At 74.7% G+C, this 57,671-nt stretch carries 45 protein-coding genes and 4 riboswitches (1 of these 49 running past the window's edge); of the genes, 28 read left to right on the top strand and 17 right to left on the bottom strand.

From position 1 onward, the window contains the following. The 3 genes from ACZ7LB_RS17935 to ACZ7LB_RS17945 form a co-directional block, all read right to left on the bottom strand. Positions 1–428: phosphoadenosine phosphosulfate reductase domain-containing protein (locus tag ACZ7LB_RS17935; protein WP_471469223.1), on the bottom strand; the 428-nt coding region annotated here is incomplete at its 3' end. After that, positions 425–994, bottom strand: a complete 570-nt coding sequence (cysC, locus tag ACZ7LB_RS17940) for an adenylyl-sulfate kinase (RefSeq protein WP_471469225.1) — start codon at positions 992–994, stop codon at positions 425–427. The genes cysC and ACZ7LB_RS17935, both read right to left, overlap by 4 nt. Before the next feature lie 37 nt (positions 995–1,031). Then, entirely contained in the window at positions 1,032–1,760 is a 729-nt protein-coding gene (locus ACZ7LB_RS17945) for a sulfotransferase-like domain-containing protein (RefSeq protein ID WP_471469227.1), read from the bottom strand. Between the two features lie 327 nt (positions 1,761–2,087). On the opposite strand from ACZ7LB_RS17945, the gene lysW reads away from it, so the two are divergent. From lysW to ACZ7LB_RS17995, 10 genes are all read left to right on the top strand, one after another. Beyond that, complete coding sequence (gene lysW / locus ACZ7LB_RS17950) at positions 2,088–2,252, top strand: lysine biosynthesis protein LysW (protein ID WP_471469229.1); 165 nt, start codon at positions 2,088–2,090, stop codon at positions 2,250–2,252. Beyond that, positions 2,249–3,124, top strand: coding sequence for a RimK family alpha-L-glutamate ligase (locus tag ACZ7LB_RS17955; RefSeq protein ID WP_471469231.1), 876 nt, complete (start codon positions 2,249–2,251; stop codon positions 3,122–3,124). Before lysW ends, ACZ7LB_RS17955 begins: the two co-directional genes overlap by 4 nt. After that, positions 3,112–4,149 (top strand): N-acetyl-gamma-glutamyl-phosphate reductase, encoded by a 1,038-nt coding sequence (gene argC, locus ACZ7LB_RS17960; RefSeq protein WP_471469233.1) that lies wholly within the window; start codon positions 3,112–3,114, stop codon positions 4,147–4,149. The genes ACZ7LB_RS17955 and argC overlap by 13 nt, the downstream gene beginning before the upstream one ends. A gap of 37 nt (positions 4,150–4,186) precedes the next feature. Continuing rightward, entirely contained in the window at positions 4,187–5,020 is an 834-nt protein-coding gene (locus ACZ7LB_RS17965) for a [LysW]-aminoadipate kinase (RefSeq protein WP_471469235.1), read from the top strand. Next, entirely contained in the window at positions 5,017–6,168 is a 1,152-nt protein-coding gene (locus ACZ7LB_RS17970) for a M20/M25/M40 family metallo-hydrolase (protein WP_471469237.1), read from the top strand. Before ACZ7LB_RS17965 ends, ACZ7LB_RS17970 begins: the two co-directional genes overlap by 4 nt. Beyond that, complete coding sequence (locus ACZ7LB_RS17975) at positions 6,161–7,033, top strand: transketolase (RefSeq protein WP_471469239.1); 873 nt, start codon at positions 6,161–6,163, stop codon at positions 7,031–7,033. The genes ACZ7LB_RS17970 and ACZ7LB_RS17975 overlap by 8 nt, the downstream gene beginning before the upstream one ends. Continuing rightward, positions 7,030–8,010 (top strand): transketolase family protein, encoded by a 981-nt coding sequence (locus ACZ7LB_RS17980; RefSeq protein ID WP_471469241.1) that lies wholly within the window; start codon positions 7,030–7,032, stop codon positions 8,008–8,010. The genes ACZ7LB_RS17975 and ACZ7LB_RS17980 overlap by 4 nt, the downstream gene beginning before the upstream one ends. A gap of 791 nt (positions 8,011–8,801) precedes the next feature. Beyond that, on the top strand, positions 8,802–9,278 hold the full coding sequence (locus ACZ7LB_RS17985; protein ID WP_471469535.1) for a hypothetical protein: 477 nt from the start codon (positions 8,802–8,804) through the stop codon (positions 9,276–9,278). Between the two features lie 654 nt (positions 9,279–9,932). Beyond that, positions 9,933–11,231: an ArsB/NhaD family transporter gene (locus ACZ7LB_RS17990; RefSeq protein WP_471469243.1), complete on the top strand. Its 1,299-nt coding sequence runs from the start codon at positions 9,933–9,935 to the stop codon at positions 11,229–11,231. Positions 11,232–11,381: 150 nt separating this feature from the next. Beyond that, positions 11,382–11,672 (top strand): DUF3040 domain-containing protein, encoded by a 291-nt coding sequence (locus tag ACZ7LB_RS17995; RefSeq protein WP_471469245.1) that lies wholly within the window; start codon positions 11,382–11,384, stop codon positions 11,670–11,672. A gap of 266 nt (positions 11,673–11,938) precedes the next feature. On the opposite strand, the gene ACZ7LB_RS18000 is transcribed toward ACZ7LB_RS17995, so the two are convergent. Genes ACZ7LB_RS18000 through ACZ7LB_RS18020 form a run of 5 tightly spaced genes read right to left on the bottom strand, consistent with a single transcriptional unit; the run spans position 11,939 to position 19,332 of the window. Continuing rightward, positions 11,939–12,703: an ECF transporter S component gene (locus tag ACZ7LB_RS18000; protein ID WP_471469536.1), complete on the bottom strand. Its 765-nt coding sequence runs from the start codon at positions 12,701–12,703 to the stop codon at positions 11,939–11,941. A gap of 47 nt (positions 12,704–12,750) precedes the next feature. Continuing rightward, positions 12,751–14,388 carry an ABC transporter ATP-binding protein gene (locus ACZ7LB_RS18005; RefSeq protein WP_471469247.1) on the bottom strand — a complete coding sequence of 546 codons (1,638 nt, stop codon included), beginning with the start codon at positions 14,386–14,388 and terminating at the stop codon, positions 12,751–12,753. Beyond that, entirely contained in the window at positions 14,385–15,551 is a 1,167-nt protein-coding gene (locus tag ACZ7LB_RS18010; protein ID WP_471469249.1) for a CbiQ family ECF transporter T component, read from the bottom strand. The genes ACZ7LB_RS18005 and ACZ7LB_RS18010 overlap by 4 nt, the downstream gene beginning before the upstream one ends. Then, a complete protein-coding gene (locus ACZ7LB_RS18015; protein WP_471469251.1) occupies positions 15,548–16,537 on the bottom strand; it encodes a hypothetical protein in 990 nt (329 codons plus the stop codon). Before ACZ7LB_RS18015 ends, ACZ7LB_RS18010 begins: the two co-directional genes overlap by 4 nt. Continuing rightward, entirely contained in the window at positions 16,534–19,332 is a 2,799-nt protein-coding gene (locus ACZ7LB_RS18020; protein WP_471469253.1) for a prenyltransferase/squalene oxidase repeat-containing protein, read from the bottom strand. The genes ACZ7LB_RS18015 and ACZ7LB_RS18020 overlap by 4 nt, the downstream gene beginning before the upstream one ends. A 168-nt stretch (positions 19,333–19,500) precedes the next feature. Beyond that, positions 19,501–19,635, bottom strand: a riboswitch (cobalamin riboswitch). Between the two features lie 93 nt (positions 19,636–19,728). Beyond that, a riboswitch (cobalamin riboswitch) is annotated at positions 19,729–19,804 on the top strand. A gap of 129 nt (positions 19,805–19,933) precedes the next feature. Between ACZ7LB_RS18020 and ACZ7LB_RS18025 the strand changes: the two genes are divergently transcribed. Next, complete coding sequence (locus ACZ7LB_RS18025; RefSeq protein ID WP_471469255.1) at positions 19,934–21,352, top strand: prenyltransferase/squalene oxidase repeat-containing protein; 1,419 nt, start codon at positions 19,934–19,936, stop codon at positions 21,350–21,352. 121 nt (positions 21,353–21,473) lie between these two features. On the opposite strand, the gene ACZ7LB_RS18030 is transcribed toward ACZ7LB_RS18025, so the two are convergent. After that, complete coding sequence (locus tag ACZ7LB_RS18030; protein WP_471469257.1) at positions 21,474–21,977, bottom strand: DUF4430 domain-containing protein; 504 nt, start codon at positions 21,975–21,977, stop codon at positions 21,474–21,476. 180 nt (positions 21,978–22,157) lie between these two features. Further along, positions 22,158–22,229, bottom strand: a riboswitch (cobalamin riboswitch). A 290-nt stretch (positions 22,230–22,519) separates the two neighbouring features. Beyond that, positions 22,520–22,693: riboswitch (cobalamin riboswitch) on the top strand. Between the two features lie 181 nt (positions 22,694–22,874). On the opposite strand from ACZ7LB_RS18030, the gene ACZ7LB_RS18035 reads away from it, so the two are divergent. The 6 genes from ACZ7LB_RS18035 (at position 22,875) to ACZ7LB_RS18060 (ending at position 28,744) form a co-directional block, all read left to right on the top strand. Next, complete coding sequence (locus ACZ7LB_RS18035) at positions 22,875–24,398, top strand: CoA-acylating methylmalonate-semialdehyde dehydrogenase (protein ID WP_471469259.1); 1,524 nt, start codon at positions 22,875–22,877, stop codon at positions 24,396–24,398. A 6-nt stretch (positions 24,399–24,404) separates the two neighbouring features. Then, positions 24,405–25,553, top strand: a complete 1,149-nt coding sequence (locus ACZ7LB_RS18040) for an acyl-CoA dehydrogenase family protein (protein ID WP_471469261.1) — start codon at positions 24,405–24,407, stop codon at positions 25,551–25,553. Beyond that, positions 25,550–26,614, top strand: coding sequence for an enoyl-CoA hydratase/isomerase family protein (locus ACZ7LB_RS18045; protein WP_471469263.1), 1,065 nt, complete (start codon positions 25,550–25,552; stop codon positions 26,612–26,614). The genes ACZ7LB_RS18040 and ACZ7LB_RS18045 overlap by 4 nt, the downstream gene beginning before the upstream one ends. Further along, a complete protein-coding gene (gene mmsB, locus ACZ7LB_RS18050; RefSeq protein ID WP_471469265.1) occupies positions 26,611–27,507 on the top strand; it encodes a 3-hydroxyisobutyrate dehydrogenase in 897 nt (298 codons plus the stop codon). The genes ACZ7LB_RS18045 and mmsB overlap by 4 nt, the downstream gene beginning before the upstream one ends. Beyond that, on the top strand, positions 27,504–28,283 hold the full coding sequence (locus tag ACZ7LB_RS18055; protein WP_471469267.1) for an enoyl-CoA hydratase: 780 nt from the start codon (positions 27,504–27,506) through the stop codon (positions 28,281–28,283). Before mmsB ends, ACZ7LB_RS18055 begins: the two co-directional genes overlap by 4 nt. A 92-nt stretch (positions 28,284–28,375) precedes the next feature. Further along, a complete protein-coding gene (locus ACZ7LB_RS18060; protein WP_471469269.1) occupies positions 28,376–28,744 on the top strand; it encodes a hypothetical protein in 369 nt (122 codons plus the stop codon). Here the strand turns inward: ACZ7LB_RS18060 and ACZ7LB_RS18065 are convergent. Then, positions 28,712–30,202 (bottom strand): short-chain fatty acyl-CoA regulator family protein, encoded by a 1,491-nt coding sequence (locus ACZ7LB_RS18065; protein WP_471469271.1) that lies wholly within the window; start codon positions 30,200–30,202, stop codon positions 28,712–28,714. The two genes, ACZ7LB_RS18060 and ACZ7LB_RS18065, sit on opposite strands and share 33 nt — an antisense overlap. A 211-nt stretch (positions 30,203–30,413) precedes the next feature. Here ACZ7LB_RS18065 and ACZ7LB_RS18070 point away from each other — a divergent pair, with 211 nt between their 5' ends. Genes ACZ7LB_RS18070 through ACZ7LB_RS18080 form a run of 3 tightly spaced genes read left to right on the top strand, consistent with a single transcriptional unit; the run spans position 30,414 to position 33,993 of the window. Next, positions 30,414–31,922: an MmgE/PrpD family protein gene (locus ACZ7LB_RS18070; protein WP_471469273.1), complete on the top strand. Its 1,509-nt coding sequence runs from the start codon at positions 30,414–30,416 to the stop codon at positions 31,920–31,922. Between the two features lie 2 nt (positions 31,923–31,924). After that, entirely contained in the window at positions 31,925–32,830 is a 906-nt protein-coding gene (gene prpB / locus ACZ7LB_RS18075; RefSeq protein ID WP_471469538.1) for a methylisocitrate lyase, read from the top strand. 20 nt (positions 32,831–32,850) lie between these two features. Next, the gene (locus ACZ7LB_RS18080; RefSeq protein WP_471469275.1) at positions 32,851–33,993 is read left to right on the top strand and encodes a bifunctional 2-methylcitrate synthase/citrate synthase; all 1,143 of its coding nucleotides are present in this window, start codon (positions 32,851–32,853) and stop codon (positions 33,991–33,993) included. A gap of 68 nt (positions 33,994–34,061) precedes the next feature. Here ACZ7LB_RS18080 and ACZ7LB_RS18085 read toward each other — a convergent pair whose 3' ends face one another. Then, positions 34,062–34,781 carry a leucine-rich repeat domain-containing protein gene (locus ACZ7LB_RS18085; RefSeq protein WP_471469277.1) on the bottom strand — a complete coding sequence of 240 codons (720 nt, stop codon included), beginning with the start codon at positions 34,779–34,781 and terminating at the stop codon, positions 34,062–34,064. 349 nt (positions 34,782–35,130) lie between these two features. Here ACZ7LB_RS18085 and ACZ7LB_RS18090 point away from each other — a divergent pair, with 349 nt between their 5' ends. The 6 genes from ACZ7LB_RS18090 (at position 35,131) to ACZ7LB_RS18115 (ending at position 43,619) form a co-directional block, all read left to right on the top strand. Next, positions 35,131–35,859, top strand: a complete 729-nt coding sequence (locus ACZ7LB_RS18090) for an SDR family oxidoreductase (RefSeq protein WP_471469278.1) — start codon at positions 35,131–35,133, stop codon at positions 35,857–35,859. Between the two features lie 271 nt (positions 35,860–36,130). Next, a complete protein-coding gene (locus tag ACZ7LB_RS18095; RefSeq protein WP_471469280.1) occupies positions 36,131–37,078 on the top strand; it encodes a hypothetical protein in 948 nt (315 codons plus the stop codon). A gap of 122 nt (positions 37,079–37,200) precedes the next feature. Further along, entirely contained in the window at positions 37,201–38,277 is a 1,077-nt protein-coding gene (locus tag ACZ7LB_RS18100) for a helix-turn-helix transcriptional regulator (RefSeq protein ID WP_471469282.1), read from the top strand. 574 nt (positions 38,278–38,851) lie between these two features. Further along, the gene (locus ACZ7LB_RS18105; RefSeq protein WP_471469284.1) at positions 38,852–40,678 is read left to right on the top strand and encodes a glycoside hydrolase family 3 protein; all 1,827 of its coding nucleotides are present in this window, start codon (positions 38,852–38,854) and stop codon (positions 40,676–40,678) included. 627 nt (positions 40,679–41,305) lie between these two features. Continuing rightward, positions 41,306–42,955 carry an aldehyde dehydrogenase family protein gene (locus ACZ7LB_RS18110; RefSeq protein WP_471469286.1) on the top strand — a complete coding sequence of 550 codons (1,650 nt, stop codon included), beginning with the start codon at positions 41,306–41,308 and terminating at the stop codon, positions 42,953–42,955. A gap of 100 nt (positions 42,956–43,055) precedes the next feature. Beyond that, entirely contained in the window at positions 43,056–43,619 is a 564-nt protein-coding gene (locus ACZ7LB_RS18115; protein ID WP_471469288.1) for an EF-hand domain-containing protein, read from the top strand. Between the two features lie 136 nt (positions 43,620–43,755). Here the strand turns inward: ACZ7LB_RS18115 and ACZ7LB_RS18120 are convergent, their stop codons facing one another. Both ACZ7LB_RS18120 and ACZ7LB_RS18125 read right to left on the bottom strand, forming a co-directional pair. Next, positions 43,756–44,439, bottom strand: a complete 684-nt coding sequence (locus tag ACZ7LB_RS18120) for an ABC transporter ATP-binding protein (protein WP_471469290.1) — start codon at positions 44,437–44,439, stop codon at positions 43,756–43,758. After that, on the bottom strand, positions 44,436–45,665 hold the full coding sequence (locus tag ACZ7LB_RS18125) for an ABC transporter permease (RefSeq protein WP_471469292.1): 1,230 nt from the start codon (positions 45,663–45,665) through the stop codon (positions 44,436–44,438). The genes ACZ7LB_RS18120 and ACZ7LB_RS18125 overlap by 4 nt, the downstream gene beginning before the upstream one ends. Positions 45,666–45,834: 169 nt before the next feature. Between ACZ7LB_RS18125 and ACZ7LB_RS18130 the strand changes: the two genes are divergently transcribed. Together ACZ7LB_RS18130 and ACZ7LB_RS18135 are read left to right on the top strand one after the other, a co-directional pair. Next, entirely contained in the window at positions 45,835–47,055 is a 1,221-nt protein-coding gene (locus tag ACZ7LB_RS18130; RefSeq protein ID WP_471469294.1) for a sensor histidine kinase, read from the top strand. Next, a complete protein-coding gene (locus ACZ7LB_RS18135; protein ID WP_471469295.1) occupies positions 47,052–47,690 on the top strand; it encodes a response regulator in 639 nt (212 codons plus the stop codon). The genes ACZ7LB_RS18130 and ACZ7LB_RS18135 overlap by 4 nt, the downstream gene beginning before the upstream one ends. 200 nt (positions 47,691–47,890) lie before the next feature. Here the strand turns inward: ACZ7LB_RS18135 and ACZ7LB_RS18140 are convergent, their stop codons facing one another. The 4 genes from ACZ7LB_RS18140 to ACZ7LB_RS18155 form a co-directional block, all read right to left on the bottom strand. Further along, complete coding sequence (locus ACZ7LB_RS18140; protein WP_471469297.1) at positions 47,891–49,057, bottom strand: MFS transporter; 1,167 nt, start codon at positions 49,055–49,057, stop codon at positions 47,891–47,893. A 226-nt stretch (positions 49,058–49,283) separates the two neighbouring features. Continuing rightward, positions 49,284–49,877: a TetR/AcrR family transcriptional regulator gene (locus ACZ7LB_RS18145; protein ID WP_471469299.1), complete on the bottom strand. Its 594-nt coding sequence runs from the start codon at positions 49,875–49,877 to the stop codon at positions 49,284–49,286. 131 nt (positions 49,878–50,008) lie between these two features. Continuing rightward, the gene (locus ACZ7LB_RS18150; protein ID WP_471469301.1) at positions 50,009–50,233 is read right to left on the bottom strand and encodes a hypothetical protein; all 225 of its coding nucleotides are present in this window, start codon (positions 50,231–50,233) and stop codon (positions 50,009–50,011) included. A 236-nt stretch (positions 50,234–50,469) separates the two neighbouring features. Further along, positions 50,470–57,671: the 3' portion of a MupA/Atu3671 family FMN-dependent luciferase-like monooxygenase gene (locus ACZ7LB_RS18155; protein WP_471469302.1), read on the bottom strand. 202 nt of this gene lie beyond the right edge of the window; only the last 7,202 of its 7,404 coding nucleotides appear in the window; its start codon lies off the right edge, out of view — the gene reads right to left on this strand; it ends in the stop codon at positions 50,470–50,472.

Here is a 57,671-nt window from a genome sequence, read left to right on the forward strand (position 1 = left end):
TTGGCGCGGGCCTTCTCCTCGTCGCGGCGTCCGCCGCCGAAGACGGCGTCGAAGCGTTCGGTCCGGATCCGCTCGGTGAGGGGGAGGGTCTGGAGAGGGTTGCGGGTGCCGTCGGGGCGTTCGCGCAGAACGCCGCGGTCGATGTAGTCCTGGACGGAGGCGACGTGCAGGCGCAGCTGGTGGCGTTCGGCGGTGCGGTCGCGGTGGGCCAGTACCTCGGGGAAGTTGTGGCCGGTGTCGACGTGGAGCAGGGAGAAGGGGACCGGGGCGGGGGCGAACGCCTTCAGCGCGAGGTGCAGCATCAGGATCGAGTCCTTGCCGCCGGAGAACAGGATCACCGGCCGCTCGAACTCACCCGCCACCTCACGGAAGATGTGCACCGCCTCGGACTCCAGCGCGTCCAGGTGGGAGAGGCCGTGATCGCTCACACCAGCCCCCGCTCCGCCAGGACCGCGTACACGGCGTCCGCCGACTCCGGCACGGTCCGGTGCCCCGACTCGACGCGCAGATCCGGCGAGACGGGCTCCTCGTAGGGGTCGTCGACCCCTGTGAGGCCGGTCAGTTCACCGGCGGCCTGCTTGGCGTACAGGCCCTTCACGTCCCGCTGTCTGCACACCTCCACCGGCGCCGCCACATGGACCTCCACGTAGTCCGCGCCGGACGCAACGTGCCGCTCCCGCACGGCGTCCCGGCTGTCCGCGTAGGGCGCGATCACCGGAACCACCGCCTTGACCCCGTTGCGGGCGAGGACCTCCGCGACCAGGCCGACGCGCCGGACGTTCGAGTCCCGGTCGGCCCGGGAGAAGCCGAGGCCGGCGGAGAGGAACCGGCGGATCTCGTCCCCGTCCAGCACCTCGGCACGGTGTCCTTCCGCGCGCAGCCGCTCGGCCAGCGTTCTCGCGATCGTCGACTTCCCCGCGCTCGGCAGCCCGGTCAGCCAGATCGTGGCCCCGGCGTTCCGCGGTGTCCGACAGGTGCACCGTATGTCCGTCATACCCGTCTGCTCCTCGCTGCGGTGGGCCGGGGGCCTGTCAGACACCCAGCCGGTGCCGGCTCAGCTCCCGGTAGAACGGGAGGTGGTGCTCCAGGTAGGAGGCGAGCACCGGATGGCCGCGCACCTCCACCCGGTCGCCGCCGGACCTCGCTTCGAAGCCGCGGCTGCTGCTGACGTCCCGGTGCCACTTCTCGCTCGGCGCCCACTCGCTGCGGCTGCCCTCGCTCCAGCTCAGCGCCTCGGCGACATAGGGAAGGGACAGCGCCCCGCAGTACGCCCGCACGGTGCGCTCCGGCGCGGCCACGAGGTCGGCGGCCTCCACCACCACGGGGCGCTCCCCGGTGACCTCCCAGACCCGCTGGAAGAGTTCGTACTGCGCCTCGAAGCCGATCTGGTGCATCTTCACGGCGGGGTTGACGGCGTAGTACGACGCGATCGTCTCCTCGGGGTCGCGCACGATGAACGTGTGCCGCGCCTCCCGCAGGAAGTCCGTGTCGGCGAGCACCCCGGGGTAGCGCTCGTCGGTGGTGTCCTTGAAGAACAACGGCCGCTCGGCGGCCCGGCGGCGGACCGCCGCGAGCAGCCCGGACTCGGAGTCCACCCGCTCTCCCGCCACCTCGACGGAGCCGAACTCCGCGAGATAGGAGAAGGGTTCGTGCAGGAGCTGGAAGTCCCCGCGCTCCGCCATCATCCGGAAGAACGCGGTGGAACGGCAGCGCGGCGCGCTCCACAACGCGAGAAGGTGCGGGAGGTGCGCCTGGCTCATCTGACTCTCCAACCGGGATGCGCGGGATGTGCCGATCGCCTCAAGAGCGGTTCACCTTAGACACAGCCGACCCCCCGAGAGCAATGCCGGACCGGCCCCGGACCGCCGTCAATCCGGGTAGTGAAACGCTTTTGTCAGCGTGCCGTTGAGACGGCGTCAACGCGCCTCGGCATGGCGTTGCCGGACTCAGCGCCACGTTCACCGGCGGCCCCGGACCGGTTCATCAGCGGGGTGGATGCGCCGTCCGGTCCCGCCCGCCTAGCGTTACGGCTCGCTTCCTGGCGCGGTCCCGCCCAGGAGTCCGCGGAAACCGATGGGAAGAGACCAATGACGAACTGTCCGGGCTGCGAGGGCTCCGTCGCCCTGGAGGAGAACCCCAGGGTGAACGAGATCGTCGAGTGCGGCGAGTGCGCCGCCGAACTGGAGATCCTCTCGGTCGACCCGCTCGAACTGGCCATCGCGCCGGAGGTCGAGGAGGACTGGGGCGAGTGAGGCCGGCCGGGCCGCAGGCGTCCCTGCTCCTGCTCGCCTCCCGGGTCCGCGCCGACGAGAAGCGCCTGCTCGACGCGTTCGACCGGCGGGGCGTGCGCTACGAGCACGTGGACAGCCGGACGGCGTGGACCCCGCTCGACCGGGCACCGCGGCGGCGCCTGGTGCTCAACCGGGAGATCGGCCACGCCCGCGCCCTGTACGCCGCCCGCGCCCTGGAGGCGGCCGGCCACCACGTGGTCAACTCGGCGGCGGCGACCGACGTGTGCGGCGACAAGTGGCAGACCTCGGTGGCGCTCGGCGCCGCCGGACTGCCCACTCCGCGCACCGCGCTCGGCCTGACCCCCGAGGCGGCGCTGGAGGCACTGGAGACCCTCGGCTACCCGGCGGTGGTCAAGCCGCTCGTCGGCTCCTGGGGCCGGCTGGTGACACCGCTGCCCGACCGGCGCACCGCCGAGACCGTCATGGAGTACGTCGCCGCGCTGCCCTCCCCGCAGTCGCACATCGTGTACGTGCAGGAGATGGTCGCCAAGCCCGGACGCGACATCCGCGCGATCGTGGTCGGCGGCGAGGTCCTCGGCGCCGTCCACCGGCGCGGCGAGCAGTGGCGCACCAACGTGGCGCGCGGCGCCGCCACGGAGGCGTTCGAGCCGTCCGAGGACGTCGTCGGCCTCGCCCTCGCCGCCGCCCGGGCGGTCGGCGCGGACATCGCCGGGGTCGACCTGATCGAGGACGCCGACGGGCGGCCCCTGGTACTGGAGGTCAACCACGGCGTGGAGTTCTCGGGCTTCCAGCGTGCCGTGGGCGACCGCGTCGACGTGGCGGACCGCATCGCCGAGTTTCTGATGACAAGGGCCCACACATGCTTCGAGTAGCGGTCGTCGGTGCCTCCGGGTACATCGGCGGCGAACTTCTAAGGCTCCTGCTGGGGCACCCCCGGGTGACGGTCGCCGTCGCCACCTCCGGCCGGTACGCCGGCAAACGGGTGGACGGCCCGCACCCCAATCTGCGCGGCACCACCGACCTGACCTTCCTCGACCCCGCCCGTCTCGCGGAGGCCCGGGACCAGTACGACGTCCTGTTCCTGGCCACCCCGCACACCGAGACCATGGGACGGATGCCGGAGTACCTGGCACTGGCCGACCAGGTGATCGACCTGTCCGGCGACTTCCGGCTGCGCGACACCCGCGTGTACGAGCACCACTACCAGATGCCGCACACCGCACCCGGGCTGATCCCCGGATTCGTCACCGGGCTTCCCGAGTGGCACCGCAAGGAACTCCGGGAGGCGGACCGCATCTCGGTGCCGGGCTGCATGGCGACGGCCGCCGTACTGGCGCTGCGCCCGCTGTCCGAGGCCGGACTGGTCCACGGGGAGGTCCAGGTCGACGCCCGCACCGGATCGAGCGGTTCGGGCGTCTCGGCCGGGTCCGCCAACCTGCACGCGGAACGCAGCGGCGCCCTGCGGATCTTCGCCCCCAACGAGCACCGGCACCAGGCGGAGGTCACCCAGTCCACCGGGCTGCCGGTCCGGATGACCGCCACCGGGATCGAGGCCGTGCGCGGCATCCAGGTGCTCTGCCGGGTCGCGCTCACCGACGGCACCGACGAGCGCGCGGTGCGCCGGGCCTACCGCGAGGCGTACGCCGACGAGCCGTTCGTCCGCGTGGTGGCGCAGAAGCGCGGGCTGTACCGGCTGCCCGAACCCAAGATCCTCTCCGGTTCCAACTACTGCGACGTCGGCTTCGCGGTCGACGCGGAGTCGCGCACGGCACTGGTCGTGGGGGCCCTGGACAACCTCGTCAAGGGCGGTTCCGGCAACGCGGTGCAGTGCCTCAACGTCCGGCACGGCTGGCCGGAGCGGCTCGGCCTGGAGTTCACCGGCCTGCACCCGAACTGAGGCCGGGGCGGGCACGACGACATCCGAGAGGGCACAGATGCAGGACATCACGGTGGTCAAGTGCGGCGGCAACGCCGCGGTCGACCCCCTGGCCGTCTGTTCCGATGTCGCCGGCATGGCGGGCGACGGCGAACGGGTGGTGCTGGTGCACGGAGGCTCCGCCGACATCGACGCCCTGGCCGGGCGGCTCGGCGTGCCGACGCGCAGACTGGTCTCCCCGGACGGCGTGTCCGCGCGGCACACCGACCCGGCCACCCTGGAGGTGGTCCACCTGGCGCTGGCCGGACTGGTCAAGCCGCGCCTCGTGGGGGCGCTCGTCGCGGCCGGGATCCCGGCCGTCGGGCTGACCGGCCTGGACGGCGGCCTGCTGCGGGCCCGGCGCAAGGGCGTCCACCGCGCCCTGGTGGACGGCCGCCGGGTGCTGGTGCGCGACGACCACAGCGGGCGGGTGGACTCGGTGAACACCGCGCTGCTCGGCACGCTGCTGTCGTCCGGCGCGGTCCCGGTCGTCTCGCCGCCCGCGCTCGCCGAGGACGGACGGCCCGTCAACGCCGACGCCGACCGGGTGGCCGCCGCGGTCGCCGGTGCCCTGGGCGCCCGCACCCTGGTGCTGCTCACGGGCGCCCCCGGGGTGCTCGCCGACCCGGCCGACGAGGACTCCGTCCTGCCGGTGTGCGCGATGCCCCGCTCGGGGCCGCCGCCGTACACCGGCGGCGGCATGGGCCTGAAGCTCGTCGCGGCCCGCGAGGCGCTGCTCGGCGGGGCCCGCCGGGTGCTCGTCGCCGACGGACGGCGGCCCGGCCCGGTGCGCGCGGCACTGTCCGGCCGGGCCACCGAGGTGACCCTGCTGCCCGAGGAGGACGACGCATGACCCCGCTGACGGTGTGCACCTCCCCGCCGCCCCGGCCCACCGAGTCCTTCGCGGTGGGACTGCTGCGCCGCATGCTGGAGATCCCCTCGCCGTCGTACGAGGAGGGGCCGCTCGCGGACTTCCTCGTGCGCAGCATGCGCGAACTGGGGCTGGACGCCCGGGTCGACGAGGCGGGCAACGCCGTCGGCCGGATCGACCGCGGCGGCCCCGGGGCCGCCGACGGGCCCACGGTGATGCTGCTGGGCCACCTCGACACGGTCTCCGGCGAGGTGCCGGTGCAGGCCCGCGACGGGCTGCTGTACGGGCGGGGAGCGGTCGACGCCAAGGGACCGCTGGCCGCCATGGTCTGCGCCGCCGCCGCGGCCGACCGCTTCCGCGGCCGGATCGTCGTCGTCGGCGCGGTGGAGGAGGAGACCGCGCTCTCCCGCGGCGCCGTCCACATCGGCCGCACCCACCCCCGGCCGGACGCGCTGGTCATCGGCGAGCCCAGCGGCTGGGACACGACCGTGCTCGGCTACAAGGGCAAGCTGGACCTCGTCTACGAGGTGGAGGTCCCCGCCACCCATGGGAGCAACCCCGAGCCGAAGGCGTCCGAACTGGCCGCCGCCTGCTGGGCGGAGCTGCTGGACCTGCTCGGACCCGGCGCGGGGCACGGCTCCTTCGACACCCCCGGCGCGACCCTGGAGTCGGTCACCGGCGACCTGGTGACCGCGCGCGCCGAGATCAGCGTCCGGGTCCCGCCCGGCTTCGACCACGAGGACCTGGTCGCCCGGCTGACCGGGCGGATGCCCCTCGGCCGCGTCGAGGTCGTCAACGCCGTCCGGGCCGTCCGGGTCCGCCGGACCGACCCGGTGGCACGGGCCCTGGCCGCCGCCGTCCGCCGCCGGGGCGTCCGGCCCGGCGCCAAGGTGAAGACGGCCACGTCCGACATGAACACCCTGGCCGAGGGCTGGCACATCCCCATGGCGACCTACGGCCCCGGGGACAGCAGGCTCGACCACTCCGACCGGGAGCACGTCGTCCTGAGCGACTACCTCCAGGCCATCGGGGTGCTGACCGACGCGCTCCACGAACTGAGCGACACCCTGCGGCCCGCGCCGCCCGGCGCGGCCCGATCCGAGCCCACCCCCGGGGACGACGATGACTGAACCGACCGACACCGCACCGGCCGCCGGTGCCTGGCACGGCGGCCCGCCCGCGGAACACACCCTCAGGGTGCGCGAACTCGTCGTGGAGATGTGCGGGTCGGCGGGCGGCGGCCACCTCGGCGGCTCCCTGTCCCTGGTGGAGATCCTGGTGACGCTCTACCGGTCCGCGCTGCGGATCGACCCGACGGCGCCGGACGACCCCGGCCGGGACATCCTGCTGCTCAGCAAGGGGCACGGGGCGATCTGCCTGTACGCCGTCCTCGCCGAGCGCGGCTTCTTCCCCGAGGAGGAGCTGGCCGCCTACGGGCAGCCCGACAGCCCCTACTCCGCGCACCCCAACCCGGCGGTGCCCGGAGTGGAGATGCCGACCGGGTCCCTGGGGCACGGACTGCCCCAGGGCGTCGGATTCGCGCTGGCCTCGCGCTTCGACCGCAGCGGGCGGCGCTGCTTCGTGGTCCTCGGGGACGGCGAACTCCAGGAGGGCTCGGTGTGGGAGGCCGCCATGGCGGCCGGCTCCCTGGGCCTCGGCGGACTCGTCGCCGTCGTCGACCGCAACACCCTCCAGATCACCGGCCCCACCGAGGACGCCGTGGGCCTGGAACCGCTGGCCGACCGCTGGCGAAGCTTCGGCTGGACGGTCCACGAGACCGACGGCCACGACATCGACGCGCTGCGCGCCGTCCTCGACGCGATCCCCGCCGACGCCGACCGGCCGACCGTGGTGATCGCCCACACCGTCAAGGGGCGCGGCCTGCCCTACATCGAGGGCCAGACCCGCAGCCACTTCGCCCGGCTCACCGAGCGTCCGAGGAAACGGGCGCTGGCGACCCTGCGCGCCCAGTACAGGAAGGCGGCCCGGACATGACCGGCCCCGTCACCGCGCCCACCGCCCCCCGCCCGGACGCGGCGCCGATCCCCTCGGGCCGCGAGGTGTACCGCGACCTGCTGGTCGAGTTCCTCGGCGCCGACGAGCGGGTCGTCTGCCTCGACAGCGACACCGGCCTGTTCAACGGCGTCGACTTCGGCAAGGGCGCCGAGCGCTACGTCAACCTCGGCATCGCCGAGCAGAACCTGATGGGCGCCGCGGCCGGACTGGCCCGCTCGGGCCGGATTCCGTACGTCAACACGATGGCGACGTTCGCCACCACCCGGGCCCTGGAACAGCTCAAGCTCGACATCGCGCTCAACGGTCTGCCGGTGCGCGTCGCCGCCACCCACGGCGGGCTGTCGGCCGGGCACCTCGGGGCCACCCACCACGCGCTGGAGGACCTGGCCGTCACCCGGCTGCTGCCGAACCTGACCGTGGTGGTCCCGACCGACGCGGCCACCACCGCGGAACTGCTGCGCCAGGCGCAGGAACTGCCCGGGCCCGTCTACATCCGGCTCGGCCGCGACGCCACCCCGGACCTGCCTCCGGGCGCCCCGACGGTGCGCCTGGGCAGGGCCCAGCGCCTGCGCGAGGGGGACGCCCTGACACTGGTGGCCACCGGTCCGCTCCCGGTGCACCTGGCCCTGGAGGCGGCCTCCGCGCTGGAGACGGCGGGAGTGGCCACCACGGTGCTGAACCTGCACACCGTCAAGCCCCTGGACACCGGTGCCCTGGTGGCCGCGGCCCGCACCGGCCGGGCGGTGGTGACGGTGGAGGAGCACTGGGCGAGCGGCGGTCTCGGCTCGGCGGTGGCCGAGGTGGTCGCGGAGCTGGGCCTGCCGGTGCCGGTCCGCCGCGTCGGCGTCGGCGACGGCTTCGCCGCGGGCACCGGCGGCCACCGGCATCTGCTCCGGCGCAACGGCATCACGGCGGAGGCCGTCATCGCGGCGGCCACGGAGGCGCTCGGGCTGTAGCCCGCGGGGCGGGATTTCCCGGCAGGGGCGCGGCGCGGACGTCCCGGCGGGTTCGGGGCGGGCGGTCCGGCGGGGACGGAGCGGGCGGTCCCGGGAGCGGGAACCGGAGGCCGGGAGCGGGCGCGGGAACCGGAGGCCGGGAGCTGAGGCCGGGTGTCCGGAGCCGCTCGCGGTGTCCGGGGCCGCCCCGGGGGCTGGGCGCCGTGGGCAACCGGGTTGGCGGTGCGGTGCGCGGTGTCGGCGGCTCGGTGCGGCCTGCGCGGCGCCGTGCGCGGTGCCCACCGGGCGCCACGGCGTCCGGCCCGAAGCCGTTCGGTAGCGGCCGGCACCGCGCGAGGGGCGGAATCCGGCCACCTCCAGGGGGTTCGGTCGATGGCGGCGGAGCGTCGTATTCCGGTGTCAGGAAGCGTCGTCGGGCGCATCGGCCGCGGCAGGGAACCGCCCCGGAACGGCCGGTTTCCGAAGCCCTTCGCGTCGGAACCCGACCGTTCGGGCGGTCCGGCCCGCTCCGCGCGGAGGGCTTCCGGCGGGACAAACCTCTCATCCTACGGGTCAATTGCCGTCGGTCCGCATCGGAATCCCCGCCTTGACGCATGGAATTCGGCCACGGGATCCCGCGTTCCGAAACGAAAGGGCGGGACGGGCGAAGGTGTGGTCAGTGCCTGCCCTGGAGTAATTGTCCTTTTGTTGACCTTTGTTACCTCTTGTAACCACATCATGATGAGTGCTCCTGCGCGGTGTCCGTGAGGGAAGAGGGACGCCGCAGAGACCATCAGGAGGCAAGAGTGACCATGTCACCACGGAGGATGCTGGCCGCCCTGACCACGGCGGTGGCGCTGATCGCGGGCCTGGCCCTGGCCGGCACCGCGTCGGCGGAGCCCGGACAGGCCCGGTCGGTCCGGATCCAGCAGAGGATGGACACCTATCTGGCCGCCCACCCGGACGCGCGCCGGGTCGCCGCCAACGAGATCGCGATCCCCGGGGGCAGCCTGACGTTCGCCGCCCCCGGCAGTGAGAACGCCGCGTCCGCGCTCGCGTGCAGCAGCGGGCACCTGTGCATCCAGGACGGCACCGGCGCCAAGTACGACTACTACTACTGCGGCTACTACTCCTTCGACGGAGTGGGCGACGGCACGTTCAACAACAACCAGACCTCGGGCACCGTCGCCAAGTTCTACAACTCCGACGGCAGCCTGCGGTGGAGCAACACCGCCAAGGACACCGGCACCGCGTCATGGACCCCGGTGTACTACATCCGGCCGTGCTGACCGGGCCGGGAGACCACGCGTAACGGAGACACGACCAGGGCCGGGCCCGGACCCCCCGACGGGGGGACCGGGCCCGGCCCCGGTCCGTCCACCCCCACGCGTTCCGGACGACGCAGCCCGCCCCGGTGCCGCCCCGGCTCAGCGCCGGCCGGCACCGGGGCCCGCACCGGGAGCGGCCGGTGCCCTGCCGCCCGGTGTCCGAGCTTCCTCCCCCCGCCGATCACGGCCCTGATCTACAGGTCGGGTCCACCCGGAATTGGGTGGCGTCCCCAATGGCCGGGGCGGCGGGTTTCGGGCGAGGGTGTAGGCATTCCCCCTTTCCGGCCCAGTGAGCGTCGTCGCGGCTCCGCCGCCTCGTGACGCCTCGTCTGGTGCTCCCCGGTTCTCGACGGCCGTACCGCCCGCGGCCCGCCTCCCCTCGCGGGAGGCGCGCGGGCGCGGCTCGCCGGCGGGCGTGAGACGCCGTCGGCCGGTCGTTCACGAGAGGAGCTGGGCCATGTCGACAACGCCGCAGAAACTGGGGTGGACCGAGGCGGTAGACGAACCGGGGCCGCGCCGCGCGGGGTCCCCCTGTGCCGTCGCCGCGTCCGGGGCGCGTCCGGCCGGTGTCCTGACGGCCGGCCCGAACGGGGCCCGCGCGGGGGAGGACACTGGGTGAACATCACCACATGGCTCGCCGTGGCGGTGTTCACCGTCGTCTTCGTCCTGATCGCGACCGAGTGGGTGCACCGGGTCGCCGCCGCGCTGGGCGGCGCGGTCGCCATGCTGCTCATCGGCGCGACCGAACCCGACCACGCCTTCTTCTCCGCCGACTCCGGCATCGACTGGGACGTCATCTTCCTGCTGCTCGGCATGATGCTGATCGTCGCCGTGCTGAAGCGCACCGGTCTCTTCGAGTTCATCGCCATCTGGGCCGCCCGCAAGGCCCGCGGCAGACCGTACCGGCTGATGGTCCTGCTGATCCTGGCGACCGCGATCCCGTCACCGTGGCTGGACAACGTGACGACGGTCCTGCTGATCGTGCCGGTGACGATCTCGGTCTGCCGGCAGCTCGGTCTGCCCGTCATCCCCTACCTGATCGCCGAGGTGATGACCTGCAACATCGCCGGGGCCGCCACCCTGATCGGCGACCCGCCCAACATCATGATCGGTTCCCGGGCGGGGCTGTCCTTCAACGATTTCCTCTACCACATGACGCCGATCGTCGTCGTGCTGACGGTCGTGTTCATCGTGATGAGCCGCTTCCTGTTCCGCGACGCCTTCCGGCACGACCCCGAACGCGTCGCGGCCGTGATGGAGATGAATCCGCGTGAGGCCATCAAGGACGTCCGGCTGCTGATCCTCAGCGGTGTGGTGATGGCGCTGGTGATCGTCGGCTTCGTCCTCCACACCACCCTGGGCATGGAGCCCTCCGTCGTCGCGATCTGCGGCGGTCTGGTGCTGCTGGCGGCGTCCCGGCTGAACGCCACCGAGGTCGCCAAGGACGTGGAGTGGGACACACTGGCCTTCTTCGCCGGTCTCTTCGTCATGGTCGGCGCGCTGGTGCAGACCGGCGTGATCGGCGACCTGGGGCGGGCGGCGGCCGAGGCCGCCGACGGGCGGCTGCTCGGCACCTCCATGGCCCTGGTCTTCGGGTCCGTCATCCCCTCCGGCCTCATCGACAACATCCCGTTCGTCGCGTCGGTCAGCCCGATCGTCGCCGAGATCGTGGAGTCGGCCGGCGGCCTGGAGGAGGCGGGCATGCTGTGGTGGGCCTTCGCGCTCGGCGCGGACCTCGGCGGGAACGCCACGATCATCGCCTCCTCGGCCAACGTCGTGGTCGTCGGGATCGCCGCGCGGGAGGGACACCACATCTCCTTCTGGCAGTTCAGCCGCTACGGCCTGGTGGTCACCGCCACCACGGTCACCATCGCGGCGGCCTATGTGTGGCTGCGCTACTTCGTGCTGGTGTGACGTGATGCCACCCACCACGAGGAGACCGGTGAACCGCGGGGCGGACCGTCCCGTCCGTTCCGCCCGTCACGCGCACCCCACCCGGTCCGTCCGTTCCACTCGCCCCACCCGTTCCGCCTGCCTGCGGCCCCGTGCCGGAAGGGAGGAGCCGTGCCCCGGTCACCCGACGACCGGCTCGCCGAGATCGAGGCGCGACTGCGCCGCGAGGATCCCCGTCTCGCCCGCGCCCTGGCGCGCGGCCTGCCCCGCCGCTCCCGCGACCGGCGCCGCCGGTGGCTCCGGCTGCTGCTGGCCGTCGCGCTCGGGCTGCTCGGCCTCGGCATCGTGCTGCCGCACGGGCTGCTCATCGCCGCCGGGCTCGTCCTGGCCGGGGTGGCGGGGGAGTTGCTGTCGCCGGGACCGGACACACCGTCCGGGCGTGCCTCCCGGCCGCGGCGCTGAGCGGGGGCGCGGCAGGTCCTGAGCGGCCCGCCGCGCGGGACGCGCCGGTGAGGACTCCCCACCGGCGAAGCCCATCGCCCTGCTCCGGCCAGGACGGGCCACGGCCCGGCCCGTGGGAGGCCACCGCGCCCCCACCGGGCCGGGCCGTCGCGTACGGTCCGGCCCCGGCGGGGGTCCCCCCCCCGCCTCGCCCACCCGGACCGCCCGGACCACCCGGGCGGTCCGGCCCCGGCGGCCGGGTCCGTCCGGCGGTCCTGGTGACCGAGTCACCCCTCCGCCGGTCGGCGGGGCCCCTCGAAGCGGCCGGTGGCGCGGAACCGGGCGCGGCGGGCGGCGCGCCGGAAGGTGGTGAGTACCGCGGGTCCGGCGAGCGCGACGCAGACGAAGTTGGTGACCGCGCGACCGGTGTCCCAGCCGAGGGACGTGGCGATGTCGAAGGCGACGTAGCGCTGCCACTGCTCCGTGAAGGGCAGGCCGGGCAGGTAGGCGAGGGAACTACCCGGGTCCAGGGAGAAGGGCCAGAAGGAGAGGTTGAGCAGGAAGCCGAAGAGATAGCCGGACAGGGAGCCGTAGACGGCGAGCAGCAGCACCTCCCGCCGTCCGTCCGCCCGGGGCAGGAAGCCCGCGAGCATGCCGACGAAGGCGCAGCCGAACATCTGGTACGGCATCCAGGGACCGACTCCGCCGGTGATCAGGGCGGAGGCGAACAGGGAGGTGCAGCCGAGGGTGAAGCCGAAGCCGGGGCCGTAGACCCGTCCGGCCAGGACCAGGATGAAGAACACCGTCTCGATCCCGGCGGTGCCCGCGCCCAGCGGGCGCAGGGCCGCGTTGACCGCGGACAGCACTCCGAGCATGGCGAGGGCCTTGGAGTCGATGCCGCCCTCGGCGATCTCGGAGAGGATCACGCACAGGACGAGGACCAGCAGGACGCCGAAGACGAGCGGGGGAGCGTAGTTCGATCCGAAGGTGCCCGGTGCGACGACGAACGGCCAGAAGAAGGCGACCAGGCCCAGGAAGGCGGCCAGGGTCATGACCACACCCGTGCGCGGCGTCAGCCGGATGGCGGTGACGGCCCGGTTCACGTGCTCCCCCCGGCCGTCAGTTCCGCCTCGACCTGCGCCACGGTCAGATACGGCAGCGGGGCGAGGATCTTGGCCGTCTGGGGGGCGAAGACCGGGGACGCCAGGATGATCTCCTCCGCGGGTCCGTCGGCGACGATGTCGCCCTCCGCCATCACGATGACACGGTCGGCGGCGCGGGCGGCGAACTCGACGTCGTGCGTGGAGACGACCACGCTGCGACCCTCGTCCGCCAAGGCGGTGACGATGCCGACGAGCTGGGCCTTCGCCCGGTAGTCCAGTCCGCGGGTCGGTTCGTCCAGGAGGATCACCCGGGGGGCGGCGGAGAGCTGGATGGCGAGGACCAGGGCGAGCCTCTGCCCTTCCGAGAGGTCCCGCGGGTGCGTGGTGCCGCAGATGCCCGGGGCGAGACGGTCCAGGAGGGCGCGGGCCCGTGCGACGGTCCCCGACTCCGAGTCCGCCTGCGCGAGTTCCTGCTCGACGCTCTCCAGGTAGAGCAGGTCGGAGGGGGTCTGCGGCACCAGGCCGACCAGCCGGCGGGCCCGGACGGCGGAGACGGTGCGGGGGTCCGCGGTCCGACCGCCGTCCCCGCCGTCCACCCTCACCGTTCCGGCCCGGCGCGGTCCCGATCCCTGAAGGGCCCAGAGCAGCGAGGACTTGCCCGAGCCGTTGCGTCCCATCAGCGCCGACACCTCGCCCGCGGCCAGGTCCAGGTCGGCCTCCCGGACGGCGGCGACCCCACCGTGCACGACGCTCACGCCGCGCGCCGCAAGCAACCGCGGCCGCTCCTCCGTCCCGCGGTCCCTGACCGGTCCGGGCGGGCGCCCCGTCAGCGCCGCGCGCAGGGGCGCCGCCGCGCGGCGGGCGTCGCGCACGGACAGCGGCAGCGGCGACCAGCCGGCGACGCGCCCCAGTTCCACGATGGGCGGGGCGATCGTGGACGTGCGCAGGACGTCGGCGGGCGGACCGATGAGGGCACGGCCGTCGCCGGAGAGATGGATCACGCGGTCCGCGTACTGGACGACGCGTTCGAGGCGGTGCTCGGCCATGAGGACGGTGACGCCGAGGTCGTGGACGAGGCGGGTGACGGCGGACAGCACCTCCTCGGCCGCGGTCGGGTCGAGGGCGGAGGTGGGTTCGTCCAGGACCAGGACTCGGGGGTGGGCGGTGAGGACGGAGCCGATGGCGACTCGCTGCTGCTGGCCGCCGGAGAGCGCGTGGAGCGCGCGGTGCCGCAGATCGGCGAGACCGAGCAGATCCAGGGTCTCCTCGACCCGTTTGCGCATGGTCGCCGGGGGAATCGCCAACTGCTCCATGGAGTAGGCGAGTTCCTCCTCGACGGTGTCGGTGACGAAGCCGTCGGCGGGGTCCTGGCCGACCACGCCGACGACATCGGCGAGTTCCCGGGGCGGGTGGTGGGCGGTGTCCCGGCCGTCGACCGTCACGCGGCCGTACAGGGTTCCGCCGGTGAAGTGCGGTACCAGCCCGTTCACCGCGCCGAGGAGCGTGGACTTGCCGACGCCGGTGTGCCCGACGACGAGGCAGAGTTCGCCCTCCTCCACGGTGAGGCTCACCTCGCGCAGCGCGGGCCCGGGCGCGTCGTCGTACTCGATGGTGACCTGGTCGAAGGTGATCACGCGGAGGCGGCTTTCCGGTCGGGGGGTCGGTGCGCGGCGGGCGGCGGGGAGAGGAAGCCGGCGGTACCGGCGAGCAGGATCGCGGCGGTCGGCACCAGCGGCAGGCCGGGCCAGGTGAGCGGGTGGAACACCGGGTTGAGCTGCGCGGGGTCGTAGCCGAGGCCGGTGAAGAGGAGCGCGGCGGCGAGGACTCCGCTGCCGGCCACGGCCCATTCCGGCAGGCGCCACGGATCGGGGCGGTAGGCGGTGCGGGTGACGCGCCGGCCACCCAGCCGCAGGCCCGCCAGGCACAGCAGGGCACCGGCCCCCATGGCCGGCAGCCCGAGGAGGGCGGGCGCGGTGGCGTCGAGCAGCCCGTACGCCCCCGCGCACAGACCGCACATGCCGAGCAGCATCAGCGCGCCGGTGATCCGGCGCGAGCGGGGCGTTGCGGAGCCGGCCCGGCCGTAGCCCCGGCAGTCCATGGCGGACGCCAGGCGCAGCGAGCGTTCGAGGGCGTCCTCCAGGACGGGAACCACGATCCCGCGCAGCGCCTTCAGCCCCCGGGACCGGCCCGCCCTGAGCCTGCGGGCGCGGGCGACGCGCTGCACGCTCTGCACCAACTGCGGCGCCACGCTCATGGCGACCGTGACGGCGGCCCCGAGTTCGTACAGCGCGCCGGGGAGGACACGCAGCGCGCGCTTGGGGTTGGCCAGGGTGTTGGCGGCGCCGATGCAGCACAGCATGCAGGCGAGCCGCAGCCCGTCGGTCGCGGCCGACAGCACCGCTTCCAGGGAGACCGGCCCGCCGATCCGGATGCCCGCGTACCAGTCCGGTGTGGGGACCCGGGGGAGGGAGAAGAGGAAGTGGTCCCGGGGGGTGATACCGGTCGCGAACACGGCGCGGAAGACGACGCGGATCGCGACGACCGTGAGCGCGAGGTACAGGTAGTACGCGAAGCCGCGTGCCCAGGGTGCCTCGGTGCGGCGGACCGTGACGACATGGCCCAGGACGGCGAGGACGAGGAGCAGCAGCAGGGGGTTGTCGGTGCGGCTGACGGCGGTGGCGAGGGCCAGGGCCCAGATCCACCAGGCCATGGGATGCAGTGTGCGCGGCAGGCGGCGGACCCCCTTGCGGGTCGGCGGGCCGGACACCGCGGCGGGTGGCCGGGCCGTCGCGCTCACCGGGTGCCGCGGCGCCTGTGGGCCGCGTGGACGGCCGCGCCGCCGATCAGGGCGACGAGCGAGGCTCCGGCGACCACCGGCACGATCGACCCGGAGTCGTGGGGGGCGTCGGTCGCCGGGGCCGCGTCGACGACCTCCGGGCCCCGTATCGGTGCCGCGAGCGCGGAGGGGGCCGCCGTGCCGGTGGGAGAGGGCGAGGGTGTGGGGCTCGCGCTCCGGCTCGTCGCGGGGCGGGACGGTTCGGGTTCCGCCGGCCCGGGCCGGGTCCCGGGGTCCCTCGGCTCCGCGGAGGCGGGCGCGGGCTCCGCGGGGGCGGAGGGCGCGGGCTCGGGCGGCGCCGGCGGGCGCCGCTCCGGCGCCGGGCCCGTACCGGCCCCCGGTGGCGGGGCGGGTGCCCGGTCGGTGGAGGGAGGCCGGTCCGTGTCGCCGACCGGCCGGGTGTTGTGGGCGCGCAGCTGGTCCGGGGTGACCGTGGGCCTGCCCTCGGTCCCCCCGATGTCGGTGCCCCCGTAGACCCACAGATCGACGCTGCCGGGCCCGGGCCGGTAGAGCATGGCGCCGAGCCGGCTGTACTCCCAGTCGTTCCGGCCGGGGTCGGCGTGCCAGTACGACCAGTAGGCGGAGGCGGGAGGGGTGAGCACGCAGTCGTCCTCGGCCGGGGTCGGGAACTGCCTGCCGTCCCGGTAACCGCTGTAGCCGATGCGGCAGATGAACGCCGGCCCGTCGTGTCCCGTGCCGGTGGTGCGCCAGCCGCCCTGGTTGAGCAGTTCGTAGCCGGTCGTGGGCGTCGTGCCGCAGGACCGGAAGAGGGGACCGCCCCAGTCGCTGAAGTCGACCGCGAGGACGGCGCCGGAGGTGGTCGTGCAGCGTCCCATGGGCTGCGGTGCGGCTCCGGCCGGGGCCGCACCGCCGGCGACCGCGGCGGCGGTCAGGCCGAGGGCCGCCGCCGCCCGTGCCGTCGTCCGTGCGGAGCGCGAGCGGATCACCGCTCACCCCCCGCCGCGGCCCTGCGGCGGGCCAGGACCGTGCAGCGCCAGCCGGCCAGCACCATGAGGGCGGCGAGGACGGCCAGGAGCCCGGCCTGCGCACCCGTGGAGGCGAGGGCGCCCTTGCCGCCGGACGCGCCGTACCCGCCCCCGGGATCGTCCGGGGTGACGATGTCCGGTGCCCCCGCGCCTCCCGTGCCGCCCGGGGTGACGATCTCCGGGGTGACGATCTCCGGTCCGCCGTCGCCCGGTCCCGGCGTGGGCTGCGGTGACGTACGGGTCAGATCGCGTTCCAGCGTGCCGAAGGAGATGCCGGTGGCTCCGCTCACCGCCTGGGTGGAGGCACGGAGGTCGGAACCGCGCTGTCCTTCCCGGGCCACGTTGAAACCGCCGTCGGGGTTCTGCTGGGAGGCGAGGAAGGCGCGGGCCCGGGCGATCTCCCCGGTGTACGCGGACGCGTCCAGGGAGAGTCCCTGCACCGCGAGCGCGGCCGAGTTGACCGAGTTCCCGGCCGCGCCGGGGAAGCCCCCGCCGGGGAGCTGCTGGGACGCGATCCAGGCCAGCGCCCTGTCCACGGCCCGGTCCGCCCCGCTGCCGCCGGCCAGGCTGAGGGCCATGGCGGCGATCGCGGTGGAGTCCACGTCGGAGTCGTCGGTGGCCGGTACCAGGCTGGGCCAGGCGCCGTTGTCCCGCTGGAGAGCCGTGAGATAGGCGAGCGGTTCGCGGGCCGCTCCGGTCTCGCCCGCGCGGAGCTGGGCCATGACGGCCAGGGACTGTCCGAAGACGGAGGGCGTGTAGGTGTAGGCGCCCTTGGCGGCGCAACTGCGGTCGGGCGCGGTGCTCGGCCCGGCGCACACGGCCCTGCCGAGCGCCGCGACGAGGTCCTGACCGCCGAAGTGCCGCGGGTCGCGGCCGACGGTCTCGGCGAGCAGCGCGGCCTTCCCCAGGGAACCGCCCAGCACGTGGGGCGTGCCGATGCCGGTCCAGTCGTGGAGGGTGCGCCCCTCGCCGTCGGTGCCCCGGTCGTCGAGGAAGTCGACGATGCCGCGCAGCCTGCCGTCGGACAGTCCGGTCGCGGCGAGCGCGTAGGCGCCGTCGATGGTCAGCCCGAAGTCGGCACGGACGGAGCCGGGGCCGGACGTGTAGTACCGGCCCTGCTTCAGGAGGTCGGCGCCGGTGAGGTAGGCGACTCCCTTCGCGAGGTCGGGACCGTCACCCTCCGGCGGGGTGGCCGGGTCCGTGGCCGGGGGCGGCGATGTCGGCGGCCGCGTGGCGGGGGGAGGTGACGTCGGCGGCTGGGTGGCGGGGGGCGGCGATGTCGGCGGGTCGGTCGGACCGGTCCGTTCGGTGGTCAGGGTGACCAGGCTGGTGCGGACTCCCGCCAGGACGGCGGCCGGCGTCGGGTGGAGCGCCGGATCGGTCGCGCCCTCCTCGAAGCCGAAGCCGCCGTCGGCGAGCTGCTCGCGGGAGAGCCAGGCGACGGCCGCGTCGGCGCGGTCCCCGTCGCCGAGGACGCGCAGGGCCTGTGCCGCGTACGCCGTGGCGTGGACGGAGCCGCTGGTGGCGCCGGTGTACCCGGGGAAGGCGCCGTCCTGGCGCTGGGCCCCGGCCAGGTAGGCACGGGCCCTGGCGACGGCGTCGTCGTGGCCGCCCGCCCTGCGCAGGACGAGGGCGACGAGGGCGGTGGTGGCGGGGTCGCCGTCGCAGTACTCGCCGGGGCGGATGAGGATGCCGGTGACTCCGCCGTCACGGCACTGGACCTGGGTGAGCCGCTGCACGGCCCCGGCCGCCGGGGTGGCTCCGGCGCGCAGCAGGGCCAGGACCGACAGCGCCTGCCCGTCGGTGTATCCGGCGTTGCGGAAGTCGCCCCTGGCGGTGCAGCCGGGTGTCGGTTCGCCGGATTCGGGGCCCGCGGCGCACACATGCGCCGACAGGTCGCCGATCAGGTCGTGGCCGCCGACGTCGCGGGGGTCCGTCCCCGTGCTGGAGGCGAGGAGGGCCAGGCGGGCGGCGGCGGTGGCGTCCGGGGCCCCGCCCGCGCCCTCCGGGTAGGCGTACTCGCCCGCGTGGGAGGCGAGGAAGGCGGTGACCCTGCGCAGGGCGGGGCCGCTTCCGGCCGCGGCGAGTCCGTAGGCCACCTCCGTGGTGAGGAGGTGGTCGGGGGTGTCGCCGCCCTCGGGGACGACGTGGTCACCGTCGGTCAGCCGGCTCTCGAGCCAGGCCGCCGCGGCGGCCACGTCGATCGCTCCCGGCGTTCCCGTCGGGGTTCCGGGGCCGGGGGTGCCGCCGGTGCCCGGCCGGACGTCGTCGGGGCTGAAGTCCGGCCTGCCCGTGCCGCCGTACACCCAGGCGTCCACGTCGCCGTCCTTGAGCCTGCGGTCCATGGCTCCGTACTGGCTGTACGACCAGTCGTCGCGGCCCGGTGAGGCGGTCCAGTAGGACCAGTAGGCGTTCGCGGGCGGAGTGAGGACGCAGCCCTCCTGGGCGGGGGTCGGGTACCGGGTGCCGCCGTTGAAGGAGCCGTGGCCGATGCGGCAGATGAACGCCGGACCGTCGTGCTCGGTCCCGGCGGTGCCGAACCCGCCCTCGTGGAGCAGGTCGTAGCCGGTGCTCGGCGTCGGATCGCAGCCCCGCACGACATCACCGCCGAACGGCCCGAAGTCGACGGCGACCACCGCGCCTCGGGTCGCCGTGCACGCTTCCGCCCGGTCCGGCCCCGCGACGGCGGACGTCGTGGTGAGGAGGGTCACGGAGGCGGCCACCAGCACCAGGAGGGCGACAGCCAGCGCGGCCACCGGCCCGGGTGCCGTACCCGCCCGTGCGTCGTGTCGTCGCTGGCTCCCCACCGCGGCCCCCTCGTTGCCTTCCGGCGCGGACGGTGAACGTGGGTGAGGGCTCCCGGGCAGGGGAATCCCCGCGTACGGAAGCCGGTCGCACCACGCCGTAGTCCGCGACGGCGTCTGTTGCTGATGAACGCTCCAGGTGTTCCGGCTCGCCCGGCGTCTGCCGGGCCCACGGTTGCGGGTCAGCGCCGGATTCTCACCGGCTTCCCCTGGAACTCAAGGCGTATCAGCGGGATTTGAGCATGCATCACCGATCGCGTCAAGACGGCCGCGGGCCGGTGCGGCGGTTCTCCTGAGCCGCTGTGGCGGCCCGGACGCCCGTCGGGTACCGTCCCGGTCTGCCGAGTGGGGGAACCCGGTGGGAATCCGGGGCTGACGCGCAGCGGTGTGGAACGGCAGGGGGCCGTTCCGAGCCCGAATGCCCAGGCGGCACAGCACTGGAAGCCGATCCACGCGTCCCGGACGGCGGCCACACCCGCTGCTTCCGCCCGCGCACCGCGCTGCCCGGCGACAGCACGGGGACCGGTCGGCGTCCCCGTCCCAGGAGCAGGCCTTGTCCCGTACCTCTTCTCCCTTCCTCCGTCGCTCGGCCCTGGCCGCGGTGGCCGCGGTCGGCGCCCTCGCGCTGACGGCGCCGCCGGCCGCCGCGACCACGACACCCGCCCAGATCGCCACCTCGAAGACCAACGGCGTCGCTTATCTCAAGTCCCTTCAGGCGGCGGACGGTTCGTACGCCGGCCCGGGGCTCTCCAACGAGTGGGCGTTCAGCGCGCTCGCCGCCGCCGGAACCGCCGCCGTGGACGTGACGCCCGGCGGTGACCCGAGCAGGAACGCGAGGACGGTCTACCGCAACCTCCTGTCCACCGGCGGGTGGCCGTCCGCGTCCCCGGTCGTCACCGACTACGAGCGGGCCGCCCTCAACGCCTACGCCGCCGGTGTCGACCCGGCCCGGGTCTCCGCCTCCCGCAACCTGATCGCCGACATCCACCGCTACTGGCAGACCGCCGAACCCGGCTACTTCGGCCCGTCCGGCAACTTCAACGGCACCGTCTTCGCCGCCCTGGCCCTCAACGGCGCCAGGACCCCCTCCGGTCAGCTCCGTGTCCCGCAGGCGCTCCGCGACGCGATGGCCACCCGGATCCGGGCCAACCAGCACAACGACGGCGGCTGGAACTACGGCAAGGCGGAAGGCAGCGCCACCGAGCTCGCCAAGACCTCGGACATCGACATGACCGGTGCGGCCATGGCCGCGCTGTGCGTGTCGGGCGTGCCGAACACCGACGCCGACATCGTCCGGGCCAGGGCCTTCCTCAAGAGCAAGCTGGTGGCCGGCAGCGGTGCCTTCAACGCCATGTTCGGTGTCAACACCAACTCCAACGGCTGGGCGGTCTCCGGACTGAACGCCTGCGGCATCAACGCGCAGACCGGTGACTTCCTCACCGCCATGGGCAGGACCCCGCTGGACTTCCTGATCGCCCAGCAGTTCAACCCGGGCGGCGGATTCAGGTACCTGCCCAGTGACACGGGCCCGTCCGCCTACGCCTCCAGCGACGGGATGAGGGCCGTGGCCGGCGCGGGATTCACCGCCGCACCGCCCGCACCGGTCACCCCGGGGGCGCCGCAGTGGGTCGGAGAGGGCTCCTTCACCTCCGGTACGGCGGCGACGCTCGCACTGACCGTGGACGACGGTGCGGGGGGCCTCGAGGTGTGCTCCGTCACGCTCACGCCGACCGGGCCGACGACCACCCTGGGCGCGGTCCTCGACGCGGCCCGGACGGCGGCCACCCCCGCGGGCTGTGTGACCTCCGTGGCGCCCTCGTCCGGCACGGGCGCCGTCACCTCCCTCAACGGCAAGGCCGGCGGCGGTTCCGGCACGTGGAAGGCCAGCCTCGACGGCTCGTCCTTCGCCGCCGCGGCCCGGGGCACCGCCGTGGGCGTCGGCGACACGATCGCCCTGCGCTGGGGGGCCTGACACCGGCGGGGCCGCGGGGAGCGCCCGGACCGGCTCCCCGCGGCCCCGCGTCCGCGGGGCCCGCACGGCGGGCTCGTCGCCGGCCCCGCCGTGCGCGCGACCCGGACGGGATGACGTTCCGTCAGAAGGCCGTCCAGGTGAAGGCGACCTCGTCCCCGGCGACGAGCCCGAACTGGCAGCCGCCGACCGGTGTCGAGGTGCCGTTGACGGAGATGTTCCAGTAGGCGCCGCCCCCGCCGCTGACGTTCCCGATGGTGTCCACCGAGAAGTCGTCGAAGGACGGGTACCACGTGCCGTCCCAGGTGAAGCCCCTCCGGTGGGCGGCGTCGTCGAGCGCGGCGGTCGGTGTGGGCACCGCACTGGCGTGGGCGCCGCCGTTGGTGCCGTCGCACGTGTGGGTGCCGCCGGTCGCGGTGGTGACGTCGTGGCCCCGTGTCCGGACCCGGCCCTTGAACAGGAGCCCGTCCGGCCCCTGCACCGTCAGGGACACTCTGACGGGGGCGTTGGTGCCCGTGGTCGCGGCCGTGGCGGCGCCGTCGGCGTGGGCGACGGCCGTCCCGGAGGACAGGGCCAGACCGAGTACGGCCACGGCGGCCAGGTGACGGTGGACGGATGTGCGGCGCATGGCGGAGCCTTCCTGATCGGGCGGTCCGCGGCAGGGCCGCCGGGCCGCCGGACCGCGTCCGGGCGGGCGCTGCGGTGCCGCCCGCCGCAGGGCGGGTCGGACACCGGGCCGTGGCGGCACGGGGGCTCTCGGCTTCACGCTGCAGACCATGACAGTGGGAAGCGGTACGGAGCACGTGCCGGGTTCCCCGACTCGCGGCCCGACGGGCCGCACACGGTTGCAGGTCAGCGCCGGATTCCCACCGGCTTCCCCCGGTCACGCGCGTATGCGGTTGTCGTGCCGTACGCGGTGACGCCCTTCCGCGGTCCGTCGGCCGTGGCCGACGGGCGCCGAAGTCAGCGCAGTCTAGGGCCAGTTGAGGAGAAGGCGCCACAGGCACCTCCGGTGCGGGCGGGGTGCCGGGCCGATGGCGGGGCCCCTTGCCGGGGCGGACGGTCGCGGCACGTCCCGGGGGCCGGGCCCCCGGAGCGCGGCGCCGATGGGTGCCGCCCCGGACAGGGTTCGTGTGTCGCTGGATTTACTAGGACGACCGACTATATAGTCGCGGACACAAGGCCCGCGGTGCAGGGAAGCCGGTGTGATTCCGGCACGGTCCCGCCACTGTGACCGGGGAGCACGCCGTCGAGCAGGACGCCACTGACGAGCTGGATGTCGGGAAGGCGGACGGCGCGCGCTGATCCGGGAGTCAGGATACCGGCCGCGGGACGTTCCGTGTTTTCCACGAGGATGGAGCCGACACGCATGGCACCGGTGTGCACCCATGACCCTGGTGAGCCCTCCCTCTGACGAGGCCGCGGCCCCACGCGATCTCGCGCCCCCGATCTCCGTATGCCGACCGCGTTCGGACGCCGGGCCGGCGCGCCGTCCCCGGATCCCTCCTGACGAGAGCAGGCAGTCATGGTCCGTGAGCACGAACGCGCCTCCGTGCGCGAGTTGACGCACTTCATCGGCGGCAAGCACACCCCGGGAACCTCGGGGGCCTTCGGCGACGTGTACGACCCCAACACCGGCCGGGTCCAGGCCCTGGTACCGCTCGCCGACCGGGCGGAGACCGAGGCGGCGATCAGCGACGCCGCGGCGGCGCAGCCGGCCTGGGCGGAGTGGAACCCCCAGCGCCGCGCCCGTGTCCTGCTGGCGTTCCTGCGCCTGGTGGAGGGCGAGAAGGACGCCCTGGCCCGGCTGCTGTCCGCCGAGCACGGCAAGACGGTGGCCGACGCGCACGGCGACATCCAGCGCGGCCTGGAGGTCGTCGAGTTCGCGGCGGGCATCCCGCACCTGCTCAAGGGGGAGTTCACCGACAACGCCGGCACCGGCATCGACGTCCACTCCCTGCGCGCCCCGCTCGGCGTGGTCGCGGGCATCACGCCGTTCAACTTCCCCGCCATGATCCCCCTGTGGAAGGCCGCGCCCGCCCTGGCCTGCGGCAACGCCTTCATCCTCAAGCCGTCGGAACGGGACCCGTCCGTTCCGCTCCGGCTCGCCGAGCTGTTCCTGGAGGCGGGGCTCCCGCCGGGCGTCCTCAACGTCGTCAACGGGGGACGGGAGGCGGTCGACACCCTGCTGGAGGACCCGCGCGTGGCCGCCCTCGGCTTCGTCGGCTCCACCCCCGTCGCCGCGCACGTCTACGCCACCGCCGCCGCCCGCGGCAAGCGCGCCCAGTGCTTCGGCGGCGCCAAGAACCACATGATCGTGATGCCCGACGCCGACCTCGACCAGGCCGCCGACGCCCTGGTCGGCTCCGGGTACGGCTCGGCGGGCGAGCGCTGCATGGCCATCTCCGTCGCCGTCCCCGTCGGTGAGGCGACCGCCGACGCCCTCGTGGCCCGGCTCAAGGAGCGCGTCGCCGCGCTGCGCATCGGCCGCAGCGACGACCCCGGGGCCGACTTCGGCCCGATGGTCGGCCCGGAGGCCGTCGAGCGGGTCCGCTCCTATGTGGACCTCGGAGTGGAGGAGGGTGCCGAACTCGTCGTCGACGGACGCGACTTCACCCTTCCGGAACACGAGGACGGCTTCTTCGCCGGGGCCAGCCTCTTCGACCGGGTCACTCCCGGCATGCGCATCCACCAGGAGGAGATCTTCGGTCCCGTCCTGTGCGTCGTCCGCGCCGCGGACTACGAGGAGGCGCTGCGCCTGCCCAGCGAGCACACCTACGGCAACGGCGTGTCCATCTTCACCCGGGACGGGGACACCGCCCGCGACTTCAGCCGACGCGTGACCACCGGCATGGTCGGTGTCAACGTGCCCATCCCGGTACCCGTCGCCTACCACACCTTCGGCGGCTGGAAGCGCTCCGGTTTCGGCGACCTCAACCAGCACGGCCCGGACGCCATCCGCTTCTACACCCGGACGAAGACGGTCACCTCGCGCTGGCCCGCCGGCCAGAGGGAAGGCGCCAGCTTCACCCTCCCCACGATGGGCTGACCCGACATGACCGGCACCCTGCTCACCGAGGACCAGCAGGCCCTCGTGGAGACCACCTTCGACTTCGCCCAGGACCACCTCGCCCCGCAGGCCCTCGACTGGGACCGCGACAAGCACTTCCCCGTGGACGTGCTGCGCAAGGCGGCGGGTCTCGGCCTCGGCGGCGTCTACGTCCGGGAGGAGTCCGGCGGCTCCGGCCTCGGCCGCGCCGACGGAGTCCTCGTCTTCGAGACGCTCGCCTCCGGCTGCCCGTCCATCGCCGGATACCTCTCCATCCACAACATGGTCGCCTGGATGATCGACAGCTACGGCGACGACGCCCAGCGCGAGCGGTGGCTGCCGCGCCTGTGCGCCATGGAGGACCTCGCCAGCTACTGCCTCACCGAACCGGGCGCCGGATCGGACGCGGCCGCCCTGACCAGCCGTGCCGTACGGGACGGCGACGACTGGGTGCTCACCGGCGTCAAGCAGTTCATCTCCGGCGCCGGCGCCGCCCGGCTCTACGTCGTGATGGCCCGCACCGGCGGTGAGGGATCCGCCGGGATCTCCGCGTTCGTCCTCGACCGGAACGACCCGGGCCTCGGCTTCGGGCCGAACGAACGGAAGATGGGCTGGAACGCCCAGCCCACCCGCCAGGTGGTCATGGACGGCGTCCGCCTGCCCGCCGACCGGCTCCTCGGCCGCGAGGGCGACGGCTTCCGGATCGCCATGAACGGCCTCAACGGCGGCCGTCTCGGCATCGCCGCCTGCTCCCTGGGCGGCGCCCGCAGCGCCCTCGACCGCAGCCTCGTCCACCTCGCCGACCGCGAGGCGTTCGGTGCCCGGCTCCTCGACGCCCAGGCCCTGAGGTTCCGGCTCGCCGACATGGCGACCGAACTCACCGCCGCCCGCGCGCTGGTCCAGCAGGCAGCGCAGGCACTGGACCGGGGCGATCCGCAGGCGCCGTACCTGTGCGCGATGGCCAAGCGGTTCGCCACCGACACCGGCTACTCGGTCGCCGACCGCGCCCTTCAGCTCCACGGCGGATACGGCTACCTCAGCGAGTACGGGATCGAGAAGATCGTCCGGGACCTGCGGGTCCACCAGATCCTGGAAGGAACCAACGAGATCATGCGCGTCATCGTGGCCCGCGGTCTGACGGAGGCGTTCGGATGAGCGACGTCCTGTTCCGGACCGGCGGCCGGGCCGCCCACATCGTCCTCAACCGTCCGGGGGCCCTGAACTCCCTCACCCGGGGGATGGTGCTCGCCGTCGAGGAGGCGCTCGCGGAGTGGGAGCGCGATCCGGCGGTGGAGGCCGTGGTCCTCACCGGGGCGGGGGAGCGGGGGCTGTGCGCGGGCGGTGACATCCGCGCCATCCACGAGGACGCCCGGGACGGCGACGGCAGCGCGACCGCGGCCTTCTGGCGCGACGAGTACCGTCTCAACGCCCGTATCGCCCGCTATCCCAAGCCGTACGTCGCCGTCATGGACGGGGTCGTGATGGGCGGCGGCGTCGGCGTCTCCGCCCATGGCAGCGTGCGGATCGTCACCGAGCGCTCCCGCGTCGCCATGCCCGAGACCGGCATCGGCTTCGTCCCCGACGTCGGCGGCACCCATCTGCTCGCCCTCGCCCCCGGAGAGCTGGGCACCCACCTCGCCCTCACCGGCGCGGCGGTCGGCGCCGCGGACGCCCTCCTGTGCGGACTGGCCGACCACTACATGCCCTCCGCCTCCCTGCCCTCCTTCGTGGAAGACCTCGACCGGCTGCCGGTGCGCGAGGCACTCGGGCGGCACGTCCAGGACCCGCCGCCGGGCGGACTGGCCGCCCGGCGGGACTGGATCGACGCCTGCTTCGCCGCGGACACCGTCGAGGAGATCGTCCATCGGCTCCACGCCCACGGCGGTCCCGCGGCCGAGGAGACCGCCGGAACCCTGCTCACCAAGTCGCCGACCGCGCTCAAGGTGACCCTGGCCGCGCTGCGCCGCGCCCGGCGGCTCGGGCCACTGGAGCGGGTCCTCGAACAGGAGTACCGCGTCTCCCGCGCCTGTCTGCGCGGCCCCGACCTGATCGAGGGCATCCGGGCCCAGGTCATCGACAAGGACCGGACGCCGCGCTGGTCGCCCGCCACCCTGGAGGAGGTCACCGACGCCGACGTGGAGCGGTTCTTCGCCCCGGCCGACGGGCCCGGACCCGTCCCGACCCCCTCGGGAGCCCTGGAGGAGATCGCGTGGTGACCCGGACCGTCGCGTTCGTCGGACTCGGCCACATGGGCGGCCCGATGGCCGCCAACCTGGCCGGGGCGGGCCACCGCGTGCTCGGCCACGACCTCGTCCCCGAAGCCGTGGAGGCCGCCTGCCGGGCCGGGGCCGAACCCGCGGGGTCCGTGACCGCGGCCGTCCGGGAGGCGGACGTGGTCATCAGCATGCTGCCCGCCGGACGTCATGTCCTGGACCTCTACGACGAGGCCCTGACCGCCGCCCGCCCCGGCACCCTCTTCGTCGACTGCTCCACCGTCGACGTCGCCGACGCGCGGACGGCCCACGAGCGGGCCCGCACCGCCGGGATGCGCTCCCTGGACGCGCCCGTGTCCGGCGGAGTGGTCGGTGCCGAGGCCGCCACCCTGACGTTCATGGCGGGCGGTGGCGAAGAGGAGTTCACCGAGGCGCGCCCCCTGCTGGAGGCCATGGGCAGGAGGGCCGTGCACTGCGGCGGGCCGGGCGCCGGGCAGGCCGCCAAGATCTGCAACAACATGATCCTCGGCGTCTCCATGATCGCCGTCAGCGAGGCGTTCGTCCTCGGCGAGAGCCTCGGGCTGTCCCATCAGGCGCTGTACGACGTGGCCTCCACGGCCTCCGGCCAGTGCTGGGCGCTCAGCGTCAACTGCCCCGTTCCCGGGCCCGTCCCGGCCAGTCCCGCCAACCGGGACTACCGGCCGGGCTTCGCCGCCGCCCTGATGGCCAAGGACCTGCGGCTGGCCGCCAACGCCGCGAAGGCGGGCGGCGTGCACACGGAACTCGGGCACCGCGCGGCGGAACTGTACGCCGAATACGCCGAGGGCACCGGTGGCGCGCGGGACTTCTCGGCCATCGTCGGCACCATCAGGGAACGGAGCGGAGACGCCACGTGAGCGACGAGTACGAGACCATCCTGGTCGAACGCAAGGGCCGCACCGCCTGGCTCACCCTCGACCGGCCCAAGGCGCTCAACGCGCTGAACCTCCGGGTGATGAACGAGGTGGTCGCCGCCACCGAGGCACTCGACCGGGACCCGGACATCGGCTGCCTCGTCATCACCGGCTCGGCGAGGGCCTTCGCGGCCGGGGCCGACATCAAGGAGATGGCACCGCGGGGGTACATGGACATGTACCTCACCGACTGGTTCGCCGCATGGGACCGGCTCGGACAGATCCGGACGCCCACCGTGGCCGCGGTCGCCGGCTACGCGCTCGGCGGAGGCTGCGAACTGGCCATGCTCTGCGACATCCTGCTCGCCGCCGACACCGCCGTCTTCGGCCAGCCGGAGATCAAGCTCGGGGTGATCCCGGGCATCGGCGGCTCCCAGCGGCTGACCCGGGCCGTCGGCAAGGCCAAGGCCATGGAACTGTGCCTGACCGGGCGCACCATGGACGCCGCCGAGGCCGAGCGGGCCGGACTGGTCTCCCGGATCGTGCCGGCCGGTGAACTCCTCGCGGAGGCGCAGGCGGTCGCCGAGTCGGTGGCGGAGATGTCGCTGCCGGTGGCGATGATGGCGAAGGAGGCCGTCAACCGCGCCTTCGAGACCAGCCTCGCCGAGGGGGTCCGCTTCGAACGCCGCCTGTTCCACGCGGTGTTCGCCACGGCCGACCAGAAGGAGGGCATGGCGGCCTTCACCGGCAAGCGGGCGCCGGTCTTCCGGCACCGTTGAACCACCCGGTACGCGGGGCCCCGGGGAACGATCCCGGGGCCGCTCGCGTTCCGGCACGTACGACCAGCGGAACGGGAGGACGGGGTACCGGAATGACCAGACGTCGGCAGCCGCCACGCATCACCGTGGAAGGGGTGGAGGCGGTCGCCCTGACCGTGGCGGAGTACGAGCAACTCCTCGCGTGCAGAAGGCAGGTCGGCGGCCAGAGCGCCCGGCTCCGGGCCCTGGGCGACCGGATGCGGCGCACCGAGCGGCTCCTGGAGGACCTGGCGGAACTGGTGGCCGACCCACCGGAGGGCCGTCCGGCACCCCCGGCGCCCGGGCCGGACCCGGCGGGCCACGGACGAACCGGCCGCCCGGACGGACCGCCGGACACCGGGGAGGACCCGGAGGGGGAGGCGGCGCGCCTGCGCCGTGCCATCTCCGTGCTACTGCGCGGGCACCGCGCCGAATCCGGCTGATCCGGGTTCCGCCGCCGGCCCCGGACCGCTCTCGACCGGATACGGCACATACGTCCGCCGGTCGGGGTCGACGGCCAGCCGCCCGCCCGCCGGGGGGCGTGCCCGCTGCGCGCAGTCGCGGCGTTCGCAGATCCGGCAGCCCAGCCCGATCGGGGTGGCGGCGCGGGAGTCGTCGAGGGCGACGCCCTCGGCGTAGACGAGCCGGTGGGCGTGGCGCAGCTCGCAGCCGAGGGCCACGGCGAACTCGGCGCGCGGGGCGCGGTGGCCGAAGCCGCCCCGGGTGATGGTGCGCGCCACCCAGAAGTACCGCTTGCCGTCCGGCATCTCCGCGACCTGGGTGAGGATCCTGCCGGGCGCGGAGAACGCCTCGTAGACGGTCCAGAGGGGGCAGGTGCCGCCGAGCCGGGAGAAGTGGAAGTCGGTCGCCGACTGCCGCTTGGAGATGTTCCCGGCCCGGTCGACGCGGAGGAAGGAGAAGGGGACCCCGCGCCGCCCGGTCCGCTGGAGGGTGCTGAGGCGGTGGCAGACGGTCTCGAAGCCGACGCCGAAGCGGGCCGAGAGCAGCTCGATGTCGTAGCGCACCTCCTCGGCCACCGTGTGGAAGACGGAGTACGGCATCAGGAGGGCGCCCGCGAAGTAGTTCGCCAGGCCGATGCGGGCCAGCGCGGGGGACCTCGGCGAGGTCAGGCCCGTGGCGCTGTCCGCCAGCAGGCCGAGGAGCGGCCCGTGCTCCAGCAGGGCGAGCTGGGTGGCGAGCTGGAAGGCCCGCTGGCCCTCGCTGAGCCAGGGCGACAGGAACAGCAGACCGGTGTCGGGGTCGAGTCTGCGGGCGTCACCCGAGCGCCCGGGAGCCGCCCGGACGACCCTGATCCCGTGCTCCTCGCCCAGGCGGGCGACGAGGGCGTCGGAGACCCGGCCCGGGCGCAGGCGCATCGCCCCGGCGAGGCGTTCGGCCTCGGTGTCGAGCGGCTCGAAGTGGTTGTGGTGCGTGTAGAAGAAGTCCCGCACCTCGTCGTGCGGCTCGGTGGCGGGCAGCAGACCGTCCGCGGCCCCGGGGGAGCCGAGGGCGGCGGCCCGCTCCACCGTGTCCCGGTAGCGCCGGTGCAGGGCGACCAGGGCGCGCGCCACCTCGGGGTGGTCCCGGGCCGCCTCGGCGATCTCCTCGGGAGCGAGCGGCGCCGCTCCGCACGCCTCGTCCGCGACCGCGGCCCGCAGGTCGGTGGCGAGCCGGTCCTCGTCGGCCTCGGAGAAGAACTCCGCGTCGACCCCGAAGACCTCCGCGATCCGCAGCAGCACCGACGCGGTCAGCGGGCGCCGGCTCTGCTCGATCTGGTTGGCGTAGCTGGTGGAGATGCCGAGGGCGCGGGCCATGTCGACCTGGTTCATCCCGTGCTCGCGGCGCAGCCGCCGCAGCTTCGCATGGGCGTGGATCTTGCGGTCGGCTGCTCCTCGGGGCACGGCGCACATCCTTGTCGCAAGCCGGGAAGGGGAGGCGTTCCGGCGGGCCTGCTTGCGAACATAGCATCCGCGACCTTCGCCAAATTCGCAGATTCGCAGCTCCCGGATGGCGGGATTCCACAGACTGGAGAGGTGGCCGGACCGGTGCGGAACGGGCACCGTCGATCACGTCAGCACCGGCAAGGACCGTCCGCACCCCGCGAGGAGCCCCGTGATCGAGCACCACGTCCGTGTCCACCCCAGCGCCGACCGGCTTGCGCGCGAGGACCAGCTCGCCTGGAAACTGGCGGACGTGGCCACCGGTACCGGGGAACCGGATCCCGACAGCGCCGGCATGGTCGTCAACCGGGTGATCGACAACGCCTCGGTGGCCGTCGCCTCCCTGCTGCGCCGCCCGGTCGCGGTCGCCCGTGCCCAGGCCACCGCCCACGGCGCCGCCGCCCCCGGAGCCTCGGTCCTCGGCGCGGCGGTCCGGGTCTCCCCGGAGTGGGCCGCCTGGGCGAACGGCACGGCCGTGCGCGAGCTGGACTACCACGACACCTACCTGGCCGCCGACTACTCCCACCCCGGCGACAACATCCCGCCGCTGCTCGCCGTCGCCCAGCACACCGGCCGCACCGGCGCCGACCTGCTGCGCGGCATCACCGCCGCCTACGAGATCCACGTCGCGCTGGTCAGGGGCATCTGCCTGCACGAGCACCGCGTCGACCACGTGGCCCACCTCAGCGCCGCCACCGCCGGCGGTCTGGGATCGATGCTGCGGCTGCCGACCGCGACGGTGTACCAGGCGGTGCAGCAGGCCGTGCACACCACCACCGCCACCCGTCAGTCCCGCAAGGGCGAGATCTCCAGCTGGAAGGCGTACGCGCCGGCGTTCGCCGGGAAGGCGGCGATCGAAGCCGTCGACCGGGCCATGCGCGGCGAGACCTCCCCGTCGCCGATCTACGAGGGCGAGGACGGCTTCCTCGCCTGGATGCTGGACGGCCCGGGCTCCGACTACACCGTCGCCCTCCCGGGGGCGGGCGAGCCGCGCCGAGCGATCCTCGACACCTACACGAAGGAGCACTCGGCCGAGTACCAGGCCCAGGCGGTCATCGACCTGGCCCGGCGTCTGCGGGCGAAGGCCGGTCCCCTGGACAGGGTGCGCTCGGTCGTCCTGCACACCAGCCACCACACCCACCACGTGATCGGCTCGGGCGCGAACGACCCCCAGAAGTACGATCCGGCCGCCAGCCGCGAGACGCTGGACCACTCGGTGCCCTACATCCTCGCCGTCGCGCTGGAGGACGGGACCTGGCACCACGAGCGCTCCTACGCCCCCGAACGCGCCCGGCGCCCGGAGACCGTCGAGCTGTGGCGGAGGATCACGACGGTCGAGGACCCGGAGTGGACCCGCCGCTACCACGACCCCGACCCGGACCGCCGCGCCTTCGGCGGACGCGCGGTCATCACCCTCGACGACGGCTCGGTGATCGAGGACGAACTCGCCGTCGCCGACGCCCACCCCGCCGGAGCCCGCCCCTTCGACCGCCCCGGATACACCCGCAAGTTCCGCACCCTCGCCGAGGGCATCGTCACCGGGCCCGCGCAGGACGCCTTCCTCGACTCCGCCGCCCGCCTCGCCGAGCTTCCGGCGACCGGCCTCGACGGCCTGTTCCCGGCCGTGGACACCGAAGCCGTCGCCGCGTACGACGCGGAGCTGCCCGAGGGGCTGTTCTGATGGTGCTGCACACGCGGACCACGCCCGCCGAACGCCGCCGGTCCTTCCGGGAACAGCTCGGCTCGGGACGCCTGCTGCGCGTCCCCGGCGCGATCAACCCGCTGTCCGCCCGCCTCATCCAGGACACCGGCTTCGACGCCGTCTACCTGTCGGGAGCGGTCCTCGCCGCGGACCTCGGACTGCCCGACATCGGCCTGACCACCTCCACGGAGATCGCCGCCCGGGCCCAGCAGACCACCCGGGCCACCGACCTGCCCGTCCTCGTCGACGCCGACACCGGCTTCGGCGAACCGATGAACGCCGCCCGCACCGTCCAGCTGATGGAGGACGCCGGGCTGGCCGGACTCCACCTGGAGGACCAGGTCAACCCCAAGCGTTGCGGCCACCTCGACGGCAAGACGATCGCGCCCCGCGAGGAGATGGTCCGACGCCTCCGTGCCGCCGTCGACGCCCGCCGGGACCCGGACTTCCTGCTCATGGCCCGCACCGACGCCCGATCGGTGGAGGGCCTGACCGCGGCGGTCGACCGCGCGAAGGCGTACGTGGACGCCGGGGCGGACGCGGTCTTCCCCGAAGCCCTCGCCGGTCTCTCCGAGTACGAGGCGTTCCGCGGCGCCGTGGACGTACCGCTGCTCGCCAACCTCACCGAGTTCGGCAGGACGCCCCTGCTCGACGCGGCCACCCTGGAGGACCTCGGCTACAACATCGCCCTCTACCCGGTCACCCTGCTGCGTCTCGCCATGGGAGCGGTCGAGGACGGATTGCGCACCATCGCCGCCGAGGGCACCCAGAGCTCCCTGCTGCCGCGCATGCAGACCCGCTCCCGGCTCTACGAACTCCTCGGCTACCAGGAGTACTCGGCCTTCGACACGGCCGTCTTCGACTTCACCCTTCCCCCCGGCACCTGACCCAGCGAAGGCAGGCACCCATGACCACCCCCGCGCCCACGCCCGCGATCCACCGCGGACTCGCCGGTGTCGTCGTCGACACCACCGGGATCTCCACCGTCATCCAGGAGACCAACTCCCTGACCTACCGGGGCTATCCGGTGCAGGACCTCGCCGCCCGCCGCTCCTTCGAGGAGGTCGCCCACCTCCTCTGGCACGGCGAACTGCCCGACGAGGGCCGGCTGCGCGAGTTCCGGGCCCGCGAACGCGCCCTGCGCCCGCTGGACCGCACCGCCCTGGAACTGCTGGCCCGGCTGCCCGAGACCTGCCACCCCATGGACGTGCTGCGCACCGCGGTCAGCTTCTTCGGCGCCGAGGACCCGACCGAGGACGACGGCAGCCCCGCCGCCCACCGCGCCAAGTCCCTCACACTGCTGGCCAAGCTGCCCACCGTGGTCGCGGCCGACCAACGCCGCCGCCGCGGGCTCGCCCCCATCCCTCCCGACCCCTCCCTCGGGTACGCCGAGAACTTCTTCCACATGTGCTTCGGCAGCGTCCCCGCCCCGGACGTCGTCCGCTGTTTCGAGATCTCCCTCATCCTCTACGCGGAACACAGCTTCAACGCCTCGACGTTCACCGCCCGCGTGGTCACCTCCACCCTCTCCGACCTCTACAGCGCCGTCACCGCCGCCATCGGCGCCCTCAAGGGGCCGCTGCACGGCGGCGCCAACGAGGCCGTGATGCACATGCTCCTGGAGATCGGCGACCCGGCGCGTGCCGGGGAGTGGCTGGACGGGGCGCTGGCGTCAGGGCGCAGGATCATGGGCTTCGGGCACCGCGTCTACAAGCACGGCGACTCCCGCGTCCCGATCATGCAGGACGCCCTCGACCGGCTCGTGGCCCGCGCCGCCGACCCCGAGGTCACCCGGCTCGCCACCCTGCACGCCGCCCTGCGCCACGCCATGGCCGACCGCAAGGGCATCCACCCCAACCTGGACTACCCGGCCGGCCTCGCCTACCACCTCATGGGCTTCGACATCCCCGCCTTCACCCCGGTCTTCGTGATGAGCCGCATCACCGGCTGGACCGCCCACATCACCGAGCAACTGGCCCACAACGCGCTGATCCGCCCGCTGGCCTCCTACGACGGTCCCGGACAGCGGACGGTTCCGGGCGCCGCGTAGCCCCCGCCACCCGGCTCGGGACGGCCCCTCCGGCCGGGCGGCGGCTCACCACCGGAGAGCCCGCCCGGTCACGTCAGGACGACGCACCCCCGCTCCTCCAGCCGGGCGAGCAGCGGCAGCGAGGGGTCGATCCCGTTCCACCGCAGGTCCAGCTTCTCCAGCGAGGGCATCCGGGCGAGCCAGCCGGGCAGGCGGCCCAGGCGGTTGCTCCGCAGGTCGACCTGGCGCAGCAGGGGGAGGTCCGCGAGCGGTTCCGGCACCTCGGCCAGGGCGTTCTCGCGCAGGTCCAGGTGGCGCAGCTCGCGCAGCCCGGCCACCGACGCCGGGAGGGACCCGATCGCGTTCCCCCGCAGCCACAGTTCGCGCAGGGCCCGGAGCCCGCCGACGGCATCGGGCAGGCCGGTGAGCCGGTTGTGCCCCGCCCTGAGTTCGACGAGGCCGGTCATCCCGCCGATGGTCTCCGGCAGGGCGGTGAGGGCGTTCTCCCCGACGTTGAGGTAGCGCAGCCGGGTCAGGTTCCCCAGGGAGCCGGGAAGCTCCGTGAGCCGGTTGTCGTGCAGATAGAGGCAGCCGTCGAGCCCGGTCAGCCCGCCGATCTCCGGGGGGACGGAGGCCAGCGCGTTGTGTCCGAGGTCCAGGGTGGCCAGCCGGCGCAGTCGCCCGATGTCCGGCGGGACGGACGTGAGCCCGTTCTCCGCGAGGATCAGCACGCGGAGATCGGTCCGTCGCCAGACCGGGTCGGGCACGGTGCCCAGCCCCTGACGCCACAGGTCCAGTGTGTGCCGCACGGCCGTCTCCTCCTCGTCGGCGGTTCCCGTGGGAATTCTCCGCCCTCCCGGATCCGGCCCCGTCGGCAACGCGGCCGGACACCCCCCGGCGGCGCCGGAGTCCGGCGGACCGGCCCCGGTACGTCACCTCGCACCGCCCGCGGGCCGCCTCGTCCCGGGGCCCGTACGCGACCTCTCCCCGGCCTTCCGGACCGCCCGCCGCCGTCGTCTCCGCGCTCCCGTCGTCACCCGTACGGATGTGCCGTGCCGTGGCGGCGGTCCGCACCCGGGGAGCGCCGCATACGCTGCCGGAGGCGGTCCCCGAAGGGCACCGCGGGATCGATCCGGTACGTGAACCAGGAGCTCCGTTATGCGATTTGACGATCACCGCGTGGTCATCACCGCGGCCGGCCGTGACTTCGGCCGCACCCTGGCCCTCCGCTTCGCCGACCTCGGTGCCGAGGTCCTCCTCTCCGCCCGGACCCTCGCCGCCGCGGAACGCGTCCGCGACGAGATCCACGACCGGGGGAACGCCAAGGCCCACGCCTTCGCCTGCGACCTGACCGATCCGGCCTCGATCCGCGCCTTCGCCGACGACGTGGCCGGGCACACCGACCGCGTCGACATCCTGGTCAACAACGGCGCCCGCTACCTCGAAGGGCCGGACCTCGGGTCCGCGTCCGACACCGACGTCGTCGACACCATCGCGTCCGGCGCCACCGGAACCGTGCTGACCGTCAAGAACTTCCTCCCCCTGCTGCTCCGTTCGGAGCGGCCGGACGTGGTGACGATGGTCTCCGCCTGCGGGACCGCCGGCCACCACCGCTCGGAGGCCCACGACGCCTTCTACGCGGCCAAGAGCGCCCAGGCGGGTTTCGTGGAGATCCTCTCCAAGCGCCTGCGGCCCCGGGGAGTGCGGGTGATCTCCCTCTACCCGCCCGACTTCGACAACTGCGACCCGCTCTCCGGGCAGTGGGGGACCACTTCGCGCGCGAGCGACGACAACCTCACCGCGCAGTCGCTCGTGGAGTGCGTCTTCTTCGCCGTCGCCCAGCCCCGCGACTGCTTCATCAAGGCGTTCCACTTCGAGCAGGTCTGACCGTCCCTTGGTGCCCTCGCGCTCCGTACATCGGTCGACCGCCTGTCGGTTGGCGCGCGGAGCGGGGTCGGTGGACCCGGGAGGGGGCGAGGGACCGCGAGGCGGCGGACGGGACGGCGTGCGACGGGCGGGGTCCTAGGAATCTCGGATACCGGCGGCCGTGCGGACGCTGACAAGCTGGGCGCGGCCGACCGTGCGGAGGGTGTCCGTCCCCCTCGCGCCGTGCGGGCCATCCGTTCACGCCCTTGTCGTCTCCTCACCTGGAGATCCCATGCGTTCAACCGTCCGGCGCATCGTCCTCTCGGCCGTGCTCGCCCTGGCGGGCCTGCTGCTGGCGCCCACCGGCGCCCAGGCGGCCGCCGCCCCCTCCTCGGTCCTGTTCAACCAGGCGTCCGAGCGCTGTCCCAACGGCGCCACGTGGGGCTCACTGGACCTGCGTCCCTGCGCGCCCTCCGACAACCCCGTCCAGTGGGTGTTCACGCCCGTCGCGGGCATGCCGAACGTCTACACCCTCAACTACGCCGCCGACCAGCGTTCCTGCCTGACGAACCACGACGGTCCGACCGGCGCGCAGTGCACGGGCGAGGCCAAGCAGATGTGGAGGGTCACCCCCTTCAACGCCACCGGCCAGGCGCCGAAGTACGACATGCTCGGGGTGCGGGTGCAGAACATCGCCGACTCCCAGTGCCTGGACAACACCAAGAGGAACTTCGGCGGCTACAAGCTCTACATGTACCCCTGCAACAGCGGCACCTACCAGCAGTGGAACATCTACCGCCCGACCTACGAGGCCCTGTTCGGCGGCGTCGCCACCCACAACGGCATGACCTGGGCCACCCTGGAGCAGCGCCCCGACAACGTGGTGCACGTCGGTTACGACACCAGCAGCGACCCGTACTCCGGCGACAGCCCCGCCTCGTCCGTGCTGCCCGTGCTGTGCATCCGCCAGGACGGCCGCCCCGCCCCGGCCGGGGTGCCCGCCGCCGGCTTCCACAGCTGGGCCGGCGGTGAGGTGAAGGCCACCGTCCCCGTTTCCGGAACGCAGCTCTCCAGCCGCGCCGCCGCCGACCAGCTCTGCGCCGGCCACTTCGGCGCCGGATTCCGCATGGCCGAATTCCACGACGGCGAGGGCTGGGGCCTCTGGGCCAACGGCACCCTGCCCGCCGGCACCCGCTTCTGGACCGCCATCGACGACCAGCGGGCCAACCCCTGGAACTGACCGCACCGGGAAGACCGGGGTGGGCGCCGGTCCCGGCGCCCACCCCGGTCTTCCGGCCATTCTCGGACGCTTCGTCCGGCCCGGTACCTGGGCACCCACCGGAATCCGTAGGCTTGCGGTCCGTGGCCGGACGACGTGACACCGAACGGGAAGTCCTGGGCTCCATAGCGGAGTTGGCGGTCGGCGGGCTGCGTCCGGTCGAGCTGTTCCACGAGCTGCACCGTCTGCTCGCGGGCCCCCTCGGATTCGACGGCGGCTGCTGGCACGGCAACGACCCGGTCACCGGCTTCCCCACCTCCACCGTCTCCGACGGTCTCGACCCCGCCCTCTTCGAGCAGGCCGTCCACCTGGAACTGCTGAGCGAGGACACCACCACCTTCACCGCGATCCGCACCGCCGGGCACCGCGCCCAGAGCGTCGGCCGCGCCACCGGGGGCCGCCCCGAGCGGAGCGTGCGCTACCGGGAGCTGCTCCACCCCAGCGGCTACGGTGACGAGCTGCGGATCAACTTCGACCTCGGCGGCGGCCGGTGGGCGAGCGCCGCCTTCATGCGCGAACGCGCCCGGGGCCGCTTCGACCGGCCCGAACTGCGGCTGGCCGAACGGGTCGCCGCCCCCGTCGGCGCCGCCCTGCGCCGCGTCCACCTCGCCGCGCTGCGCCGCGCACCGGGCGCGCGGCCCCTGGACGCCCCGGCCGTGGTGACGCTCGACCGGCACGGACGGCTGCTCCACACCGACGCCGCCGCCCGCGAACTGATCGGCCGGATGGCCGAACCCACCGCCCACACCGGCGGTGTGCCCAGCGGCTTCCTCACCGTCGCCCGCCAGGCCGCGTGGGCCGGCGGCCCCGCCGAGGTGCGGGTGCGCACCCCCGACGGGCAGTGGCTCACCCTGCACGCCGCCCCGCTGGAGGGACCCGGCGGGGGCGTCGCCGTCGTCGCCTCACCCGCCTCCCCGGCCCAGCGGCTGCCGCTGGCGATCCTCGCCCACGGACTGTCACCGCGCGAGCGGCAGGTCGCCCTGCACGCGGTGCGCGGCGCCAGCACCAAGGCCATCGCCGCCCTGCTCCATCTGACCGTGCCCACCGTCCAGCAGCACGTCACCGCGATCCTCGACAAGACCGGGGTGCGCAACCGCCGTGAACTCGTCGCCCTCCTGATGACGGACCACCTGCCGACCCTGGGTCTGCCTCCGGAGTAGCCGGGGGACGTGCGGCGCCGCAGCCCGCTCCGGCGGGGCGTCCGGGGTGCCGTCGGCCGGACCGGGCGGCCGACGGACAGCCGGGTACCGGCCCCCGTCACCGGTGGGGCACCGCTCCCGGAACGGCCGGCGCCGGGAGCGGGTGCCCCGCCGATGCCGGGCGTGCCTTCCCGGAAGGGACGCCGACCGGCCGGCGGGTGCGCGGACCGGGCGCGGGCGGTGCGGCGCACCCGGAGTCCGGGGTCACCCGCGCCGCGCACCGGACGACGCGCGGCGCGCACCGGACGGCGAGCGGCGGGCGCGCCCGGTCCCGGCGGCCGGGAGATCCGCCGGGACAGTGGCGGAGGATCAACGCCTATGCACGCAAAGGGACTTGGAGAAGTTGCGTGGCTGCTGCATCGGCCCAGTTCAGGGCGCTCGCCCGGGCGGCGCGGGAGGTCCCGTCCCCTCCGCTTCTCATTAGTCTGGACCTCTTGCCCCGCCCGTGATCGGCGGGCTACGTTTCGCGCTGTTGGGAGTCCTTCACGTTTCCTTCAACTCCCTTGACCCGCAAGGCCGGAAGGAGCATGTCCCCATGCAGCAGCGGAGCCTTTCCAGGCGATCCGTCCTCGCCTCGGCCACCGTGGTGGCCGCGGGCGCGACGGGCGTCGTCGGGGTGGCGGCGACCCCCGCGGTCGCGCGGAAGCGCGACGACCGCCTCAAGAAGATCATCTCCAGGATGAGCGTCGAGGCGAAGATCGGCCAGCTGTTCGTCCCGTACTTCTACGGCACCTCGGCGACGTCCCCCAACCAGTTCGACCAGGAGCGCAACCTCGCCGAACTCGGCGTCCGCACCCTGGCCGAGCTGATCGCCAAGTACCACATCGGCGGCGTCATCTACTTCTCCGGCTGGGCCAACAACATCCAGGACCCGCACCAGATAGCGGACCTGACCAACGGCGTGCAGCGGGCCTCGCTCGCCCTGCCCACCCCCATCCCCTCGCTGATCTCCATCGACCAGGAGCACGGGGCCAACGTCCGCATCGGCAGCGGCGCCACCCAGCTCCCCGGGGCGATGGCGCTCGGCGCGGGCCGCTCGCTCTCCGACGCGCGCGCCGCCGGACGGATATCGGGCACCGAACTGGCCGCCCTGGGCATCCACCAGAACTTCGCCCCGGTCGCCGACGTCAACGTCAACCCGGCCAACCCCATCATCAACGTCCGCTCCTTCGGCGCCGACGCCCGCGACGTCGGCCGCATGGTGGCCGCCCAGGTGACGGGCTACCAGCAGGCCGGGGTGGTGGCCTGCGCCAAGCACTTCCCGGGCCACGGGGACACCGGCGAGGACAGCCACACCGGACTGCCCGTGATCACCCACACCCGCGAGGAGTGGGAGCGCATCGACGCCCCGCCCTTCCGGGCCGCGATCGCCGCGGGCGTCGACTCGATCATGACGGCGCACCTCCAGGTCCCCGCGCTCGACCCCAGCAACGACCCGGCCACCCTCTCGGCCCCCATCCTCCAGGGCGTGCTGCGCGGCGAACTCGGCTTCGACGGCGTGATCGTGACCGACGCCCTCAACATGCGGGGCGTGCGCACCAAGTACGGCGACGACCGGGTACCCGTCCTCGCCCTCAAGGCGGGCGTCGACCAACTGCTGTTCCCGCCGAACATCGACGTCGCCTACCACGGCGTCCTGGCCGCCGTCCGCGGCGGTGAGATCACCGAGGCCCGGCTCGACGAGTCGGTCCTGCGCATCCTGCGCCTCAAGGACAAGGCCGGCCTGCTCGACGGCAGCCCCTACGTCTCCTCGAAGCAGGTCGACCGGGTCGTCGGCGCCCGCAAGCACCTGAACGAGGCCGCCCGGATCGCCGAGCGCACCACCACCCTGCTCGTCAACCAGCGGGAGACGCTCCCGCTGCGCCGCAAGCAGAAGAAACTGCTCGTGGTCGGCGCCAGCCCGGCCTTCCCGACCGACGGCACCCGCACCACCGTGCCCGAACTGGCCAGGGCCTTCGACGAGCTGGGCTACAGCACCACCCGGCTCGCCACCGGCCGGACGCCCGACGCGGCGGCGATCGACGCGGCCGTGGCCGCCGCGCGGGGACGGGACGCGGTGGTGGTCACCACCGACAACGTCAACGCCACCAGCGCCCAGCGCACCCTGGTGTCCCGGCTCCTCGCCACCGGTGTCCCCGTCATCCACCTCGCGGTGCGCAACCCCTACGACATCGCCCACCTCCCCGGCGTCCGGGCCTCCCTGGTCTCCTACTGCTGGACCGAGGTCGAACTGCGCGCCGCCGCCCGGGTGATCGCCGGCCGGGTCGAGCCGCGCGGCAAGCTGCCCGTGCCGATCCAGCGGGCCGACGACCCGGCCAAGGTCCTCTTCCGCTCCGGGCACGGCCTGTCGTACTGCGACTGACGCCCGCGCCCCCGCCCGGCCCCCGGCCCCGGTGCCTCCCGCAGGGGAGCACCGGGGCCGTCCGGTCGCGGCGGGCACCGTTTCGGCCGGGTGCCGCTCCCGGCACCGGGCACCGGGCAAGGGAAGCGAAACGGCGGCCCGCCGGGCGCGCGGGCGCGGGGCGGGCGGAGGCCGTGCCGCTCTCCGCCCGTGGTCCGCGGCCAACTCCGCGACCAACAGGGACAGGGGCGAAGGGCCGGGCCATCGGCCCGGGCACACGGCCCCGGGGCCGCCGGGCCGGGGCCCCTTCCCGCGCGGGCAGCAGCCGGCGGGAAGCGGTCGGCGACGGCGTCGGGCCGGGCCGGTGATCCCGCGAACGGGCGGGACGGCGGGGCCGGGCCCCTCGCCGGAGCCCCGGTGCCGAGCCGCCCCGAGCCGGACCAAGGCGACACCGGGGCGTCGCTCCGCCGCCGTCACCGCGTCGCCTCCGGCCGCCCCGATCGGGTGATCGCGGCCCCCGGCAGCACCTCCCGCACGGGCCGTTCCCCTCGTCCCCGAAATAAACCCCCACGCGCAGCACTTCCCCCTTTCCGGTGATTCAGGAGGGCCGGACGGGTGAATCGGGCGCACCCGCCCAAGAATGCTGCCGTGACCCGTCCCACCGGCGCACCGCCGCCGACCTATCCCGTTCTGCTGGGGGGTGTTCCCGTGCCCGGCGAGGGCTGGGTCCACTGGCCCCGCGGCAGCGCCCTGCTCCAGGACACCTACGACGTGCTCGCGCTCAAGGCACGCCTCGACCACGGCCGCGCCGCCCCCGGCGACGGGACCGACCCCCGTCTCGCCGGAAGGGTCGCCCGCTCCACGCCCGAGCAGGTCACCGCCGCCCTCGCCGCGGCCCGAGCCGCCCAGCCGGTCTGGGCCGGGGTGCCGCTGGAGAGACGGCTCGACTTCGTCCTCGCCGTCCACCGGCGGCTGCGCGAGCGGGCCGACGACTTCACCGGCATCCTCGTCGCCGAGGGGCATCCCTTACGCGTCGCGGAGTGGGCCCTGTCCGCCGCCCTCGCCCTCACCCACCCCGACACCGTCGACCACGTCCGGCCGCTCCTGCGCTGGGAGGGCGAGCGGTCCGGCCGCCGCATACGCCTCGTGCGCAAACCCGACGGCGTCGTCTGCCTCGACCCGGCGCGCAACGCCCCCCTGCTCACCGCCCTGGCGGCCGTCCCCACCCTGGCCGCGGGCAACGCGGTCGTCCTCAACGCCCCGCCCTCCGTACCGCTCGGCACCGTCCACGTCTTCCACACGGTCATCGCCCCGCTCCTCGCGGAGCACGGGGCGCCGCCCGGCACCCTCAGCGTCCTGTGCGCCCCGGCCCGGCCCGTGCTGCGCGCCTGGCTCGCCTCGCCCGACTGCGACGACGTCTTCTTCTTCGGCGGCTCCCGCGAGGGCGCCGAACTCACCCGCTCCTGCATCGACCACGGCAAGAAGCCGATCATGGAGATGGCGGGCAACGACGCCCTCGTCGTCTGGCGGGACGCCGACCTCCCCCGTGCCGTCGACGCCGCGCTGGAGCGCTACCACGGCTCCGGGCAGCTCTGCTTCGCCCCCAAGTTCGCCCTGGTCCACCCGGCGGCGGCCGACGCGTTCACCCGCCTGCTGCACGAGCGGGTCGCGGCGCTCAGGGTGGGGCCGCCCGAGGACCCGGACGTGGTGCTCACCCCCGTGGTCAAACGCTCCCAGTGCCAGGACGTCCTCGACGACGCCCTCGCGCACGGGGCCGAGCTGCTCTGCGGCGGCGAGCCGGTCGGGGTGGACGGCGCCCCGTCGCGCCGGGGGCCCTTCGTCCGGCCGGTGCTGCTGCGCGTGCGCGGCCTGGACGCGGCGGCACGGATGCGGGCCGTCGCCGAGGAGACCTTCTTCCCCCTGATGTGCGTGATCGTGCCGGAGGACGCCCCGGCCGAGGGGCCGGACGCGGACGGCGACCTGCTGGACACCGTCCTCTCCTTCGTCAACGCCAACCGCTACGGGCTGCGCAACTCCCTCTGGGCCCGCGACCCGCACGTGATCGACCGGTTCGCGGACGAGGTGACCAACGGGGGAGTCCTCAAGGTCAACGACAGCCACATCGGCGCCCTCCCCGTGCTGCCCGTCATCGGCGGCACCGGACTCACCGGCGGGGTCTTCGGCGAGGCCAACATCCCCTTCCTCCGGACCACCCGGCTCCAGGGCGTCAGCATCGGCACCGGGCGGCCGGACCACTTCGACCACCTCGCGACCGCGGGGCCGCCGCGCCACCCGTGAGCCCGGCACCCGCGCGGGCGCCCACCGGCGTCGCCCGCGCCCCACGTCCCCCGTCCCACCGCGCCGTCGCGGCACCGCGACGCCCGAAGAAAGGCACTCCATGACCACGCTCTCCGGCACCGACCTGCTGCACCACAAGATCGACGTCTGCTTCCGCCACTTCGACACCGACGAGAACGGCTCGGTCGACCGGGAGGACCTGCTCACCCTCGGCTCCCTCCTGCTCTCCCGCTTCGGCGAGCCCGCCACCTCCCCGAAGGGCACCGCCCTGATGGACGGCATGGCCCGCTTCTGGGACGCCCTCGTGGCCGTCGCCGACGAGAACGGCGACGGGGTGCTCTCCCGCGAGGAGTACCGGACGTGCATGACCGGGGCCTTCGTCACCTCGTCCGACGGCTTCGAGAACTCCTTCCGGCCCCTGGCCGAGGCGGTCGTCGGCCTCCTCGACACCGACGGCGACGGCGAGGTCGACGAGCGGGAGTTCGAGGCGTGGCAGGACGTCTTCCGCACCGCGCCCGAGGACCGGGCCGTCGCCTTCCGCAAGCTGGACGCGGACGGCAGCGGAAAGCTCACCGTCGACGAACTCCTCACCGCCGTGCGCGAGTTCTACGTCAGCCCGGACGCCGACGCGGCGGGCAACTGGCTCTACGGCCCCGTCGGCTGACCCCCCGCACGACCCGTCGCGGAGCACCCCGCCCCCGGCCCGCGCCCGGTCGCGTCGAGGGCGCCCCCGCCCGGCCCGGCCACGCACCCCGCGTGGCCGGGCCGGGCGGGGTCCACGGCACCGGGGTCCGCCCGGGTCAGCGCGCCGCCCCGGGCGGACCGAGGCGCCCGTCGCGGACCTCGGTGATCCGGTCGGCGGTGGTGAGATGGGTGCGGTCGTGGGTGACCAGCACGGTGGCGATGGCCCGCTGACGGGTGAGACGGGTCAGCAGGGCGACGACCGCGGCACCGCGGTCGTGGTCCAGGGCGCTGGTGGGCTCGTCGACCAGGAGCACCGTGGGGTCGTTCATCAGGGCGCGGGCGATGCCGACGCGCTGGCGCTGGCCGCCGGAGAGCTGGTGGGGGCGGCGGTGCGCAAGGTCCGCGAGCCCGACCGCGTCCAGCAGCTCGCCCGCGCGGGCCCGCGCCGTCCGGGGGGCGCGGCCGTCGATCCGGGCCATCACCTGGAGCTGCTCCGCCGCCGTCAGGGAGGGCAGCAGGTTGGGCTGCTGGAAGACGATGCCGATCCTGCGGCGGCGCAGGGCGGACAGCTCACCGCGGGACATGCCGGTGGTGCGCACGCCGTCGACGGTGACGGTGCCCGAGTCCGGTGCCACGAGGGTGGCGGCGACGGCCAGCAGACTGGACTTGCCGGAGCCGGAGGGCCCGACCACGGCGGTCAGGGTGCCCCTCGGGACCTCCAGGCAGACCCGGTCGAGGGCGGTCAGCCGGGAGTCCCCGTCGGGGTAGGTGAGGGTGACATCGGTCAGGTCGAGGCTCATCGGGCGCTCCCCAGGGCGGTCAGCGGGTCGACGGCGGTGATCCTGCGGACGGCCAGCGCCGCTCCGAGCACGCCGAGCAGGATCATCACCGCGGCCGGGACGAGAACGGTGGCGGGCGTGAGGAGGAACGGCACGGCGGAGCCGGACACCAGGGCTCCGAGGGCCGCGGCGAGCCCGGTGCCGATCAGTGTGCCGCCCACCAGCAGGACGGCGGCCTGGCCCAGGGCGTCCCGCATCAGGGTGCCGGTCGAGGCGCCCAGGGCCTTGAGGACGGCGACGTCACCGGCCCGCTGGATGGTCCACACGGTGAAGAAGGCCCCGATGACCAGGGCGGAGATGGCGAAGAGAAAGCCGCGCATCAGTTGCAGGGAGCCGTTCTCCGAGGTGTAGGAGCCGATCGCGGACAGCGACTCCCCGACGGCCACCGTCCTCGTGCCGGCCCGCCGGTCGGTCCCGGCCACATCCGTGCCCGAGGCCGTGGTCAGGGCGATGACCGTGGCGGTGGCCCCGCCGTCACCGGCACTCCCGTCACCGGCACTCCCGTCACCGGCACCCCCGGCGGCGTCACCGGCCCCCGCGGAGGTGCCCCCGGCGGCCCCGTCCGGCCCCCCGTCACCGCCGGTGCCCGGAGCCGTGCCCGTGCCCGTCGAGGCGTCCGGACCGGCCGGGGGTGCGATCCGCCGCCAGAGGTCCAGCCCCGTCCACACCACCGGGGTGTGGCTGAAGTACGCGTCCCCCCGCACCGCGGCCACCGTGAGACGGTGCCCCGCCAGTGTGAACGCGTCACCCGGGCGCACCCCCAGCTCGTCGGCGGCCGGGGCGGACAGCACCGCGGCGCCACCGCCCAGCAGAGCGCCCTCCGGCGCCAGACGGGAGCCGGGCCGGACACCGAAGACCGAGACCCCGCCGCTCCGGTCCCCGGCGGCCGCCCGGGTCATGGTGATCCCCAGCGGCTCGGCGCTCTCCACCCCGGGCGCCCCGGCCCACTCCCGCCACTGCCGCTCGGTGACCGCGGAGTCGGCGTACGACGGGGCGCCCCCGCCGCCGGGCGCCCCGAAGGCGATCAGATCGGCGGGGAGCCCGGTGATCGCCGAGGTGTTCTCCCGGCCCAGTCCGGCCGTCAGCCCGGACAGCAGCCCGACCAGCAGCGTGATCAGCACGATCACGCTTCCCATCAGGCCGAAGCGCCCCTTGGCGAACTTCAGGTCTCTCCAGGCGACGAACACGGCCCGGCCCGTCCTCTCCCTCGGCGAACGCTACGGCTCCACCCTCGCCGCCGGACCCCCTCGGCCGCGTCCGGCGCAGGAGGGCACTTCCCGGGCCGGAAGGGGGCGGGCGGCTTGCACCTTTCGATGGAGGCCCCGGAGCGTCTGCCTCCGTAACCTGGGAGGCACTGTGAACACCGCCGCCCCCGCTCCGATCCCGACCACCCGGGCCCTGGCGTGGTGCCTGCACCTGCTGATCGCCGGACTGCTCGCCCTCACCGCCGGCCGTGCCCTGGCCGACGGACGCCCCGACGCCGGGCGGACCGCCGTCGCGGCCGCGGTCTGCGGCCTGGTGTACGCCGCCGGTCCGCTGCTGCCGGGGGTCCGCCGCTCCCGCTCCGCCGCGGCCTGGTGGCTGGCCGCCGTGGGCGCGGCGTGGCTGCTCCTGCTGGTCCTCACCCCGGACGCCGTGTGGGTGGCCTTCCCGCTGTACTTCCTCCAGCTCCACCTGCTGCCCCGCCGTGCCGGACCGGCCGCCGTGGCCGCGACCGCCGTCGCGGCCGTCGTCGCCTTCGCCGCCCACGCCGGGTCCTTCGGCCCGGCCATGGCGCTCGGTCCCGCGCTCGGCGCCGCCGTCGCGGTCGCCGTCGTACGCGGCTACCAGGCCCTGTACCGGGAGAGCGAACAGCGCCGACGGCTGATCGAGGAGCTGACCGCCACCCGGGCCGACCTCGCCCGCGCCCAGCACACCGCGGGCGTGCTCGCCGAGCGCGAGCGGCTGGCCCGCGAGATCCACGACACCCTCGCCCAGGGCCTGTCCAGCATCCAGCTCCTGCTGCGGGCCGCCGAACGCGCCCTGCCCGCCCGGCCCGACACCGCCGCCCGCCACGTCGACGCGGCCCGCCAGGCCGCCGTGGACAACCTCGCCGAGGCGCGCCGCTTCGTCGCCGCGCTGACCCCGCCCGCGCTGGAGGACACCACCCTGGCCGACGCCCTGGAACGGCTGTGCGCCACCACCTCCGCCCGGCACCGCCTCACCGCCCGCTTCCACCCGGCCGGCGCGGCCGTACCGCTGCCGACCGCGTACGAGGTCGCGCTCCTGCGCGTCGCCCAGTCCGCCCTCGCCAACACCGTCCGCCACGCCGGGGCCACCCGCGCAGACGTCACCCTCGGCCACTCCGGCGGCCGGGTCACCCTGTCCGTCGCCGACGACGGACGGGGCTTCGACCCCGGGGGACTGCCCGCCCCGGACCCGGCGAGCGGCGGCTTCGGGCTGGCGGCCATGCGCGCCCGGGTGCACGCCCTCGGCGGCGACCTGGCCGTCGAGTCCGTCCCCGGCCGCGGCACCGCCCTGACCGCCAGCCTGCCCCTCACCCCGCCGACCGAGAACGATCCCGAGGCCCGCCCGTGACCCACCCCGCCCCCATCCGCCTCCTCCTGGCCGACGACCACCCCGTCGTGCGGGCCGGGCTGCGCGCCGTACTGGAGACCGAACCCGGCCTGGTGATCACGGCCGAGGCCGCCACCGCCGAGGAGGCCGTCGCCCGTGCCGCCGGGGGCGACATCGACGTCGTGCTGATGGACCTGCAGTTCGGCGGGGGCATGGGCGGCGCCGAGGCGACCGCGCTGATCACCGCCCGGCCGGGCGCGCCGCGGGTGCTGATCGTCACCACCTACGACTCCGACGCGGACACCCTGCCCGCCATCGAGGCCGGGGCCACCGGCTACCTCCTCAAGGACGCCCCGCCCGAGGACCTGGCCGCCGCGGTGCGCACCGCCGCGGCGGGCCGGACCACGCTGGCGCCCGCCGTCGCGGACCGGCTGATGAACCGGCTGCGCACCCCGGGCACGACCCTGACCCGGCGCGAGACCGAGGTCCTCGCCCTGGTCGCGGAGGGGCTGTCGAACCAGGCCGTCGGTGCCCGTCTCCATCTGACCGAAGGCACCGTCAAGTCCCATCTGGCCCGCGTCTACCTGAAGCTGGGCGTCGACTCGCGCACGGCCGCCGTGGCGTCGGCCACCGCCCTCGGACTGATCCGCCGCTGACCGGCCGCGCCGTCCGGCCGGGAGCGGACCCACCGGGTGCCGGTCCTCGGGGCGGCCGTACGGAGTGGGGGACGGCCCCCGGCGAACACCCCCTCCGCTCCGTCGGTGCCGGTTGCGGGCGGGACCGGGCCGGGTGGCCGGGACCACCGTCCCTCCCGGAAACGGGCGGCGGCGCGCCCGTCCCCGGGAGGGAGCCGGGGTCAGCGCGCCGGGGCCGTCGCCGTGATCCGCGCCCCGCCGCGGGCCAGCTCGGGAACGAGGGAGAGCAGACCGAGCACGGCCAGCCCGGCGCCCAGCCAGAGGGGCGCGCGCAGTCCGAAGGCGTCGATGAGCAGCCCGCCCACCGAGGAACCGATGATCACCCCGAGGGTGATGAAGGAGGCGTGGACGGTGTTGACCAGCGGCCCCGGATCGCCCGCGCGCTGGACGCGCACGGCCATCGCCGGGTTCATCGTCACCCCGACCAGCCCGATGCCCAGCAGGGCGAGCACCGCCGGGACGGGCAGATGGGCGAGGAGCGCGAAGGCGGTGAGGAAGACGGTGTTGAGGACCAGCCCCGACACCAGGACCGGGAGCGCGTGCCGGTCGGCCAGACGCCCGACGACGTGGTTGCCGACGACGGTGGCCGCGCCGTAGGCGACGAGGAGCAGGGGGACGGCCCCGGAGGAGAAGCCGGTGACCCGGGTGAGGATCGGGCTGAGGTAGCTGAAGGCGGCGAAGGTGGCGCCGATGATGAGGGTGCTGGTCGACAGCGCCAGCCACAGCCGGCCGTTCCGGAAGACCGCGGCCTCCCGGCGGAGGTCGCCGCCCCCGTCGGGGCGGTCGAGCCGGGGGACGCCCTTCACCGTGGCGAGCGCGGCGAGGACGGTCAGGGCGCCGACGGCCCAGAAGGCGGCCCGCCAGCCGAACCGCCCGCCGATCAGGGTGGACAGCGGCAGCCCGAGCAGGGTGCCGAGCATCAGCCCGTTCAGGACGACGGCGAGGGCGCGCCCGCGGATCTCCGGCGGGCTCAGCCGCACCGCCACGGAGATGGCGACGCCGAAGAAGGCCTGGGAGGCCACGCCCGTGATGACCCGCGCGACGACCATGACCGCGTAGGAGGGCGCGACGGCCGCGAGCACGTTGCCCGCCAGGAAGACGGCGAACAGCAGCATCAGCGCGGGCTTCGGGCGTATCCGCACCAGCGCGACGGTCATCAGCGGCCCGCCGGCGGCCATGGCCACCGCGAACGCGGTGATCAGATAGCCGATCCGGGAGATGGTCACGCCGAGTCCGCCCGCCATCTCGGGCATCAGACCTCCGACGGCGAACTCGCTGGTCACCATGGCGAAAATGCCGACGGCCAGGACATGGACGGCTCTGGGCACGGGAGGACTCCTTTTTGCATCGATCGGTGCAGAACGTGGGCAGAGAGGGGCGCGGAAGGCGGAGAGGGGTGGAGGAGCGCGGAGAAGGGCGGGAAGGGGTTGCGGGCGGTAGCGGTCGGGGCGGTGCGGGCCCGGGCCGGGCGCAGCGTGGCCGGAGGTGGGCGGGGTGGCGAGGCGGGGTGGCGGAAGGGGGAGAGGGCGCGGGCGGCCGTTCGCGGTGTCCGGGTCAGGTGAGGGCGTCCATCGCCGTGGCCGCGATGGCACCGACGGTGGCGTCGTCCGCGCCGGCCTGGGCGGCCACCCTGATTCCGGCGATCACGGCGTTGAGGTAGCGGGCCAGCTCGGCGGGGTCGCGGGGGGAGGTGATGTCGCCGTCGCCCTGCCCCCGCGCGATGCAGGCGCTCAGGCTCTCGACGCGCCGCTCGGTGTCCCGGGCGAGCATCCGCGAGATCTCGGGATCGCGGGCGGCCAGCTCCATGGTGGTGTTCACGGTCAGGCAGCCGATGCCGTGGCCGTCGCGCCGGTTCTCCGCCTCCGTCCGGAGGATTCCGGCGAGCAGGGCGCGCAGGCGCTCGGTCGCCGGGAGGTCGTGCCGGTCGAGGATGCGGAGCTGGTCGGCGGTGGTGGCGTCCATGTAGCGGGTCAGTGCCCGCTTGAACAGTTCGCGCTTGCTGGTGAAGGCGTTGTAGACACTGCTGCGGTCGAGGCCGAGCGCCTCGCACAGGTCCCTGGTCGAGGTCGACTCGTAGCCGTTGGCCCAGAACGTGCGCATCGCGGTGTCCAGGGCCTGGTCCTCGTTGAATGATCTCGGCCGTGCCATGCCCGCACGCTATCGTTTTGCATCGGTCGGTGCAATACGAGGCCGTGGCGGCGGGCTCGGACCCGTCCGTCCCCCGCCCCGTCGCTCCGTGCGGTCGGGGGCCGTGCGGCCGAGGGGGCGTGGCGTCGCCGTCAGACGGAGCCGAAGTCGTGGGCGGGCGCGCCGCGCCATTCGACCCACCGGGGGTCGTCGAGCAGGGCCTCGGGGTCCGCCACGCCCGCGCTCTCCAGGAAGACGACCAGATCGTGGTCGCTGTAGGCGGTGCCGAGGATCTCGTCCCGGCCCGCGCGGTGCGCGGTGACCCTCCGGCCGCCGCTGGGGGAGGGCCGGTGCACGACGATCGGAGAGGTGGTCACGGTTCCAGGGTGCCCCGTTTCGGGCCGTAGGGCGCTCCGGCGTCCGCCGTCGCGGCCTCCGCGGGTGCCCGTGGTGACCCGGCGGCCGGCCACCGCGCACGGTGCGTCACGGATTCCATCCGGCGCCGCCGCACGACCCCCGAACCCCTGTGCCGCGCCGGGTCGCTGTCACCCCCGGGGGCGCGGTGACGCCCGGGGGTGCCCCGCCGGCGCGCGGGACACCCCCGGGCCCGGGATCAGGAGCCGGGACCCTCCAGGGTCACGGAGCGCAGCAGGGCCACGTACTCCTCGGCCCACGCCGCCACCGTCTCCCGGTCCCACAGGTCCGCCGAGTACTCCACGGCTCCCTCCAGGACGTCCCCGGCCGGGGTCAGCACCATGATGAACTCCGCCCGGGACGCGGCCGGCGCCACGTCCTCCACCACCGTGGTCACCCCGGGCAGGTCGGCGCCGGTGCCCGGCGGGGTCTCGTGGGCCAGGCCGAAGGGCAGCGCGTCGGGCATCTCGGTGCCCGTGCGCTCCCGCATCGCCGGAGCCACCCGGCGGGCGGGCAGGGCGTGCTCCATGCCCCGGACGAGGGCCCCGGCGACCCGGTCCGCCAGCTCGGCGAACGGGCCGGTGCGGGCGTCGCGCACACGCAGGGCGAAACCGGTCGCCGTACAGCCCACCAGGGACTCGAACTCCCGGCTCTCCCGGCCCGCGTACGAGATGTTCAGCACCATGTCGGTCTGTTCCGCCTTGCGGGCCAGCAGCCGTCCGAGCGCCGCCGCGGCCACCACGAACGGTGTCGTGGACCGCGCGGCGGCCAGCCGGTCCACCGCCGAGCGGACCTCGGACGGCACGGTGAACGGGACGACCCCGCCCCGGCCGCTCAGCGCCGCCGGCCGGGGCCGGTCCAGCGGCAGGTCCGCCGTGAAGGGCGCGCCGTCCAGCTCCTTGAGCCAGTACTCCAGACGGCGCGGACCGGTGGCCCGCTGGTGCCCGGCCTGCCAGCGCGCGTACTCCACCTGCTGCGGGGGGTCCGGGGGCAGCCCCGGGTCCGTGCCCTCGACGGCCGCCCGGTACAGGGCCGACAACTCCTCCAGCAGCACCGTCAGGGCCCATCCGTCGCAGGTGCAGTGGTGCAGCACCAGCAGCAGCACCCACTCCCCGGTTCCGGTGCGCAGCAGCCGGGGCACGAGGACGTGTCCGGTGAAGGGGTCCAGCGGGGTGTCCGCCAGCTCCAGGGAGAGCCGGCGCACCGCCTCCGCGCGCTCTCCGTCCGGCAGGTCGGTCAGGTCCCGGACCGGCAGCTCCAGGGGGCGCGGCTCCAGCACCTCCTGCCGCCAGGCGCCGGACCCCTCCCGCACCAGCCGGGTGCGCAGGGACTCGTGACGTTCCGTCAGTTTCCGCAGCGCGGTGGTCAGGGCGCCGGTGTCCAGGCGCCCGGAGAAGGTGATCCGCAGGGCCACGTTGAGGACCTGCGGCCTGCCCTGCCGGGAGTGCAGCAGGGCGAACCGGGCCTGCTGATCGGTCGCGGGCCCGGCGCGGACCACCCGTGCGCCGGAGGCGGTCGCGGTGCCGGGCGGGAGGTCCGCCGAGGTGCTCGCCGCGGTGTTCGCCGCGCGGGACAGGAAGTCCGCCACCGCCCTCGGCGTCGGCTCCTGGTAGAGGCGGGAGAGCGGGTACTCCACCCCCCACTCCTCCCGGAACCGGTTCACCAGCCGCATCGCCGTGAGCGAATGCCCGCCCAGGTCGAAGAGCGAGGAGTCCGCGCCGACGTCCGCCGGGTCGAGGTCCAGCTCGGCCGCCCACACCTCCCTCAGCCGTGCCTCCCGTACGTCCTCCCCGGGGGCCGGAGCGGCCGGGCCGACCGGAGTGCCGGAAGCCGTGTCCACCGCCACCCGGAGCCGCGCCGACGGGAGCCGCCCGCGGTCCAGCTTGCCGTTGGCGGTCATCGGCAGATCGGCGAGGACGGCCCAGGAGCGCGGCACCATGTACTCCGGCAGCCGCACGGCCAGCCGGGCGGCCAGCCGTTCGGCCAGGAGCCGCTGCCCGGCGGGGGCCGCGCCGCCGGGCTCCACCGGGACCACGTACGCGTCGAGGACCGGCTCGCCGCCCTCCCGGTGCCGCCCCACCACCGCCGCCCGGAGCACCCCGTCCAGGGTGCCCAGTACCCGGGCCACCTCCTCCGGTTCCACCCGGAAGCCGCGGATCTTCACCTGCTCGTCCGTGCGGCCCACGAAGGAGAGCCGCCCGTCCGTGCTCCAGCGCACCAGATCGCCCGTCCGGTAACAGGAGTCCTCCGGACCGTCCCCCGGGCCGCTGCGGAACCGCTGGGCGGTGAGGTCCGGGCGGTGCAGATAGCCCCGGGCCACACCGGGACCGGAGACCAGCAACTCGCCCACGGCGCCCACGCGTACGGGCGCGCCCGCCTCGTCCACCACCCGCAGCCGGACGTTGTCCCGGGGACGCCCGACGGGGATCAGCTCCGGCTCCCCGGGCCCGGACGGCGCCACCGCACCGGCGGCGCAGGCCACCGTGGTCTCGGCCGGACCGTAGACGTTGACCGTCCCGTAGGAGACCCCGGGCCGGGGACGCACCCGCAACTGCTCGCCACCCAGCAGCAGATGGCGCAGCCCCGGCTGTTCCTCCGGCGGCAGCCGCAGCAGTTGCTCGGCCAGCACCGTGGGCAGGACGGCGACGGAGACGCCCCGTTCGGCGTACCAGCGGGCCAGCGCCGACGGGTCCCTGCGCGCCTCCTCGTCGGCCACCACCAGGGTGGCGCCCGCCGTGAGGGTCGGCCAGATCTCCATGAGGGAGCCGTCGAAGCTCTGCCCGCACACCATGGAGACCCGGTCCCGGGCGGTCAGCCCGAACCGCCCGTGGTTCCACTGGCAGAGGTCGACCAGGCCCCGGTGGGTGAGCACGACGCCCTTCGGCACACCGGTGCTGCCCGAGGTGTAGACGACACAGGCCGGATCGGCGCCGGAGGGCCGCGCGCCGCCGGTCGCGGGACCGGCGGCGGGACCGGCCGCGTCGGGCGCGACGACGGCCACCGACGCGGGCAGTCCCAGCTCCGCCGAGGCCGCGGGAGCGCAGACCACCGCCCCGGCCCGGCTCTCGGCGATCACCTGCGCCGCGCGGGCCGCCCCCAGGGACGGGTCGAGCGGAACGTAGGCGCGGCCCGCCCTCGTCACCGCCAGCACCGCCACGACCAGGTCCGCCGAGCGCGGCAGCCACACCGCCACCACCTCGTCCGGTCCGTCGCCCCCGTGCGCGCGGAGCGCGGCGGCGAGCCGGTCGGCGCGCTCCACCAGTTCCCCGTAGGTCAGCACCTCGTCCCCGGCCGCCACGGCCGGATGCCCGGGGCGCTCCGCCGCGCGCCGGGCGACCCAGGCGGGGAGGGTGGTGTCGGCCACGGGGCGGCTGCGGCCCCGCTCCCAGTGCTCCGGCACCACGTCGCCCTCCGCCACCGGCGGCGCGAGCCGCGACAGCGGTGTGCCGGGCGCCGTGGTGGCGGCGGCGAGGAGGTCCCGGAAGACCGCGAAGAACCCGTCGACGGTGCCGGCGTCGAACAGGTCCGTGCTGTACTCCAGATGGCAGCCGACCCCTTCCGCGCCGTCCGTGAAGTGGACCGTCAGGTCCGTGAGCGCCTTGTCGGGGCCCGCGTCCAGCGGTTCGGCCGTGACGCCCGGCAGTTCGAGGCGGAAGGGTTCCGCCGACTGGAACTCCGCGCCCGTCTGGAACACCGGTGTCCGGTCCGTCCGGCGGGACGGCGCCAGCTCGCGCACCACCCGCTCGAACGGCGTCCCGGCGTGGTCGTAGGCGTCCAGAGCCGTGCCCCGCACCCGGTCCAGCAGCGTCGTGAACGCGGGATCGCCGGACAGGTCGACCCGCAGGGCGACGGTGTTGACGAAGAAGCCGACCACCTCCGCCGCCCGCCGGGGCCGGTCCGACACCGGGACGCCGATGACCACGTCCTCCTGTCCCGTGACCCGGTGGAGCATCGCCGCCCATCCGGCCACCAGGGTCATGAACAGGGTGGCGCGCCGGTCCCGCCCCAGCTCCCGGAGCCGCGCGGACAGCTCCGGGCCCAGGCGGCGGAAGACCGCGCGGCCCGCGGCGGTCATCCGCTCCGGCCGGGGCCGGTCCGCGGGCAGGCCGAGCACCGGCAACTCGCCGCCGAGCACCCGCCGCCAGTGCTCCAGGTCCCGCGCGGTGCCGGGGCCGTCCCCGGCCGCCCACCGCTCCCGCGCGTACTCCGCGTAGCTCCAGACGGGTTCGGGCAGCGCGGGCGGAGTGCCGTCGCGTCCGGCGCGGTAGAGGGCGGAGAGGTCCCGGGTCAGCACGGCGGCGGAGGCCGCGTCCACCACGATGTGGTGGAAGGACATCACCAGCACGTGCTCGTCGGCGCCGGTGCGGACGAGGCGGCTCACGAACAGCGGGCCGTGCTCCAGGTCGAAGCGCCGGGCGCCCTCCGCCGCCAGCACCGCGTCGACGGCCGCCCCCGGGCTCACGGTCCCGTCCACCACCGCGAAGTCCGGTTCGACCCTCTCCAGCACCCGCTGCACGGCCGTCCCGCCCGACGGCGGGAAGACGGTGCGCAGCCCCTCGTGACGGGCCACGAGCCCGCGCAGCGCCGTGTGCAGCGCCCCGGTGTCGAGCGGACCGCGCAGCCGGATCGCCTTCATCTCGGTGTAGGCGGGGCGCCCCGGCAGGAGCTGTTCCAGGAACCGGATCTGTTCCTGGCCCGCCGAGAGCGGGGCGTCCGCCCGGGGCGCGGGCGCCGGCTCGTGCGCGGGGGCGGCGGGCGGCGGCGCGGGCACGGCGACGGAGAGGGGCCGGGACGGCGGCGCGGCGGCGGGCCGGGACGGCGGCGCGGTCGCGGGCGGCGCCGCGCGTTCGCCGTGCCGTCGCCGCAGCGCGTCCAACCGGGGCAGTCCGGCCCGCAGTTGTCCGGCGGTGACCCCGAAGTCGACCAGGGCCACGATCTCGTCGGCACCCGCGTCGGCCAACGCCTCCACCACCGGCAGCGCCGAGTCCGCGTCGCCGATCAGGGCGCGCCGGTCGCAGTAGCGCCCGTAGGCCCGCCGGAACACCACGTCCAGGTCGTCCTCGCCGAGGGCGCCCGGGCCGGTGGTGACGCCGAGGCTGCCGGCGACCCCGCTGAACAGCGAGAGCGACGCCCGCATGTACCGGGCCATCGGTTCGTACGCCTCCGCCCGCGCCGTCTCGCGGTCCGCGCCCAGATAGGTGTGCAGCAGGACGGCCACCCGGCCCGCCGCCGGGTCGAGCCCGTGGCGTGCCCGGGCCCGCCGGTAGCGGTCGATGTTCTCCCGGAGCCGGTCGACGTCCTGGGTCATCAGGTTGGTGACGATGCCCAGGTCGTGCCGCGCGGCCAGCTCGTACGACTCCGGGTCGCCGACCACCGCCGTGTAGCAGGGCGGCGCGGCCTGCACCGGGCGGGGGAAGAGCCGGATGTCCCGCTCGCCGTCCCCGGTGGTGCGGCGCAGCGCGTCGCCCCGCCACAGCGCCCGCACCTCCGCCAGCCGGTCGTACATCTCCTGCTTGCGGCGTGCGAAGCGGTCGGGGAAGAACACGAAGTCATCGGCGTTCCAGCCGCGGGCCACGCCGAGGCCGATCCGTCCGCCGGAGAGGTTGTCGGCCATCGACCACTCCTCCGCCACCCGTACCGGGTCGTGCAGCGGGAGCACCACGGAACCGGCGTTGAGCCGGATGCGCTCCGTCTCGCGGGCCAGCGCGGCGGCCAGCACGGCGGGGTTGGGGAAGAGGCCGCCGAAGGAGTCGAAGTGGCGTTCGGGCATCCACAGCGACCGGAAGCCGTTGCGGTCGGCGAACCGGGCCGCCTCCATGAGGAGTTCGTAGCGGCCCTCCCGCGGAGCCCCACCGTCCTCGGGGTAGTCGCCGAAGAAGTAGAGCCCGAAGTCCGCGCGGCGCGGGGCGGCGGGCGCGGTCACCGGCGGTGCGGGCGGTGCCGCCACCGTCCGGGGCACGCCCGGCTCGCCCGGCCCGGCGGGCGCGGCGCGGTCCGGGGGGCGGGGCCGGTCCTGGGGCCCGGCGCGGTGCGGGAGGCCGGCGCCGACGGCGGGCGCGGGCCGGTCGGCCGGGAAGAACCCGGCCTCCCGCAGCTCCGTGAGCGACCCCCGCACGGCCTCCGCCACCCGCCGCACGTCGTCGTCGCCGTGGGCGGTGGACAGGAAGAAGTTGCGCCACTCCCAGACGTGCACCCCGCGCAGCATCAGGTGGTAGTAGAGCAGCTCCATGTCGGCGTGGTGCTCGAAGCGGAACTGGGAGCCGAACCAGCGCGTCCGCAGTGGGAAGCCCTCGGCCTCGAAGAATTCGTTGAGTTCCGAACCGAGCTGTTCTGTCCGGGAGTTGAGCCTTCGCTGGAGATCGGGTCCCTGCTCCTTGAGGTGGGTGAGGACCGCGCGGGCGGCCGTCATGGAGACGGGGTGCTGGAGGTAGGTGCCGCCGAAGAAGGTGGTGTCGGCGGGCGGGACGCTGTCGTCGCCGTACGACCAGTGGCCGCCGTCCACGCCGTCGAGGAGGTCGGCGCGGCCCGCGATGGCGCCGATCGGGAAGCCGCCGCCGAGCACCTTGCCGTAGGTGGCGAGGTCCGGGACGACGCCGTACAGCTCCTGGGCGCCCCGGAGCGCGGGGCGGAACCCGGTCAGCATCTCGTCGAACAGCAGCACGATGCCGTGGCGGCGGGTCAGTTCGCGCAGTCTGCGCACGAACTCCACCGGCCGGAGCGCCGGGTTGCGGCTCTGCACCGGCTCCACCACGACCGCCGCGATCCGCCCGGCGTCCCGCTCGATGGCGTGCAGCGCCTCCTCGCTGCCGTAGGTGAGCACGGTCAGCTCGGCCACGGCGCTCTCCGGGACGCCCCGGGAGACGGGCACCGTCCGCGCCGCGGCCCCGCGGCCCGCGACCCGGCCCAGCACCTGGTCGGCGTGGCCGTGGTAGGCGCCCTCGAAGGTGACGATCCGGTCCCGTCCGGTGGCGGCGCGGGCCAGCCGGATCGCCGCCGCGTTCGCCTCCGTGCCCGAGTTGGCGAAGGCGACCCGCTCCAGCCCGGTCAGCTCGGCCAGCAGCTCGGCCGCCTCGCCGGTCTCGGCGCTCCGGGGGCCCAGCCGGATGCCCCGGGACAGGTGCTCGCGCACGGCCTCGCCGACGAACTCCGGCTCGTGGCCGAAGAGGAGCACACCGAAGCCCATGGTGATGTCCGTGTAGGCGTTGCCGTCGATGTCCTCGATCCGGGCCCCGGCCGCCCGGCGCGCCGCCACCGGGTACAGCATCTCCTTGGTCGACCTGCGGAAGCCGACCACCGCCCGGCTGTCGGCCAGCCTCCTCCGGTGCCGCTCGGCGAGCCGCTTGGAGGCGGCGGTGCGGGCGGTGTAGCGGCGGACGAGGTCGTCCAGGTGCTCCTGCTGGG

This window comes from Streptomyces sp. NPDC107521 (assembly GCF_055598485.1).

Excerpts from the sequence above, each read along its gene's own strand:
- ACZ7LB_RS18090 (WP_471469278.1), top strand. The coding sequence starts at position 35,131 with ATGCGATTTGACGATCACCGCGTGGTCATCACCGCGGCCGGCCGTGAC.
- ACZ7LB_RS18145 (WP_471469299.1), bottom strand. The coding sequence starts at position 49,877 with ATGGCACGGCCGAGATCATTCAACGAGGACCAGGCCCTGGACACCGCG.
- ACZ7LB_RS18000 (WP_471469536.1), bottom strand. The coding sequence starts at position 12,703 with ATGACCCTGGCCGCCTTCCTGGGCCTGGTCGCCTTCTTCTGGCCGTTC.
- ACZ7LB_RS18105 (WP_471469284.1), top strand. The coding sequence starts at position 38,852 with ATGCAGCAGCGGAGCCTTTCCAGGCGATCCGTCCTCGCCTCGGCCACC.
- ACZ7LB_RS18060 (WP_471469269.1), top strand. The coding sequence starts at position 28,376 with ATGACCAGACGTCGGCAGCCGCCACGCATCACCGTGGAAGGGGTGGAG.
- ACZ7LB_RS17975 (WP_471469239.1), top strand. The coding sequence starts at position 6,161 with ATGACTGAACCGACCGACACCGCACCGGCCGCCGGTGCCTGGCACGGC.
- ACZ7LB_RS18040 (WP_471469261.1), top strand. The coding sequence starts at position 24,405 with ATGACCGGCACCCTGCTCACCGAGGACCAGCAGGCCCTCGTGGAGACC.
- ACZ7LB_RS17985 (WP_471469535.1), top strand. The coding sequence starts at position 8,802 with ATGTCACCACGGAGGATGCTGGCCGCCCTGACCACGGCGGTGGCGCTG.
- ACZ7LB_RS17970 (WP_471469237.1), top strand. The coding sequence starts at position 5,017 with ATGACCCCGCTGACGGTGTGCACCTCCCCGCCGCCCCGGCCCACCGAG.
- ACZ7LB_RS18095 (WP_471469280.1), top strand. The coding sequence starts at position 36,131 with ATGCGTTCAACCGTCCGGCGCATCGTCCTCTCGGCCGTGCTCGCCCTG.
- ACZ7LB_RS18035 (WP_471469259.1), top strand. The coding sequence starts at position 22,875 with ATGGTCCGTGAGCACGAACGCGCCTCCGTGCGCGAGTTGACGCACTTC.
- ACZ7LB_RS18030 (WP_471469257.1), bottom strand. The coding sequence starts at position 21,977 with ATGCGCCGCACATCCGTCCACCGTCACCTGGCCGCCGTGGCCGTACTC.
- argC (WP_471469233.1), top strand. The coding sequence starts at position 3,112 with ATGCTTCGAGTAGCGGTCGTCGGTGCCTCCGGGTACATCGGCGGCGAA.
- ACZ7LB_RS18115 (WP_471469288.1), top strand. The coding sequence starts at position 43,056 with ATGACCACGCTCTCCGGCACCGACCTGCTGCACCACAAGATCGACGTC.
- lysW (WP_471469229.1), top strand. The coding sequence starts at position 2,088 with ATGACGAACTGTCCGGGCTGCGAGGGCTCCGTCGCCCTGGAGGAGAAC.
- ACZ7LB_RS17980 (WP_471469241.1), top strand. The coding sequence starts at position 7,030 with ATGACCGGCCCCGTCACCGCGCCCACCGCCCCCCGCCCGGACGCGGCG.
- ACZ7LB_RS18120 (WP_471469290.1), bottom strand. The coding sequence starts at position 44,439 with ATGAGCCTCGACCTGACCGATGTCACCCTCACCTACCCCGACGGGGAC.
- ACZ7LB_RS18045 (WP_471469263.1), top strand. The coding sequence starts at position 25,550 with ATGAGCGACGTCCTGTTCCGGACCGGCGGCCGGGCCGCCCACATCGTC.
- cysC (WP_471469225.1), bottom strand. The coding sequence starts at position 994 with ATGACGGACATACGGTGCACCTGTCGGACACCGCGGAACGCCGGGGCC.
- ACZ7LB_RS18080 (WP_471469275.1), top strand. The coding sequence starts at position 32,851 with ATGACCACCCCCGCGCCCACGCCCGCGATCCACCGCGGACTCGCCGGT.
- ACZ7LB_RS17945 (WP_471469227.1), bottom strand. The coding sequence starts at position 1,760 with ATGAGCCAGGCGCACCTCCCGCACCTTCTCGCGTTGTGGAGCGCGCCG.
- ACZ7LB_RS17965 (WP_471469235.1), top strand. The coding sequence starts at position 4,187 with ATGCAGGACATCACGGTGGTCAAGTGCGGCGGCAACGCCGCGGTCGAC.